The 43,795-nt window shown below is 62.0% G+C and carries 59 protein-coding genes; 50 read left to right on the forward strand and 9 right to left on the reverse strand.

Annotated features, from left to right (window positions below; all coding sequences use genetic code 11):
- Nucleotides 1-164 precede the first annotated feature (164 nt).
- The 4 genes from Q0L57_RS09065 to Q0L57_RS09080 are packed head-to-tail and all read right to left on the reverse strand — an operon-like array spanning nucleotide 165 to nucleotide 2,123.
- On the reverse strand, nucleotides 165-1,469 hold the full coding sequence (locus tag Q0L57_RS09065; RefSeq protein ID WP_296741354.1) for a hypothetical protein: 1,305 nt from the start codon (nucleotides 1,467-1,469) through the stop codon (nucleotides 165-167).
- 2 nt (nucleotides 1,470-1,471) lie between these two features.
- Nucleotides 1,472-1,714 (reverse strand): hypothetical protein, encoded by a 243-nt coding sequence (locus Q0L57_RS09070; protein WP_296741356.1) that lies wholly within the window; start codon nucleotides 1,712-1,714, stop codon nucleotides 1,472-1,474.
- The gene (locus Q0L57_RS09075) at nucleotides 1,711-1,920 is read right to left on the reverse strand and encodes a hypothetical protein (RefSeq protein WP_296741358.1); all 210 of its coding nucleotides are present in this window, start codon (nucleotides 1,918-1,920) and stop codon (nucleotides 1,711-1,713) included. The genes Q0L57_RS09070 and Q0L57_RS09075 overlap by 4 nt, the downstream gene beginning before the upstream one ends.
- Entirely contained in the window at nucleotides 1,920-2,123 is a 204-nt protein-coding gene (locus Q0L57_RS09080; protein WP_296741359.1) for a hypothetical protein, read from the reverse strand. The genes Q0L57_RS09075 and Q0L57_RS09080 overlap by 1 nt, the downstream gene beginning before the upstream one ends.
- 32 nt (nucleotides 2,124-2,155) lie before the next feature.
- Between Q0L57_RS09080 and Q0L57_RS09085 the strand changes: the two genes are divergently transcribed.
- Complete coding sequence (locus tag Q0L57_RS09085) at nucleotides 2,156-2,299, forward strand: hypothetical protein (protein WP_296741361.1); 144 nt, start codon at nucleotides 2,156-2,158, stop codon at nucleotides 2,297-2,299.
- A gap of 107 nt (nucleotides 2,300-2,406) precedes the next feature.
- Here Q0L57_RS09085 and Q0L57_RS09090 read toward each other — a convergent pair whose 3' ends face one another.
- Together Q0L57_RS09090 and Q0L57_RS09095 are read right to left on the reverse strand one after the other, a co-directional pair.
- Entirely contained in the window at nucleotides 2,407-2,616 is a 210-nt protein-coding gene (locus Q0L57_RS09090) for a hypothetical protein (RefSeq protein ID WP_296741362.1), read from the reverse strand.
- Between the two features lie 83 nt (nucleotides 2,617-2,699).
- The gene (locus Q0L57_RS09095) at nucleotides 2,700-3,095 is read right to left on the reverse strand and encodes a helix-turn-helix transcriptional regulator (protein ID WP_296741364.1); all 396 of its coding nucleotides are present in this window, start codon (nucleotides 3,093-3,095) and stop codon (nucleotides 2,700-2,702) included.
- A gap of 46 nt (nucleotides 3,096-3,141) precedes the next feature.
- On the opposite strand from Q0L57_RS09095, the gene Q0L57_RS09100 reads away from it, so the two are divergent.
- Nucleotides 3,142-3,375 (forward strand): helix-turn-helix transcriptional regulator, encoded by a 234-nt coding sequence (locus tag Q0L57_RS09100; protein WP_296741365.1) that lies wholly within the window; start codon nucleotides 3,142-3,144, stop codon nucleotides 3,373-3,375.
- A 2-nt stretch (nucleotides 3,376-3,377) separates the two neighbouring features.
- Here Q0L57_RS09100 and Q0L57_RS09105 read toward each other — a convergent pair whose 3' ends face one another.
- Nucleotides 3,378-3,668, reverse strand: a complete 291-nt coding sequence (locus Q0L57_RS09105) for a hypothetical protein (RefSeq protein WP_296741367.1) — start codon at nucleotides 3,666-3,668, stop codon at nucleotides 3,378-3,380.
- Between the two features lie 158 nt (nucleotides 3,669-3,826).
- Between Q0L57_RS09105 and Q0L57_RS09110 the strand changes: the two genes are divergently transcribed.
- The 48 genes from Q0L57_RS09110 (at nucleotide 3,827) to Q0L57_RS09345 (ending at nucleotide 42,346) form a co-directional block, all read left to right on the forward strand.
- Entirely contained in the window at nucleotides 3,827-4,228 is a 402-nt protein-coding gene (locus Q0L57_RS09110; protein ID WP_296741369.1) for a hypothetical protein, read from the forward strand.
- Complete coding sequence (locus Q0L57_RS09115) at nucleotides 4,225-4,521, forward strand: hypothetical protein (RefSeq protein ID WP_296741372.1); 297 nt, start codon at nucleotides 4,225-4,227, stop codon at nucleotides 4,519-4,521. The genes Q0L57_RS09110 and Q0L57_RS09115 overlap by 4 nt, the downstream gene beginning before the upstream one ends.
- The gene (locus Q0L57_RS09120) at nucleotides 4,518-4,862 is read left to right on the forward strand and encodes a hypothetical protein (RefSeq protein WP_296741375.1); all 345 of its coding nucleotides are present in this window, start codon (nucleotides 4,518-4,520) and stop codon (nucleotides 4,860-4,862) included. Before Q0L57_RS09115 ends, Q0L57_RS09120 begins: the two co-directional genes overlap by 4 nt.
- 32 nt (nucleotides 4,863-4,894) lie before the next feature.
- Nucleotides 4,895-5,179 carry a hypothetical protein gene (locus tag Q0L57_RS09125; protein WP_296741377.1) on the forward strand — a complete coding sequence of 95 codons (285 nt, stop codon included), beginning with the start codon at nucleotides 4,895-4,897 and terminating at the stop codon, nucleotides 5,177-5,179.
- A complete protein-coding gene (locus Q0L57_RS09130) occupies nucleotides 5,176-5,691 on the forward strand; it encodes a hypothetical protein (RefSeq protein ID WP_296741380.1) in 516 nt (171 codons plus the stop codon). The genes Q0L57_RS09125 and Q0L57_RS09130 overlap by 4 nt, the downstream gene beginning before the upstream one ends.
- Nucleotides 5,688-5,873 (forward strand): hypothetical protein, encoded by a 186-nt coding sequence (locus Q0L57_RS09135; protein ID WP_296741382.1) that lies wholly within the window; start codon nucleotides 5,688-5,690, stop codon nucleotides 5,871-5,873. Before Q0L57_RS09130 ends, Q0L57_RS09135 begins: the two co-directional genes overlap by 4 nt.
- Nucleotides 5,870-6,151 carry a hypothetical protein gene (locus Q0L57_RS09140; protein WP_296741384.1) on the forward strand — a complete coding sequence of 94 codons (282 nt, stop codon included), beginning with the start codon at nucleotides 5,870-5,872 and terminating at the stop codon, nucleotides 6,149-6,151. Before Q0L57_RS09135 ends, Q0L57_RS09140 begins: the two co-directional genes overlap by 4 nt.
- Entirely contained in the window at nucleotides 6,151-7,281 is a 1,131-nt protein-coding gene (gene dnaN, locus Q0L57_RS09145) for a DNA polymerase III subunit beta (RefSeq protein ID WP_296741385.1), read from the forward strand. The genes Q0L57_RS09140 and dnaN overlap by 1 nt, the downstream gene beginning before the upstream one ends.
- A 167-nt stretch (nucleotides 7,282-7,448) precedes the next feature.
- Complete coding sequence (locus tag Q0L57_RS09150; RefSeq protein ID WP_296741387.1) at nucleotides 7,449-8,105, forward strand: hypothetical protein; 657 nt, start codon at nucleotides 7,449-7,451, stop codon at nucleotides 8,103-8,105.
- Nucleotides 8,102-8,479, forward strand: a complete 378-nt coding sequence (locus Q0L57_RS09155) for a helix-turn-helix domain-containing protein (RefSeq protein ID WP_296741390.1) — start codon at nucleotides 8,102-8,104, stop codon at nucleotides 8,477-8,479. Before Q0L57_RS09150 ends, Q0L57_RS09155 begins: the two co-directional genes overlap by 4 nt.
- Entirely contained in the window at nucleotides 8,476-9,534 is a 1,059-nt protein-coding gene (locus tag Q0L57_RS09160; RefSeq protein WP_296741393.1) for an MT-A70 family methyltransferase, read from the forward strand. The genes Q0L57_RS09155 and Q0L57_RS09160 overlap by 4 nt, the downstream gene beginning before the upstream one ends.
- Nucleotides 9,531-9,770, forward strand: a complete 240-nt coding sequence (locus Q0L57_RS09165) for a hypothetical protein (protein ID WP_296741396.1) — start codon at nucleotides 9,531-9,533, stop codon at nucleotides 9,768-9,770. The genes Q0L57_RS09160 and Q0L57_RS09165 overlap by 4 nt, the downstream gene beginning before the upstream one ends.
- Nucleotides 9,767-10,108, forward strand: coding sequence for a hypothetical protein (locus Q0L57_RS09170; RefSeq protein WP_296741399.1), 342 nt, complete (start codon nucleotides 9,767-9,769; stop codon nucleotides 10,106-10,108). The genes Q0L57_RS09165 and Q0L57_RS09170 overlap by 4 nt, the downstream gene beginning before the upstream one ends.
- 2 nt (nucleotides 10,109-10,110) lie before the next feature.
- Nucleotides 10,111-12,012, forward strand: coding sequence for a ParB/RepB/Spo0J family partition protein (locus Q0L57_RS09175; protein WP_296741401.1), 1,902 nt, complete (start codon nucleotides 10,111-10,113; stop codon nucleotides 12,010-12,012).
- A 25-nt stretch (nucleotides 12,013-12,037) separates the two neighbouring features.
- Nucleotides 12,038-12,304 carry a hypothetical protein gene (locus tag Q0L57_RS09180; protein ID WP_296741403.1) on the forward strand — a complete coding sequence of 89 codons (267 nt, stop codon included), beginning with the start codon at nucleotides 12,038-12,040 and terminating at the stop codon, nucleotides 12,302-12,304.
- A complete protein-coding gene (locus Q0L57_RS09185; RefSeq protein WP_296741405.1) occupies nucleotides 12,301-12,519 on the forward strand; it encodes a hypothetical protein in 219 nt (72 codons plus the stop codon). The genes Q0L57_RS09180 and Q0L57_RS09185 overlap by 4 nt, the downstream gene beginning before the upstream one ends.
- Nucleotides 12,516-13,715: a CHC2 zinc finger domain-containing protein gene (locus Q0L57_RS09190; protein WP_296741408.1), complete on the forward strand. Its 1,200-nt coding sequence runs from the start codon at nucleotides 12,516-12,518 to the stop codon at nucleotides 13,713-13,715. Before Q0L57_RS09185 ends, Q0L57_RS09190 begins: the two co-directional genes overlap by 4 nt.
- Nucleotides 13,712-15,856: a phage/plasmid primase, P4 family gene (locus tag Q0L57_RS09195; protein ID WP_296741410.1), complete on the forward strand. Its 2,145-nt coding sequence runs from the start codon at nucleotides 13,712-13,714 to the stop codon at nucleotides 15,854-15,856. The genes Q0L57_RS09190 and Q0L57_RS09195 overlap by 4 nt, the downstream gene beginning before the upstream one ends.
- Nucleotides 15,857-16,215: 359 nt before the next feature.
- Complete coding sequence (locus tag Q0L57_RS09200; RefSeq protein ID WP_296741412.1) at nucleotides 16,216-16,803, forward strand: transcription termination/antitermination protein NusG; 588 nt, start codon at nucleotides 16,216-16,218, stop codon at nucleotides 16,801-16,803.
- A 572-nt stretch (nucleotides 16,804-17,375) separates the two neighbouring features.
- Nucleotides 17,376-17,543 carry a hypothetical protein gene (locus Q0L57_RS09205; protein ID WP_296741413.1) on the forward strand — a complete coding sequence of 56 codons (168 nt, stop codon included), beginning with the start codon at nucleotides 17,376-17,378 and terminating at the stop codon, nucleotides 17,541-17,543.
- Nucleotides 17,544-17,648: 105 nt separating this feature from the next.
- Complete coding sequence (locus Q0L57_RS09210; RefSeq protein ID WP_296741416.1) at nucleotides 17,649-18,314, forward strand: P27 family phage terminase small subunit; 666 nt, start codon at nucleotides 17,649-17,651, stop codon at nucleotides 18,312-18,314.
- A gap of 6 nt (nucleotides 18,315-18,320) precedes the next feature.
- Nucleotides 18,321-20,081: a terminase TerL endonuclease subunit gene (locus Q0L57_RS09215; protein WP_296741417.1), complete on the forward strand. Its 1,761-nt coding sequence runs from the start codon at nucleotides 18,321-18,323 to the stop codon at nucleotides 20,079-20,081.
- On the forward strand, nucleotides 20,081-21,433 hold the full coding sequence (locus Q0L57_RS09220; protein WP_296741421.1) for a phage portal protein: 1,353 nt from the start codon (nucleotides 20,081-20,083) through the stop codon (nucleotides 21,431-21,433). Before Q0L57_RS09215 ends, Q0L57_RS09220 begins: the two co-directional genes overlap by 1 nt.
- A gap of 44 nt (nucleotides 21,434-21,477) precedes the next feature.
- Nucleotides 21,478-22,353, forward strand: coding sequence for a S49 family peptidase (locus Q0L57_RS09225; RefSeq protein ID WP_296741423.1), 876 nt, complete (start codon nucleotides 21,478-21,480; stop codon nucleotides 22,351-22,353).
- An 85-nt stretch (nucleotides 22,354-22,438) separates the two neighbouring features.
- Nucleotides 22,439-23,893, forward strand: a complete 1,455-nt coding sequence (locus Q0L57_RS09230; RefSeq protein ID WP_296741425.1) for a phage major capsid protein — start codon at nucleotides 22,439-22,441, stop codon at nucleotides 23,891-23,893.
- 77 nt (nucleotides 23,894-23,970) lie between these two features.
- The gene (locus Q0L57_RS09235; protein WP_296741428.1) at nucleotides 23,971-24,402 is read left to right on the forward strand and encodes a hypothetical protein; all 432 of its coding nucleotides are present in this window, start codon (nucleotides 23,971-23,973) and stop codon (nucleotides 24,400-24,402) included.
- 84 nt (nucleotides 24,403-24,486) lie between these two features.
- Nucleotides 24,487-24,924: a hypothetical protein gene (locus Q0L57_RS09240; protein ID WP_296741429.1), complete on the forward strand. Its 438-nt coding sequence runs from the start codon at nucleotides 24,487-24,489 to the stop codon at nucleotides 24,922-24,924.
- A 1-nt stretch (nucleotide 24,925) separates the two neighbouring features.
- Nucleotides 24,926-25,564: a hypothetical protein gene (locus tag Q0L57_RS09245; protein ID WP_296741432.1), complete on the forward strand. Its 639-nt coding sequence runs from the start codon at nucleotides 24,926-24,928 to the stop codon at nucleotides 25,562-25,564.
- Nucleotides 25,561-25,884, forward strand: a complete 324-nt coding sequence (locus Q0L57_RS09250; protein WP_296741435.1) for a hypothetical protein — start codon at nucleotides 25,561-25,563, stop codon at nucleotides 25,882-25,884. The genes Q0L57_RS09245 and Q0L57_RS09250 overlap by 4 nt, the downstream gene beginning before the upstream one ends.
- Nucleotides 25,884-26,336 carry a hypothetical protein gene (locus Q0L57_RS09255; protein WP_296741437.1) on the forward strand — a complete coding sequence of 151 codons (453 nt, stop codon included), beginning with the start codon at nucleotides 25,884-25,886 and terminating at the stop codon, nucleotides 26,334-26,336. The genes Q0L57_RS09250 and Q0L57_RS09255 overlap by 1 nt, the downstream gene beginning before the upstream one ends.
- A 48-nt stretch (nucleotides 26,337-26,384) precedes the next feature.
- On the forward strand, nucleotides 26,385-27,635 hold the full coding sequence (locus tag Q0L57_RS09260; RefSeq protein WP_296741440.1) for a phage tail tube protein: 1,251 nt from the start codon (nucleotides 26,385-26,387) through the stop codon (nucleotides 27,633-27,635).
- Nucleotides 27,636-27,751: 116 nt separating this feature from the next.
- Nucleotides 27,752-28,231: a hypothetical protein gene (locus Q0L57_RS09265; RefSeq protein WP_296741442.1), complete on the forward strand. Its 480-nt coding sequence runs from the start codon at nucleotides 27,752-27,754 to the stop codon at nucleotides 28,229-28,231.
- A gap of 74 nt (nucleotides 28,232-28,305) precedes the next feature.
- The gene (locus tag Q0L57_RS09270) at nucleotides 28,306-28,596 is read left to right on the forward strand and encodes a hypothetical protein (protein ID WP_296741444.1); all 291 of its coding nucleotides are present in this window, start codon (nucleotides 28,306-28,308) and stop codon (nucleotides 28,594-28,596) included.
- On the forward strand, nucleotides 28,538-29,251 hold the full coding sequence (locus tag Q0L57_RS09275; protein WP_296741446.1) for a hypothetical protein: 714 nt from the start codon (nucleotides 28,538-28,540) through the stop codon (nucleotides 29,249-29,251). The genes Q0L57_RS09270 and Q0L57_RS09275 overlap by 59 nt, the downstream gene beginning before the upstream one ends.
- Complete coding sequence (locus Q0L57_RS09280; RefSeq protein ID WP_296741447.1) at nucleotides 29,251-31,740, forward strand: phage tail length tape measure family protein; 2,490 nt, start codon at nucleotides 29,251-29,253, stop codon at nucleotides 31,738-31,740. The genes Q0L57_RS09275 and Q0L57_RS09280 overlap by 1 nt, the downstream gene beginning before the upstream one ends.
- Entirely contained in the window at nucleotides 31,737-32,162 is a 426-nt protein-coding gene (locus Q0L57_RS09285; protein WP_296741449.1) for a hypothetical protein, read from the forward strand. Before Q0L57_RS09280 ends, Q0L57_RS09285 begins: the two co-directional genes overlap by 4 nt.
- Nucleotides 32,159-32,653 carry a DUF1833 family protein gene (locus Q0L57_RS09290; protein WP_296741451.1) on the forward strand — a complete coding sequence of 165 codons (495 nt, stop codon included), beginning with the start codon at nucleotides 32,159-32,161 and terminating at the stop codon, nucleotides 32,651-32,653. Before Q0L57_RS09285 ends, Q0L57_RS09290 begins: the two co-directional genes overlap by 4 nt.
- 95 nt (nucleotides 32,654-32,748) lie before the next feature.
- Complete coding sequence (locus Q0L57_RS09295) at nucleotides 32,749-33,159, forward strand: NlpC/P60 family protein (protein WP_296741454.1); 411 nt, start codon at nucleotides 32,749-32,751, stop codon at nucleotides 33,157-33,159.
- A complete protein-coding gene (locus Q0L57_RS09300; protein ID WP_296741457.1) occupies nucleotides 33,159-35,852 on the forward strand; it encodes a host specificity factor TipJ family phage tail protein in 2,694 nt (897 codons plus the stop codon). The genes Q0L57_RS09295 and Q0L57_RS09300 overlap by 1 nt, the downstream gene beginning before the upstream one ends.
- Entirely contained in the window at nucleotides 35,852-36,700 is an 849-nt protein-coding gene (locus tag Q0L57_RS09305; RefSeq protein WP_296741460.1) for a hypothetical protein, read from the forward strand. Before Q0L57_RS09300 ends, Q0L57_RS09305 begins: the two co-directional genes overlap by 1 nt.
- A gap of 19 nt (nucleotides 36,701-36,719) precedes the next feature.
- The gene (locus Q0L57_RS09310; protein ID WP_296741463.1) at nucleotides 36,720-38,918 is read left to right on the forward strand and encodes a hypothetical protein; all 2,199 of its coding nucleotides are present in this window, start codon (nucleotides 36,720-36,722) and stop codon (nucleotides 38,916-38,918) included.
- A gap of 65 nt (nucleotides 38,919-38,983) precedes the next feature.
- The gene (locus tag Q0L57_RS09315) at nucleotides 38,984-39,445 is read left to right on the forward strand and encodes a hypothetical protein (protein WP_296741466.1); all 462 of its coding nucleotides are present in this window, start codon (nucleotides 38,984-38,986) and stop codon (nucleotides 39,443-39,445) included.
- 116 nt (nucleotides 39,446-39,561) lie between these two features.
- Nucleotides 39,562-40,326, forward strand: coding sequence for a M15 family metallopeptidase (locus Q0L57_RS09320; RefSeq protein WP_296741469.1), 765 nt, complete (start codon nucleotides 39,562-39,564; stop codon nucleotides 40,324-40,326).
- Nucleotides 40,327-40,382: 56 nt separating this feature from the next.
- Nucleotides 40,383-40,823: a hypothetical protein gene (locus Q0L57_RS09325; protein WP_296741472.1), complete on the forward strand. Its 441-nt coding sequence runs from the start codon at nucleotides 40,383-40,385 to the stop codon at nucleotides 40,821-40,823.
- A gap of 75 nt (nucleotides 40,824-40,898) precedes the next feature.
- Nucleotides 40,899-41,324, forward strand: coding sequence for a hypothetical protein (locus Q0L57_RS09330; RefSeq protein WP_296741476.1), 426 nt, complete (start codon nucleotides 40,899-40,901; stop codon nucleotides 41,322-41,324).
- Nucleotides 41,325-41,352: 28 nt separating this feature from the next.
- A complete protein-coding gene (locus Q0L57_RS09335; RefSeq protein ID WP_296741479.1) occupies nucleotides 41,353-41,820 on the forward strand; it encodes a hypothetical protein in 468 nt (155 codons plus the stop codon).
- The gene (locus tag Q0L57_RS09340; RefSeq protein ID WP_296741482.1) at nucleotides 41,817-42,017 is read left to right on the forward strand and encodes a hypothetical protein; all 201 of its coding nucleotides are present in this window, start codon (nucleotides 41,817-41,819) and stop codon (nucleotides 42,015-42,017) included. The genes Q0L57_RS09335 and Q0L57_RS09340 overlap by 4 nt, the downstream gene beginning before the upstream one ends.
- Before the next feature lie 41 nt (nucleotides 42,018-42,058).
- The gene (locus tag Q0L57_RS09345; RefSeq protein WP_296741484.1) at nucleotides 42,059-42,346 is read left to right on the forward strand and encodes a hypothetical protein; all 288 of its coding nucleotides are present in this window, start codon (nucleotides 42,059-42,061) and stop codon (nucleotides 42,344-42,346) included.
- Between the two features lie 78 nt (nucleotides 42,347-42,424).
- Here Q0L57_RS09345 and Q0L57_RS09350 read toward each other — a convergent pair whose 3' ends face one another.
- Together Q0L57_RS09350 and Q0L57_RS09355 are read right to left on the reverse strand one after the other, a co-directional pair.
- Nucleotides 42,425-43,102 (reverse strand): SOS response-associated peptidase, encoded by a 678-nt coding sequence (locus Q0L57_RS09350; RefSeq protein WP_296741487.1) that lies wholly within the window; start codon nucleotides 43,100-43,102, stop codon nucleotides 42,425-42,427.
- Nucleotides 43,103-43,115: 13 nt separating this feature from the next.
- Nucleotides 43,116-43,577, reverse strand: a complete 462-nt coding sequence (locus tag Q0L57_RS09355; RefSeq protein WP_296741490.1) for a hypothetical protein — start codon at nucleotides 43,575-43,577, stop codon at nucleotides 43,116-43,118.
- Nucleotides 43,578-43,795: the final 218 nt, after the last annotated feature.

Raw genomic sequence — 43,795 nt, forward strand, 5'->3', positions numbered from 1 at the left:
CGGCGGCGGAAGAAGTCCTGAGGGGCTCGGTTGCCTATCGCGCCGATGGCGTATAAGAGAGCGCCCCAAGGGGCCACGTGGCGGAGTGGTTACGCAGCGGTCTGCAAAGCAGACCAGAAGCCCAATGATTTCTAACCGGAATTCTGAAAAACACCGGTTTTTCGCTACTTCTTCCCAGCGTTATTTTTCAATGCCTTAGCGGGCATTTCAGAATGAGATGCCGTTTCGGCCGGCGCGTCATCATGCTGCATGAGGCGGTGCGCGTAACGCTTCCGCGTGGCGGCCAGCGCGCGTTTCGCGGTGCGCTTGGCATAGCCGTCATAGGCCTTCGATTTGTGAGCGGAGAGGGCGCGGCCCTGTCCGTCCGTCAGTTCGGCTTCCTCGAGCTCGGTCATGCCGCCGTGGCGGCAGGCGTCGAGCGTGAAGTTGGCCGGAACGCCGTCGATCGTTCGAAGCGAGCGGACCAGGCGCGCCATCGACATCGGATCCCACTTCTCGGAGCCGGCCTTGCGATCGCGCATGACGATGCCGAGGCCGAGCTGTGGCACGTGGCTGAGGATTTCTTCCGCCTCGCTGTAGAACAGCACGCGATCGTTGCCGATTGTCTCCTCGAGCGGATGCAGCACCATCTCGCCGGTTTTGTGATGCTCGATGCGGATGGCATTGGGCGCTTGCGGCCCTCGGTAATCTCCCCAGCGGACATAGCCCGCCAGCACGTTCTCCGGGCGCTGGAGCCATTCAAAGCAGATCACGGCGGCGGCAGCCGCATCGAAGTGACCCATGCTCACGGCGCCCCACGCGAAGGCGTAGACCTGATCGCGGGTCGCCGCCGGTTTCACCGCCTTGACCCAATCGGAGGTCGCGACGCCTTCCCATGGGTTCGGAACCTTGGGATCGAAGACCTCAGGATGCAGGCGGCGCACCACGCGCCAGGCGTGCCGGCAGGTGACGACGGCTTTCAGCGCCGTGCGCGGCCGCTGGGTCTTTCCCTTGCGCACCGGCGTGTCGCGGATGATGGCATAGAGCTTGTCGGCCGCAGCGGGGGTGATGCCGCGGACCGGCCGTTCGCCGATTCGCTTGCCCTTCTTGTCGACGACGTTGGCGACCAGCGCCATGGTCCGCTCGTGGTCCGGAGCGGTTCGGTCCGAAACCCGCTCTTTCCAGTCCAGGCTGGCGCGGTAGCTCCGAAACAGCCAGTCGACGGTGCCGTAGGGCGCCAGCTGCTCGGCGGCGGCCGGCGCGGCCTCGCCGAGGCGCCGACGGTCCCATTCGTCGAACAGGCCATTCAGCGTCGCGGCCTTGCCCGCAGGGCCGCAGGCGGCCTCGTAATCGGTTCCCAGGGCGCATTGATGGTCGCGGTGCAGGGTGCAGCCCAGCTTGCGGTAGTAGCTCGGCAGGGTCCAGTAATAGGCCGTCTTGCCTGAGGTCAGCGGCTTGGGAATCACGAAGCGCGGCAGCTCGCGCTCCACGGCTACAGATCCAGCGCGGCGTCCGCCACGCGAGCGGAAACGGGCGATTCGGGCTGGATAGCCTGGTCGAGATGGTCCTTCAGCCATAGCTTGCGCCGCCCCTGGTCGACGATGGGCTTCGGATACTCGGTGCCCACGCGACGCAAGAAAGACTCAACCGACGGTTCTCCGCAATAGCCTGCGGACATGGCGGGGTTCATGCGGGCCGGCCAGGCGCCGGCGGGGATGATGGCCGGGCGGGTCATTCGGACGCCTTTCGATAGCGATAGAAGCCGGGCTCGCCGGCGCGGAGCACGCGGCCGGCGCGGAGCAGGATGCGCAGGGCGTTTGATGTCGGCGTCGGGATCAGCCCGTTGGGCCGATGGATTTCGCGTGGGGTGCGGGCGCGGCCATCCGACAGGATCTGCAGTACGCGCTCGGCGAGTTCGGTTGGCGGGAGCGAGATCTGCATTAGTCGCCATCTTTCGTGGTGCTGGCAGATGAGCGACGTTCGGCGTCGAGGGAGGCACGGCGCCGGGCTTCGACGCGGCCGCGATACCATTCGGCGAAGTCGGGATTTTCATCGAGCAGCGATCGGACGCGGGCGGCCGGCATCTGCTCGGTGAGGATCAGTGTCTCGTAGTTAAGGAACTGCTCGCGCGGGATCGCCGTCATGCGGCACCGCCTTTCGCAGCGGAGAGCGATTCTTGACGCTTAAGCTGATGATCGAGCCTTATTCGGCGGACTATCTCGCTCGGGTCGGCGTTCGACGCCATGTTGATATACCCGGCCGCCGCGATGGTTTGACCATCGAAATATTCTCGCTGCGCCTCGGGATGAAGTGGAGGTAAGACGCGGCGGGAGGGATGCAGCTGCGAAAGCGCGCCCCACAAGTATGCTTCATGCTTCTGGTATCGATCGAGCGGCCGCGCGTCCTTCCAATTTATGCGGGAGCGCCTCATGCCGGCACCGTTTCGGTCATCGCGATGCTTACGGTTGAGAGTAGGGTCTCATAGGCACGATCGCGGACACATTCGTCGTAATCGTTCAGCCGCTCCGCGGGCGCCTTCGCCCGGTTGTGCTGCCATACGGTCAGCGCGAGGTTGACCTCGAGCTGGGTGGCGGTCGCGAGATTGTCGTTGATGTGAGGGGACTGAAGTTGGCGCACGGCCGATCTCCCGATTTGCGGTCGGGAGAATGTAACCTATTCGGTCACTTTTGGTCAATCAGATTATGTAACCGTATCGGTTACTATCGTTTAACCTTTGGCGCTCGCTTTGGTTTACTGCTCGGAAAGGTCAGTTTGGAGATGAGCGAAAGGGCAACCTCGCGCTCCGCCGCCGTCAGATCGGCACCCGCCAGATCGGAACCTTCCGGCGGTGGCGGCCTCCAGAGTTGTTCCGGCATAATCCCCAGCGTTTCGGCGTATTTCGCGATTTTCTCCGCATTCATGCGGTTCTGCTCGCGCTCCATTCGATGAACAGATTCGCGCTCGATTTCGAAAGCCTCGGCGATCACCTCGGGGCTGACATTTAGTCGCTTCCGCCATTCCACCAGATAGAGCAGGCGGCGGGGATTTGCTGATTTTGTAACCATTCCGGTATCGTAATTGTGGATGGACCGGAACGCAGGGACCGCGCTGGTCACATTTCCGCTTCCGTAAATGTGACCGAATCGGTTACTGATTCGGTCCATGACCGTCGCTCATCCGCTCACTGCCTACCGGAATAGCTTCACCCCGCCGAAATCGCAGGACGATTTGGCGCGGGAATTGTCTGTGAGCCGGAATGCGATCAACCGCTGGGAAAACGGCAAGCGCAAGGTCGACATCGAGATATTGCCTCGCGTCGCCAAGCATACCGGCATCCCGGCGCGTGACCTGCGGCCCGATCTCGCGGAATTGTTCGATCCGGAGCGGCTTACATGATCTCAGTTGGCGCGCCCATCGGGTGGACGATCGTCGATCAGCAGCGGGGCGCCGCTGGAAAAGGCTTCGCACTGGCGAATGCCGCGACTGAATGTTTCGAGGGCGAGCACCAGGCGCGCCACCACGATGTGCTCGCGGACGCCGTCGGCGATCGCGCGACTGGCAAACAGCGTCACGCGGACACAGGCCGCGCCGATCTGTTCGATTTCTCCGATTCCTTCGCAAAACGTATCGGCGACGCAGGCCGGGTCGATCAGTTCGGTGATGCGGTTCCGTCGCGACGAGGCGTCCATTCTGTTCCCCCAACTTTCTTGTTTGTTCGGGGAAGTGTCGTTCACCGCGACGGTGCTGCGCTATTCGCCTTTGGAAACAGGGTAAACGCCGCTGCCGCGCATCGCCGGCGGCCGTCGCTTTCGTCATCGCAAATCTGTTTGTCTGTCGGAGGTCTCGCATGACTGCGAAACTACGCGGCCCGGCCGCGCGTGGCAAAAACTGGCATTGCACAACGGGGAATCAAATTGGGACAACGGGGAATCAGATTTCTCCCGTTATGCAAAAAGTGCGGGAGGTGCTGCCGTCGTCTAAAGCTGCGCTGCACCTGCAGATTCTGACCGAGCAGAGCCTTTCGATCTGCCAAAAAGTGCTGTCGGGCGATCGTCATGAAAATCTCTCGATGGTCACCGCGCTTTTGCGCTCCGATCACGGCCGCGAGGTGCTGTTCGCGCTGATGGGCGATGCCAATCCGCCGTGGTTCGCCAAGTATCGCAAGCAGCTCGACGTCAACGCTGCGCGGCGCAAGCTGGCCGAGACCCAGCGTGCGATCGATGCGCTCCAGGCGGAGGCGGCGGAATGAAACTCGCTGTGCTCCTCGTCATCGTCATCATGGCCGCGTTCACGGCGCTGGGTGTGGCGTGCGCCGCGTGGATCGGGCTGCGGGGACATCCGCAGCCCGATCCATATGCCCGGCCGTTCGGCGACCAGCCCTACCGCGGCGACCCGCTGCGGCGCTCATTCCTCGTCAGCGAATCCGAAGGAGTTGCCCTCCGATCGGATGCGGGCGGCGGCGGCTATTCCATCCCCTCGGGCCTCACCGCCGCCCGCACTTTCTTCCAGCGCATGCTGTCGATCGCGGGAGCGCGCCGATGACGAACGTTGTCAGCCCGCTCTTCACTCCCGCCGAGACCGCCAATTTCCTGGCAGGGAAGGCCGTCGCCAGCGCCACATCGTTCCTCGACGGCCGCAGCACGGCTGACGTCATGCGTGCCGATGCCGATCGGCTGATGCATGAACTGCTGGCCGTCGACCATCAATCGGACGCCAATGCGATCCTCGATCCGGCGCGATTGCTGGTCCTGTCGATGATGCGCACGGCACGGGCAAGCGAACGCTGGCGGCTCGATCGCTGGCAACAGGTCACGGCGGCGCTGGTCGAACTGGTGCGGCGGGAATCGACCGATCTTCGCGAGCGCGGGGTGCAGCGCTCATGAGGCGGCTTTCACAGACGCTGTGCGACCTGATCGTGTTCGCCGAGGAAGTGGTGGCGCGGCCGCTGCTGGACTCGCGGTTCGTCGGCGATCGCTTCGCAATGCTGGCATCCGAGATCCGGTGCGCCGACGCCCGACCGGCCGAAGGCGTCCGCGCGACGTCGGCCGCCTTGGTGATGATCACCGCCATCAACGAATTCCGCCACGCGCCGCGCGAGCGGTCGTCGGCCTGGCTGATGCTGATTGGCGCTGCGCTGCCGCTTCTGCGGCAAGAAACCTTTGAGGCAATGAACGACGAAAGGGAGCGGAGGGAGCGATGAAGGGGCCTGTTACACAAGAGTGGATTCATGGTCTGCCGTTCATGCAGCAGACTGTTTTGCTGACCGCGATTCGCGGGCCTGACGGTATTGCGAAATATCACGAGACGAAGTTCCTGTTGCGCTGGTTGAGGCGTTGTCTGCTCGTGAGCGCACTCGACGGCAAAGTTCTGTCGACGCCCTACGCGTTCGGCGGAGGGTCGTTCACCGGGCCGAGCTACGAACCAAGCACGCTCGATCACGACTGGCGGCCGATGATGGACGCCGTCGTCGATCGATATCTCCAATCGCTCGACGAGCTGCCGCATCATTTCCAGATGCATTTCATGCATGCGGCCGAGATCCTCGGCTACAAGCATCCTGACATTCCGACGCGGGTCTGGTGGCAGAAGACTTATGTGCGCCTCGTGCACGATATGCATCTGTGGCCGGAAACCGAACTTGAGATGGATCGTCGCCTCGGGGATGATCGTGATGGCTGGCTCGCCCGTAATGATGCGGCGACCGTGTCATGACGGGAAAAATCTCGAAACTCCAACGTGAATACGCCGACCTGCACCAGCGCGTTCTGCGCGCGTACCGGAAATCGGACAACCCACCTATCGCTGCGCTGCAGGCGCGAGAGCAGGAAATTGTAACTAGCCTTCGTGCCTTGGGAAGTACGCCGTATCCGCAGCAGAAGGATGCTGCGCAATGATCGGTCTTGAATATCCCCTGCGCGATATCGCTACGGCGCTCGACAAAAAAAACCTCGACATAAAGCAGGCTCAAACCCTGGTGAGGGAATTGATCGGCGAATTGTCCGGCGCCGATCGTCACAAGGATCTCGCCGCCATCGCCAACGAAGTCGAAAGCCTGCTCCGAGCGGGTCTCGTCGACGACGCACGTCTTCGTGTCGATCGCTGGTTGCATCCCAAGTGGGAGAGCGAGGAAGCCTGCGAAGAAAAATATTTCGAAGCGATGGGAGTAGCCTGATGGCAGACGTCAAGGTGACGGTGGCGCGTGACGCCCTGCATGCGGCCCTGGCGAAGGTGGCGCGGGCGGCGCCTTCGAAATCCAAGGTATCCATCCTGCAGCATGTGCTGCTCAGTCTCACGCCGACCGAGATCGTCATCACGGCGACCGATCTCGATCTGGAGCTTTGCGCGACCGTGCCGGCGAGCCACGATCATGCGGGGCAGTCGATCACGGTGATCGCCGATCTCTTCAGCCGGCTGATCAACGATTTCCCCGCCGGCGCCGACGTCGTCCTGACTTGGTCCGATGGTCACAAGGTCGAAGTCAAATGCGGCCGATCGCGGTTCAAGGTGAACGCGCTATCGCCGGCAGATTTTCCCAGCTTTCCGGAGATAAGGGAGCCGGTTCGTTTCGAGCTGCCGGCTACGACCTTCCGCCGCGCGCTGGCGACGGCCGCGAGCGCGATGTCGACCGAAGAAACGCGCTTCTACCTTCGCGGTGTCTGCATGCACATCCACAAGGAGGCGCTCACGTTGGTCGCGACCGATGGCGTCAAGCTTGCGCGGGATCAACTGGCTCGGCCGGAGGGAATATCGGAGTTCAACATCATCGTTCCCGATCGCACTGTGAACGATGTGCTGCGGCTGATCGATGCCAAGACTGTCGGCGATATCGACATCGAGGCCGGAAAGAACCAGATCGCATTCCGGCTCGGCAATATCTACCTGAAGTCGAAACTGGTCGACGCGACCTATCCGGATTATCAGCGCGTCATTCCTCGGAAGTTCGACCACTCGGCGATCGTCGACGTCGACGAGCTGCTGGTGGCCGTCAAGCGCATCAACATGATCGCGGACCGGGGCGAGGGTGAAAGCAAGGTGCTTCGGTTCGCGTTCAACGACGGCGCGGTCCTCATCACGACGCAGAACGTCGAGGCGGGCGAGGCCGAGGAAACCATTTCCGTCGACATGGGCGATGAGCCCTTCAGTCTCGATATCGGGTTCAACGGCGCATTCTTCCATTCGGTTTTGTCCGCCGTCGGCACCGAAACGGCGCGCATGCGTCTGAGTACGGCTGGCGACCCGGTCGTGTTCGAGGGCGTCGGCCGGGAGCGGACCGACTTCGTACTGATGCCGAAACGGGTGTAGCCATGGCGTCCCTGCGCCCGATCAAGCCCCTCAATCTTCCCGGCATTGCGCCGGCCGATCTCGGCGACGAAAAACCGTCGTTGGAGTGGATTGCTCCGACGGCGCTTCTGGTCGATGCCACTTACCAGCGCGATCTATCCGAGCGTTCGATGCGGCTCATTAAGCGCATGGTCGGCGAGTTCGCCTGGAACAGGATGAAGCCGCCGATCGTGGTGAAGACCGGGCCGGCCTCGCTGCACATCATCGACGGTCAGCATACCGCGATCGCCGCGGCGACGCTCCGCATTCCCGAGATTCCGGTGTTCATCGTCAATGCCGCTGAAGTCGACGAACGCGCCCGCGCATTCGTCGGACACAATACCGATCGCGTCACGGTGTCGTCGTTTGACATCTACCGCGCCTTGCTGGCATCCGGCGATCCCGACGCCCAGGACGTCGACAACGTCTGCCGGCGTGCCGGCGTCCGGATTCGGATCATCTCGCCGTCTTCGGCGATCGCGGAAGGGGACACGGCCGCGATCGGTGTGGTGCGGTCGCTGGTGAAGCGCCGCGGCGTCATGCGCGCACGCAAGGTTCTGCAATGCCTGGTCAAGGCGCGGCGCAAGCCCATCGCTGCGTCAGAGATCATCGCCGTCGATCGAATTATTTGCGAACAGCATCCCGACGTCGATCTCGATGCCCTGACCGCGGCCATCGTCATCGAAGGTTCAGCCGGTATCGCCAAGGCCGTCGCCAACGCGAAGCTTAACCGCCAGCCGCAATGGCAATGCATCATGGATCAGTGGCTCGCTCGCCTCGTCAGGGGGGGGGGGCATGAAACATGACGCTGCGCGACGATTACGTCGCCGCGCTGGAGCGGCGGATCGACGAGTTAGAACACCGCGTCCGCGCGCTGGAAGAAATTTCCGGGGCGCAACTGGATGCGCCGCTGGAATTCGGCCTGACCCGCAACGAGAGCGTCATCTTCGGCCTGCTGGTCAAGAACGCCATGGTTCGTCGCGACGGCATGATGGAGGTCCTCTACATGCATAAGCAGGACGAGGCCGAAATCAAAATCGTCGACGTTTGGGTCTGCAAGATGCGCCAGAAGCTCAAGCCATGGGGCATTCGCATCGAGACGGTATGGGGCCGCGGTTATGCGATGCCGTCCGCTTCGAAGGCCATCGTTGCCGGAATCCTGGGAGACCGGGCGGCATGACGATGCTGGCGCAATACGAGATCTTGCGGCAGGCGCTGGCGGAAGCGGCCACGGTGACGAAAGTGCTGTCGATCCGTGACGAGCTGCAGCACCTCAAGCTGCACGCCCAGCAGATTCGCAATCGCGTCTTGCTGGCCGAGGCGATGGCGTTTCAGCTGCGTTGTGAGCGCCGCCTGGGCGTGTTGCTGCAGGCAGCCGAGGAGGCCGGACAGCTAGCCCGCAAGGGCCGTCCCAAAGCCTCGGGCGATGAACCGGCGCCAGCCACGCTGACCGAGATCGGCGTCGATCGCAAGCTGTCGATGAAGGCGAAGAACGCCGCGGCGCTCGATGATGACAGTTTCGAAGCGATGGTCGACCAGGTGCGCGAGAACGTCGCGTCCAGCAAGGCGATCGTCGTCGATCCGGTAAAGGCCGCCGCCAAGGCGGCCGAGATCGATGCGCGCCGTGCGGCCCATGCGGCGCGGACGCTGACCGGTGGCTGTGTCGCGGATCTCGGGCGCCTGGCGCAGTCTGGCTACCGCGCCAAGTCGATCGGTTCTGATCCGCAATGGAAGTTCTTGACGCGCTCGGCCGCTGGCGATGGTCGCTCGGCAAACGTCCATTACAAGACCGAGGAAATTGACAAGATCAAAGCGCTACCGGTCGGCGAACTGCTCGATGACGACGGCGCGTTCTATATGTGGATGGTCGACTGGTGTCCGCAGGATGCACTCGATCTGATCGCGCACTACGGACTTCGCCACGTCACGACTGCATTCACTTGGGTAAAGACGAATCCCGATGGTGAAGGTTGGCATATGGGACAGGGCTATTGGACCCGCGCCAATCCCGAACAGTGCTGGCTTGCCACCAAGGGCGAACCGAAACGGCTTTATGCCGATGTGCGGCAATTGATCGTCGCACCTGTGATGGAGCACTCGCGCAAGCCTGACGAATGGCTGGAGCGGATCGAGCGATTGACCGAGGGACCATATCTTGAGCTGCAGGCTCGCCGGCCGCGCAAAGGTTGGACCAGTTGGGGCGATGAACTCGAATTTACCGGAGTAGCCGCATGAACTCGGTACCGCTTCTTAACGCGACGCGCCGTCTCGGTGCACCTGCGAATTGGGATCATGAACGCGACGGCATCTGCCACACGCTTGAGATCCGGGATCAGGACGGTTGGATGATTTCGGCATGGCGGCCGACGCCGGCCGAGCTGAATCGCCTTAACGAGGGTCAGCCGTTGTTCCTGGGAATTCAGGGCGACATCCATCCCGTTGTGTCATTGTCCATCGGGAGCGAGACGTGATCCCTCGCAAACGCCTTCACCAGCGCCGCGCTCTCGAAACCATTGCGATCGAGCACGAAGGCCAGCGCTTCAAGATCGGCCTTGGCCGCGAGATCGCGTGCGGTGAGCGCTCGCGGCTCGGGCCGATCGTCGAAGTCTTTCTCAATGCGCAGAAAGTGAATTCGCCCGTCGACGCGCTGGTCAGCGACGGCGCGATCCTGATGTCGATGCTGCTGCAGTATGGCTGTCCGGCTGCCGAAATCTTCAAGTCGATGAAACGCAATCCCAACGGCACGCCGGCATCGCTGCTCGGCCTCGCCGCCACGTTCATCAACGAAATCACACAACCGGAGGAATGACGATGGATATCAAGGTACCGCTCAACAAGCTGAAGTTCGGCCAGGAAGACGGTGAGGGCATCAATGCTCGCGTCGCCGGACGGCTCGTCGGCATCGAGGCGCTGGCCGCCAACCTGTTCGCGCGCGGGCAGATTGAGAACCTCGTCGTCAAGCGGTTCGACGACGAATTCTATTCGGTCAGCAACGGCAATCGCCGGCTCGCGGCGTTTCACCTGATGCACGGCACCGGCAGCGACACGCTGATCAATTGCACACTGCGCGAGGTCGACGAGAAGGGCGCCTTCGAGGATTCGCTGACGACGGCTGTCACCGCGAAGCAGCTGCATCCGGTCGACCAGTACGAGGCCTTCGCGCGGCTCTCGGCCAACGAGAAGACCGATGAGGAGATCGCGCGGCAATACGGCATGACGGAAAAGGAAGTGCGGCAGGCGCTGGCGCTCGGCCGGCTGTCGCCGAAGATTCGCGACGCGTGGCGCAACGGTGACATCAAGGCCGACGTCGCCCAGGCATTCACGTTGGGGCTCGATCATAAGGCGCAGGACAAGGCATTCAAGAAGCTGGAGAAGGAGCATCGGCTCTATTCCCATCACATCAAGCAGGAGCTCGGTGCGACCGATCGGGAGGTGGGCGTGCTGCTCGACTTCGTCGGCGCAGATTTGTATCGCGAGTGCGGCGGATCCATCGTGGTCGATCTGTTCGGGACGTCGCATGTGGTCTCGAATCCCGCGCTGTTGAAGCAGATCGCAGCCGACAAATTGGCGTCGACCTGCGACAAATTGAAATCTGATGGCTGGAGCTGGGCGAAGCTGCTGTCGGATCTTCCTTCAGGCGCGCGATGGTGGAGGCAGTCGGCGCCCAAGAGTTTAATCTACGAAGGCGACGAGCAGGAGCGGCTGTCGAAATTGAAGGACGATCTCAATACGGTCGAAGCGCGTTATCAGGATGATGAGGACTTCGACCAGGATGAATACGATACCGCGACCGATCGCCTGACCGCCGAGATTAATGCTCTAGAGGACACGGTACTTTGCCGATCGTTCTCTGACAGGCAGAAGGCGAAGGCGGGATGCATCGTCGATATCGATGACGGCAAACTGTCCATTCTTTATGGAGTGCTGGAACCGGAGGAAGCTTCGGCGTCGAAATCGAAGTCGACTTCGAAATCTTCGGCGAAGGGTGAAACCGGTGAAGCGGCCGAACCGGCGATCTCCGGTGCTCTGACGTTCCGTCTCTCGGAGCAGCTCACCACGGCAACCGCCACAGCGCTGGTGCAAGATCACGACCTCGCGCTCTCCATACTTCTGGCGGGCTTCGCGTGTTACGACAGCGGAGGCATGAAACTGTCCGTCGGCGGTATGGATTCTCGCAATCTCGACCTGCTCGGCTCCAAGGAAATGCCGCAGGCGCTGGCGATGGTGCGGAAATTGAAGCTTGCCGAACGGCTCGCCCTGGTGGCCGAGGTGGCCGCGGCCGCGCTCGATTTCCGGAATCAGCCGCTCGATGCCGACAAGGACGATAAGTATCACGGGCCGCGCGCGATCTGCGATGCGATCGATCCGACGGCTCTCAATGCCGCGTTGCGCGGCGCTTTCGACGCCAAGGACTATTTCAACGGCGTCAGCAAGGCACTGTGCCTTGCGGCGATCACCGATGCGATGGGCGACGATGTCGCCCGGCAGCAGTCCAAGAATCCGAAGGGCGACATTGCGGCGTTTGCGATCGCCAACGTGCCGCAGACCGGATGGCTGCCGACGCAGTTGCGCGCCAAGGGCTATGACGGGCCTCCTGTCATCAAGGCAAAGCTCTCGGCGCCGGCGCCGCGCAAGGCAAAGAAGGCGTCGCCAAAGAAGCCGGCGGCGAAGAAGGCCGTGAAGAAAGCCGCGAAAAAGAAAAGGGCGGCCTGACCGAACGACGACGGGGGCATCGAGCATGACCGGGGAATTGCACGACGGCGTGGTGGCGTTTCGGACGCTGTCGCACGGCCGTGAAGCGGTCATGCTCGGCCGCGTCCAGGTCGGCGAGATCATGCCGACCGACGGCGACCGATTTGGTGCGTGCTTTCGCCTTACGCTGCCGGACGCCAGCGCGACCTCGTGGCGGCCGGCACGCGACATTCCCGCAGCGCGGCGGCTCGCACTCATCAAGATCAACGATTGGCTCGATGCCGCCGATCTGCGGCCGAACGGTGCGGCATGATCGAGCCCGGCAAATCGACCCTCTGGCGGATGCGAATGGCGGCGGCGGACGAAGCGACGCGGATTGAGATCGCGCAGGACGCGCGCGTGCAATCGGGATTGATACGGGAGCCGCTGCCCGATCAGGTGGCCAAGCGGGACGACTTCGCCGGCATCGTCCGGCTGATCGACGCGATCATGGCGGACACCGTAATCCTGGAGCGTCTGCCGAAATGAGCCGCTTTACCGATCAGGAGCTCGACGAGATCAAGGCCCGCAATCATGTGGCCGATGTCGCCGGCAGCTATGTGAAGCTGCGGCGCATGGGCGGCCGCCTGGTCGGGCCGTGTCCGATCTGCGGCGGCCGCGTCACCTCGCAGCGCTTCGAAGTCTTTACCGATGCGTCGACCTGGGCATGTGCCGTCTGTGAGGACGGCGGCGATGTGATCCGCCTGGTCGAGAAAGTCGAAGACTGCGATTTCCTGCGCGCCGTGGAGCGGCTGGGCGGCCGCGTCGCGGGCGATCCGGAGCAAGCGAAACGATTGTTCGAAGAGCGCGAGGCGAAGCGCCTGGCGCGCGAGAAAACGTCCGAGCAGTATCGCGAAAATGAACGACGACGATTATGGCGGCAGTGGAAGTCGGCGCTACCGATCGCCGGCACGCCCGTTGCCGACTATCTGGCTGGCCGAGGCCTTCAGATTCCGGAACCGTGTCCCGGCCTGCGATATCTGCCGTCGGCGATCTATTACCATGGCGAAACGGTCGACGCGCGTGGCAACAATTCGCCGCGGGCATTGCATAGTGGTCCGGCGATGCTGGCGGCCTTCATTCGTCCGGATGGCAAGTTCGGCGGGCTACATATCACCTGGCTGAGCGCCGATCGGCCGCCGGCGAAGCTCGAACTGCCGGATCCGGATAGCGGCGAAATCGTGCCGGCGAAAAAGATGCGCGGCTCGAAGACCGGCGCGAGCATTCTCGTCCATGGCCTGGCGCCGGCGGCCATTGCGGAAGGCGCTGCGCCGCCGCGCCGTCTCGTCATCGGCGAGGGGATCGAGACGGTGCTGTCCATTCTCACCGCCTTCGTGCTCGCCGGCCGCGACATTTCGGATATGGAGTTCCGGGCGGCCGGCGATCTCGGCAACCTGGCGGGCCGGGCGCGCGAGACGCTTCCGCATCCGGAACTGAAGCGGCCGGATGGCCGTGCCCAACGCGTGCCGGGTCCGGTGCCCGATCCCGACGACAACGGATTGTCGATTCCGGATTCAGTCGAGGAGATCATCCTTCTTGGCGATGGCGACAGCGAGCCGCTGCTCACGCAATACGCGATGACGCGTGCCGCACGGCGCTACACCAAGCCCGGACGGATTATCCGTATCGTGTTCGCGCCTGATGGCCTCGACTTCAATGATTTGCTGCAGGAAGAAGACGCATGAAGGGTGCCACCAAGATCCTGCAGCTCGTCGATGATGCGCCGGCGTTCGATGACGCGGCCGCCTCGGCCGAGACGTCGACGGCGATCGACAACGCGGTCCGCCAGTTCGGCCTGGCCGAGCTCGATGCGGAACTGGCAAAGGTGCGCGCCAGCGAAGGCGACGGTCGATCGCCGGCGCTGGCGGCCGCGGCCGAGGCGATCGGCCAGCTCGTCGCGGCCGGCGCCCTGCACGATGGCTTCGCGCGCGCCGCGCTCGAGGACGCGGCCGCGGCCACGGGACTTGTCCGAGATTTGAAGCTTCGCGCGGTCAAGTCGGCAATCTCGGCCGCGCTGAAGGCCGGACAGAAACAGCCTCGCGATCTTGGCAAGATCCGCCGCGAAGCGGCGGGACCGAAACGTCGGCCGCGACCAGCGGCCGTCCGTAAATCTTCTTCCTCTGCCGCCGCTGTTGCTTCGTCGACGTCTTCTTCGTCGTCTTCCGCTGCCGTTTCCCCCGCGCCCCCCGCCGAGGAGGGCGAATCGAAAAGCTCCCAAACGGGAGCTAGCGCCTCGACCGCATCAACCGGGGGGACCGGGGGCGGCGATCGCAAACCCCGCGTCGACGAAACCGAACGGCGGCGCAATCTGCGGCTTGCATTCTTTCCACTCACCGATCTCGGCAACGCCGAACGCTTCCGCGAGCGCTACCGCGACCGGTTATTGTGGTGCCCTGCCGTCGGCTGGCTGGCATGGGACGGCAAGCGCTGGAGCCGCGACGGTGCCGACGATCTGGTGAAGATTGCCGAACACGATACGGTGCGGGCCATTCAGGATGAGGCCGACGAGGTCCGCGAGAGCGGCATCGAGGGTTCGGACGAGGGCGGTCGCGACTTCATCATCGACGGTGATGATGACGATCCCGTCATGTACTCCCACAAGATCGCCAAATGGGGCCGGATGTCGGAGGCGATCGGGAAGCTCGGCGCTCTCTCCAAGCGCGGCGCACCTTATCTCGCGATATCGATCGACAAGCTCGACGCAGACAAGATGAAAATCAACGTCAACAACGGGACGCTGGTCGTCAATCGCCGCGCAGAAGGCGACGTCGTCAGCTTTCAGGAACACGATCCGGCCGACCTAATTACGAAGATCGCGCCCGTCGACTACGACAAGAATGCGCCATGTCCGGAATACGACAAGTTCCTGCAGCGCGTACAGCCCAGCGCGGAGATGCGCGCTTTCATCCACCAGTGGCTCGGCCTGTCGATGACGGGCGACGTCTCAGAACAGAAGCTCGCCTATTTCTACGGCAAAGGCGGCAACGGCAAGTCGGTGCTGGTGGATGCCTGCAGCCATATCGTCGGCGACTATGGCGAGACGGTGCCGATCGAGACCTTCCTTGATCACGGCAAGTCGCGCGGCGCAGGGCAGGCGACGCCAGACCTCGCAATCCTGCCCGGCGTCCGGATGCTGCGCACATCGGAGCCCGAAAAGAATTCAAAGCTCGCCGAGGCGATGGTGAAGCTCGTTACCGGCGGCGAACCGATCCAGGCGCGGCATCTGAACCGCGACTTCTTCAAGTTCTATCCGCAGTTCAAGCTGACCATGTCGGGCAACTACCGGCCGACAATATCCGGCACCGATGAAGGCATCTGGCGACGATTGCGACTGGTGCCGTTCAACGTCTCGATCCCGAAGGAAGAACGCGACACGCATCTTCCGGAGAAGTTGCGCGCGGAAGCGTCTGGCATCCTCAACCGATTGCTCGATGGCCTGCGGTCATGGTGCGACAAGGGATTGATCGAGCCGGACGAGGTGACGCTGGCGACGGCCGAGTATCGCTCCTCGAGCGACAGTCTCGGCCGCTTCCTGTCGTCATGCGTCGCCGACGCTGCCGGCGAGCGTGTGCAGTCGTCGGTGCTGCATCAGGTCTACGAAGCGTGGTGCAAATCGTCCGGCGAGACGGCATGGAAGAACAAGGGCTTCACCATGGCCATGGAAGATCGCGGCTACAAACGGAAGCAGTCCGATGTGATGTGGTTTCTTGACATCAAACTGATCCGACATGTCAGCGACTTCATCGATAACGACGGCAATCCGGTGAAAGTCACCGAGGATGGTGTGAAACAGGAGGTAACCGATCCGGGCGACGTTCCGTTCTGATCCTCCCATCCTCCCATTTTCGGGAGCGTGACGAGGTAACTAAGTTATTGAGTTGATTGCATTCGGGAGGGTTTGGGCGATTCGGGAGGGTTTTTCTTTGTACATGCGCGCGCAGGCGCGCAGGCGCACGAGAACATCATTGTAAAAACCCTCCCAATCCTCCCAATCCTCCCCATGAATTAAAGAAACCCCTTAGTACCAAGGGTTTTCTAACCGGGAAGATCGTTTGAGAGACTTAGGCAAGCTCCCATTGATCCTCCCGGCTTAAATGTTCTTACGCGGAACATTTAACGGACGTGAGACCGGCATCGCCGGAAGGCCAGCAAATCGAGGGGATATCGACTTGTTGGAGCTCTTTGATGAAATTGCCCTGCGCATTCTCGCCTGCCGTCATGGCTGTGCTGGCGAGGCCTGCAGCGACATACGATCCCCGCGATGCCGAAATCATCCCGGGCGTTATTCCGAAGTGGTACGTGGTCAAGGTTTATCCGGGTGCGGAGCGGAAGGTTGCAGACGAACTGATCGCACGCCGGTTCGGGATCTTCATTCCCGAAAGCGAAAAGACCGTTGTGCGGCGTGGCCGCAAGGTCGATCGCGTCGAACTGATGTTTCCGGGTTATATCTTCGTGTTCGTGTGGGATGTGCTGCAGCACCGCTCGCGCATCGAATGCGTGCCTGGTGTGACTGGATTGATCTATGACGACGGCAAGCCCGCTGTGATCACCGACGACAAGATCGATATCATTCGTGCTGTTGAGAATGGTGAGCGGCCACTGGTGAAGGAAACGACCAATGGCAAGCGCGGACGTCGACGACGTAAGCGTGCGGCGGTCGATATGGAAATCGTCAGTGTGAAACCGTGGTCGGCGTTTGCTGATGATCTCATTGCTCTTGACTCGCAAGGACGGAATCAGTCCTTGATGCGTGCGTTGGGCCTCTGCTCGTAGCTGCCTCGGTTGGGGACGTGCTCGTAGATGGTGGACTGGAGTAGCAACGCCTGCTCTGCCAAGCCGTTAATGTGCCCAAAGCAAAAGCCCCGCCATCGTGCGGGGCTTTGTCGTTCTAGGGTGTGAACACGACTTTCGCAATGAACGCCATCAGTTGAGGAGGCGGTCATGAAGTGACCTCCAAATGTACCCCTTGAGGATAGAGCCCGGCACGGCAACGTGTCGGGCTTTTGTTTGCATAGGATGTGCGGCATCGCCTCGCGTTGTCGCTGCCCTCCTTGGGCGTTTCCTCCCTAGACTTGAAGGGCCGCAGCGTTTGCCGGATGCTGCGGCCCTATTTTTAGATGCCGTCACGTCCGCCAGTCTTCCGTGTAAGACCTCAGCCCAGTAGGCAGGAACAAGCGGTCTATGACCAGCGGCGAGGCACTGCTCGCGAACGTGGCTATGACGCTCGATGGGACAAGGCGTCGCTCGACTTCAGGGGAACCAATCCTCTCTGCCTCGGGTGTCAGGCGATCGGACGCACTGTTGTTTCGCAGGTGACCGATCACGTCGAGCCTCACAAGGGCGATATGATCAAGTTCTGGAATGCCAAGCGATGGCAACCCACATGCTGCTGGCACCACGACGTAGTGAAGCAGCAGCTTGAACGGATGTATGAGCGCGGAGAGATCACGGTTGATGATCTCTGGCTCAACAGCGACGTCGCCGTTCGCCTCACTCTCGAACTGATGGGGTAGGGGGCGGGTCAAAAGTCCGGAGCCTAAGGGCCGGGACCGGTGGGTTAGTGCCGATAAAAATACGGGCGAATTGGCCGAAACTTTTTTTTATGAGGATCTCCGAGCGTGAAAGGCCGCAAGGCACAACCCCAGCTGCAGGCCGCGAAGGCCGATCCGGCCAAACGGTCGCGTCGGACCAACGCGCAGAAGGCGATCGACGCCATCGAGCAGCGCGCGCAGCTCGCGAAGGAGCGCGCCGCGCAGTTCGCCGTGGGGCAGGCCGACGTCGTCATGCCAGCGTTCATGTCGGAGAATCCGCAGTATGCCGGCGCCGCCGCGGTATGGCGCTATCACGTCGATCTGCTGAAGCAGCGGAATTTCTGGGGCGCAGCATTCATCGGTCCGTTCACTGGCTTCTGCATCTACTACGACGAGTTCCTGGCTGCCGATCGGGAAGTCAAGCAGAAGGGCTGGGGCGTCGAAGGTCGATCGACGTCGGGCGGGCAGCGTTTCTGGAAAAACCCGGCAGTCGAAGTCCGCGATCACGCCTTCGCTCGCGTCATGGAATTGTCGACGCGCTATGCGTTCACGCCTCTCGACCTCTACAAGCTGGAGCGCGAGTCCGCTGCGGCAGCTGGCGGTGGAAACCGGCCGCCGGCCAACGGTGGACAGCTGCCGTTGTCGGAGGATGAATCGCCATCGCCTTCGTCGGTTGCAGCGAGCGATGACACGTTCGGACCTGGCGCGATGACGGCGTTCGATGGTGAGCCGCCGCCTGGCCACTACAATTGATCCTGCATGTCGGACATTGCCGCCGCTGCACCTGCGGTTATGGCGGAGCCGGAATGGGTCACCCGCGCCGCCGACGAACATGGATGGACGTGGGTTCGCATCAACTGGCAGCGCGCCGGCGCACAACCGGGCTTCTGGTACGACGAACGAAAGGCGGATGTCGCGGTTGCGCGCTTCCCCAAGTATTTCAAGCTCACGATTCTGCATTTCGCCGGCGTGCCGTTCAAACCGTCGTTCTGGCAGGAATGCATCGTCCGGCTGTTCTTCGGGTGCAAGATCCCGGTCGAGATCATCGACCCGCGGACGCATCAGAAGTCGCGACGATGGGTCCGGCTGTTTCGAGAGTTGCGTCTATGGGTGCCGCGCAAGGCGGGCAAGACCGAGTTTCTCGCCGCTCTCGCGCTGCTCGTCTGGTACTACGAGGGATTGATCGGCGGCGAAGGCTATTGCTTCGCTCGCGACGAGAAACAGGCCGCCCAGGTGTTCGGCCGCATGTCGGCAATGATCGGCTCGTCCGATCCACTCAAGTCCGATCTGCGCGTTTATACCGACAAGATATGGTGCCAGAATTTGCTGGCACCGTTCTTCCGGATCACATCCAAGGCCGAGGGCAAGCACGGTCGCGTGCCATACGTCACGGTCGGCGACGAGATGCACGAATGGAAGTCGCGCGATCTCGCAGACAACCTGCGGCAGGGCGAGGGGCCTCATCTGCAGCCGGTGCGGTTGTATGCATCGACAGCCGGTCTGACCTCGCAGACGGTCGGCCGCGAGATGTTCGACGAGAGCGTGAAGATTCTCGACGGCGCGCTCGACGACCCGACCATCCTGGTCGCGATGTTCGCAGCTGGTGTCGACGAGGACTGGAAGGACGAGAAGGTTTGGGCAAAGGTCAATCCGAACCTTGGATTGAGCCCCACCATCACCTTCATGCGGCAGGAGCTGGCTAAAGCGAAAGCAAACCGCGCGGCTGAGGCAAAGTTCCGTTGCTACCACCTCAATCAGTGGGTGGACGAGATCCAGTCCTGGATCAGGTTGCCGGAATGGGACAACTGCGTTGGTGCGGCGGATGGTTGGCGGCAGTGGTTCGACGAGATCGAGGAAGGCCGCAGCTGTGTTGTCAGTTTCGATGCGACCGAGACGCATGACTTCGCATCGTTGTGCTGGCGCTTCCCGCCGATCGAACCGGGTGAAAGGACGAAGTATCTGTGGAAGTTCTTCCTGCCCGAGCAGACGATTGTCGAGCGTGGCCAACGCGAAAACCGCGCCGCCGAATATCAGCGCTGGGTCGATAGCGGTGCGCTGATCTCGGTCCCCGGCGGCGTCTTCGAGCTGCGGTACGCGATCAAGGAAGTCCGGCAATCGATGCAGCGCTGGAATATCGAGCGCATCGGTTACGACCCATGGAATGCGAATTCGTTCTACACGGAGCTCGTCAACCCAACGACCGACGATCGGCCGATCCCGGAAGACCTCTTCGTCAAGATGAGGTTTGGGCATCAAAGCCTCGGCGAGGCGACCAGGCGGTTCGAGACGGCGATCGGCGCTGGCGCGATGCACCACGGCGGCAATCCCATCATGCGAATGATGGTGAAGCACTGCCATGTCAGGTTTGACGAGAACATGAATATCGTTCCGGCGAAGAAAAAATCCCGCAACGCCATCGACGGCGTGGTGGCGGCGGTCATGACGGAAGCGCTGGCGGCGGCATCTGCAGAGGGGCCGTCCGTCTATGAAACCCGCGGGCTAATCGAGATCGACATCTGATGGGCTACTTCAGCACGCTTGCGCAGGCGATCATTGGTCGGCAGACGGCGGCCGCAGATGGCCGTGATCTTTCGGCCGTGAACTTCGGGCCGTCCGATAGCGTCGGCAACGAGCAGGGTTGGCTGGCGCGTGCGATCGACGGTCGGAAAAGCAAATCGTCGATTCAGGTCAGTGAGTACATCGCGCTGCACCTTCCCGTAGTCTGGGCCTGCGTCAATCGCATCGGCAATCCGGTTGCGCGCTTTCCGATGAAGATCATGCAGCCGAAATCCAGCGGCGGCGGATCGGTCGAGGTAACTCAACACCCGATGTCCGGCCTCGGCCTCCGCATGAACGAACGCATGTCGTCACGTAATCTTCGCAAGACCTGTCAGGGGCACGCGTTACTGTGGGGTAACGGCTATTGCGAGATCCAGCGCAACCAGGCCGGAGAGGCGATCGGCATGTGGCCGTTGATGCCATGGGTCACCGGGCCGCGCATCGAGGGCGGCGATTTCTTCTACCGCACCAGCATCGAGGGCCGGCAGTACCGCCTTGAGCCGCAGGACGTGGCCCACATCATGGATTTGTCGACCGACGGCTATATCGGCAAGTCGCAGATCGCGATGGCCCGCGAGGCGATCGGCATGGCGCTCGCGATGGAGGAATTCGGCGCGAAATTCTTCGCCAACGACGCCAAGTCCGGCGGTTTTCTGTTGCATCCCGGTCGGTTGTCTGCGAATGCGCAGTCCAACCTCGGCGGTCCCGCGAAGAAAGGCGAGCGCACCGATGGTGGTGCCGCGCTTGAAAAGCAGGGTGGGCTCGACAACGCACATCGCGTCAAAGTGCTCGAGGAGGGGATGAAGTTCATCCAGACGACAATTCCGCCCGAGGATTCACAGTTCCTCGGCAGCCGGGAGTTTCAGACGGCCGAGATCGCCCGCATCTACGACGTGCCGCTGATCCTGTTGCAGAGCCACCAGAACACGACGACGTGGGGCAGCGGCATCGAGCAGTTGATGATCGGATTCATCCGACAGACCGTGGCGCCGTGGATCGGCGCGTGGGAGCAGGAGCTGAATTACAAGCTGTTCACGGCAGCGGAGCGTGCGCGCGGTCTCTACGTCAAGTTCAACATGAACGAGTATCTGCGCGGCGACAGCGCCGCGCGCGCGACGTTCTACCGCGAGCTCTTCCAAGTCGCGGGGATTTCGCCGAACAAGATCCTTGAGCTGGAAGACATGGACGGCATCGGTCCCGACGGCGACGAGCACTTTGTACCGGCCAATTTCACAACCTTGAAGCGCGCCGTAAATCCGCCGCCGCCGCCGAGCGGCGCCGCGGTGACCGAACAGGTGAGGGAAAACGCATGAAGTACGCTCATATCCTTCTGATGGCAGTCGCCGAAATCTGGGCGATGCAGGCCGAGAAGCTGCAGGCGATCGTCGATCTCCTGGCGATGCAAGCCGCCGGCGGCAAGCTATCGGCCGAAGAGATCGAGGCTCGCATCAGCAAACAGACCGAACAGCAAGTTGCGCGGTCCGAAGGAGCGGTCGCAATCTTGCCGATGCGCGGCGTCATCGCCAACCGCATGCCGTTGATGGGCAATGTTTCGGGAGGCGGGGGAGCCAATGCCGAGCAGCTCGGCGCGCAGCTTCAAGCGATGCTGGCTGACTCCGCCATCAAGGCAATTGTGCTCGACGTGGATTCTCCGGGCGGTAGCGTCGCCGGCACCAGTGAACTGTCGTCGATGATCTTCAACGCACGCGGCCGCAAGCCCATCGTCGCCCAGGTCAATGCGAATGCGGCCAGCGCCGCGTATTGGATTGCCAGCGCGGCGGACGAGATCGTCGTGACGCCTTCCGGGCAAGTCGGCTCGATCGGCGTGTTTGGTGTGCATGACGATATTTCGAAGGCGCTGGCAACTCAGGGCGTCACTCGATCGCTCATCAGCGCTGGAAAGTTCAAGGTGGAAGGCAATCCGTTCGAGCCATTGGGCGATGACGCGCGCGCAGCGATGCAGCAGCGCGTCGATTCCGCTTATGACACGTTTGTGCGGGATGTTGCGCGCAATCGCGGCGTATCGCTCACGGCCGTCCGCGACGGTTTCGGTCAGGGACGCATGGTCGATGCGGCCCCGGCTGTAGCGGAGGGCATGGCCGACAAGGTCGGCACGATGCAGGAAACGCTCAGTCGCTTTGGCGTGTCGCTATATCCGACGGAAAAGGCAAAGCCGACGACCCGTGCCTTCGCCATCGAACGTGAGCGCCGGGCTCTCGATTTCAATTCCTGAATAGTTCGCCGTTCGGCGACTTGCGTTCCCACGTGCCGGCGTGGGTTCGCTTTCCTATGCCGGCATCACACGGAGCGATTCTCCAATGTTCACCAAACGCAATGTCGTTCTGTTTGCTGCGGCAGCAACGGCCTTCATCGTCGGCAGCTTGATCTGGTCTCACTACGATGCGATGGCGGTCGCCGCTGCGGGCGGTCTCAAGATGCTGATCGCGAATCCGCCTGCGCTGGCGGCAACGCTCGGCGGCAACCTCAACGCGTTGCTCGAGCGGCGTTCCGCGATCGTCGCCGAAATGGGGGCTCTTCTCGACAAGGCCGAAAAAGAAGATCGCGACCTCTCGGCGGAGGAAATCGCGGCTTATGACAAGCTGAAGGGCGAGAAAGCCAGCCTCGATACCCGCATCGCTCGCCTGGAAGATGTCAGTGCGTCGACTGCGCAGCTCGCCCAGGCCCGGCCGGCAATCGCTGCCCGCAGCGGCATCGTGCACCCGCCGGCGCCGGAAGCCGCGCGCGAGTTCGAGAACATCGGCCAGTTCATGCATGCCGTCCGGTTCAATCCGAACGATCAGCGCCTGAATTTCGTCGAGAGCGCCGGCAGCAACGCGGATGATCTTTCCGCCGAAATGCGGATGGATAATCAGACGCAGGGCGGCTTCATGGTGCCGACGCAGCTCCGGACCACCATCATGTCCGTGCCGGCACAGGATGCTCTGGTTCGCCCGCGCGCGCAGGTGATCGAGGCCGGCAGTCCGCCGGATGCCGGTGTCACCATGCCGGCGCTGGATCAGACCGGCCAGAATCCCGCGAACATGTTTGGCGGCATTCAGGTCAGCTGGATCGGCGAGGGTGATGAAAAGCCGGAAACCGACGCCAAGCTGCGGGAGATCAGCCTCGTTCCGAAGGAAGTTGCTGGCTTCGTCACGATCACCGACAAGTTGCTCCGCAACTGGCAGGCGTCCAGCAGCTTTATCGAAGGGCTGCTGCGTGGCGGTGTGACGGCCGCTGAGGACTTCGCGTTCCTCCGTGGCGACGGCGTTGCGCGGCCGCTGGGCATTCTCAATGCCGGTGCCGTCTACTACGTCAATCGCGCGACGGCGAACCATGTGACCTACGCCGATGTCGTCGGGATGGTGGCACGGTTGCTGATGCGCGGCGGCACTTCGCCGGTATGGTCGATGCCGCAAGCCGCGCTGCCCGATATCGCCAGCCTGAAGGATGAAGCTGGCCGATATATCTGGAAGCCCGATGCCCGCGATGGTTTCGCTGGCACGTTGCTCGGCTATCCGGTCCGCTGGAACAACCGCTCCGTCGGCCTCGGCACCAAGGGCGACATCATCCTCGCCGACTGGTCCTACTACCTAATCAAGGACGGTTCGGGTCCGTTCGTGGCGGCGTCCGAGCACGTCAAGTTCACCTCGAACAAGACCGTCATCAAGATCTTCTGGAATGTCGATGGTGCGCCCTGGCTCACCGCGCCGATCAAGGAAGAGAACGGCTACCAGGTCTCGCCGTTCGTCGGTCTCGACGTCCCGGCCGGCTAGTCGCCGCGCGATACCCTCTGCAGCCCGGCGCCGCCGGGCTGTTCTGCTTTCCCGCAATTCAACAGAAAGGTCCGCACATGCGTGACTACATGAATACGCTCCACGTGGTGCGTGCGATCAGCCCGCAGGCTGCACGCACCGACAACACCGCGATCGTGTCGCAGATCATCGATCGCACCGGCTTCGATGGCTTGGTCTTCGCGCTCAACATCGGCGCAAATACCGACACCAACGCGACTTTCGCCGTCCTGGTCGAAGACGGTGACGCCGCCAACCTCTCGGACGCGGCCGCGGTCGCTGACGACAAGCTGACCGGCTCCGAAGCGCTCGCCGGCTTCACGGCGGCCGACGACGACAACAAGGTGCGCAAGATCGGTTATGTCGGCTCCAAACGATACGTGCGCCTCACCATCACGCCGACCGGCAACGACTCCGGCAACATCTTTGTGACGGCGCTGGCTCTGCTGTTCGGCAGCAGATACGCGCCGACGCCAAATCCGCCGTCCTGATCTCGTCGAAGGCGGGCGGCTCGACCTCGGGCCGCCCAAGATTCCAAACCATAGATTTCATCAGGAGAAATGCCCATGCGTGTCGTGGCCGAATTCGTCGATGCCCGGACCGGGAAGCGTTACCTTCCCGGCGACGGCAACAATATCGATCCCCCGCTGACCGAGGAGCAGTTCGAGCGGCTTAAGAAATCCGGCTGTCTGAAGGACGGCACCGAATCCAGCGGATCGACCGCGGCCATCTCTGATAAGTCGCCGCTGGAGGTCATGACGGTTGCGGAGCTGCAGCAGCTGGCGGCATACAACAAGATCGATCTGGGCGATGCAAAAAAGAAGCCCGATCTCATCACGGCGATCGAGGCAGCGCTGGCGGCAAAGAACCTGCGCGTCAATGGTCCAACGATAGGCGAGTTCGTTGCGGCTGGATACAAGGCCAGTGCCTATCCGCCGGGCGGATATGCGCTGAAGAGCTCGCAGGACGAAATCGACGCCGCCATTGCGGCCGAGAAAGCGCAGTCGACCTGACATGCGCCTCGTCCTGGTAACCGCACCATCTGCGGAGCCGCTCACGGCTGCCGAGGCGAAGGCTCGCCTCGGCATCGGTGCGGAAGTCTCTGACGACGTGATGAACGCTTTCATCAAGGCGGCTCGCCAGACGATTGACGGCTGGAGCGGTTGGCTCGGCCGCGCGCTAGTGCGCCAGACATGGAAGATGATCCTCGATCGTTTCCCCTCCGACTGCGGGGGAGAGATCACCATTCCATTGCCGCCGACGCTCGACATTGCCGAGATCAAGTATTTCGACGTCGATGGTGCCGAGCAAACGATCGAAGCTCCTGGTTATTTCTTGCTGCCTGGGGAGCCCGGGCGCCTGTATCCCGCGATCGGCTCGACCTGGCCGCACACCAAGCGTCAGCCTGGCGCCGTCGAAATCTCGTTTATCGCCGGCTTTGGCGCTGCGGGAAGCGACGTTCCTGAGCCGATCCGGAATGCGATCGTGCTGATGGTCAGTAATCTCCGCTCGCTGTCGGCTCGAAACCTGTTCATCAGCCAGGATACGGTCGACGGCGTCGGATCGAAACAGTACATCGTCGGCGGCAATGCGGGCGCCGCGATCGACGCAGCAGTAGCATCGCTGCTCTCGACCTATCGGGTGTTTGCATGACCGCAGACGAAGCGATCGCGCAGCACCGCGCGTTCCTGGCCGAGATCGGCGAGGATATCCTGATCCGCCGCGTCGGCGTGCCGGACGTCACGGTGCGCGCGCGCGTCATGGGATATCAGCCGAAAGAGCTGATCGGCACCATCGCCCAGGGCGACGTCAAGATTATCGCCATGGCGGAAGCGCTCGCCGATCGCCTTCCGCTAACGACCAACGATGCCGTCGTGGTGCGCGGCAAGGAAATCTCGATCAAAGCGGTTGACGACAACACGCGCAGGATCGGCGGCACGCTGATCGCGCTCGAAATTCAGGCTGGCGACTGATGACGACGACCGCGAATGCGCGTTCTGCGCTGAAGGCGCGCGTCGGTGCGATCGACGGTCTGTCGATCTATTGGCAGGGCGACGTCGCGCCGATCCTTCCGGACACGCCGGCGCCGTTCGCGTTCATCATGTTCAATAACGACGGCTCCGGACGTCAGCCGGTCGCGTTCGGCGGCGGCCGTGGTCGCAACACCTATCGCAACCGCGCCAGCGTCGAGGCCTATGTGTTCGAACCGGTGCGCACCGGAACGCCGGAAAACCTTCTGGCGAATGCCGAGGCGATCGCTGCGCGGCTGCGCAGCTATCGCGACGATGTCGTGTCGTGCACGTCGGCCGATGTCATTCCGATCGGGCCGGGCTCGAGCCTCGCGGTGCCGGGACTGAGCGGTCCCGTCAACAACTACCAGTGCGCGGCCGTCGAGGTCGCGCTGACCTTCGACCAGATCGGCTAACCGCCGTCATCAGCCGCCGCGGGCGGTTTTCACCAACGGAGACCTATCATGTCGCTCGCCGAAGGCGTGTCCGCACGCATTGCGTTCAAGAAATATGCTACCGGCGTTATCACCGCCAACGCCGAGCCAGCCATCGCGACCAATCCCGGTGCGGCGGGTGGCCAGATCCTGCGCCGCGTATCCTCGTCGCTGAAGCTGGCGAAGGACACCTATCAGAGCAACGAAATTCGGTCGGATCGGCAGATTGCCGACTTCCGCCACGGCACGCGCCGCGTCACCGGCTCGATCTCGGGCGAACTGAGCCCGCTGACCTATGTCGACCTGTTCGAGGCGGCGTTTCGCGGCACTTGGGAAGCTGCGCTCGCGCTATCCGAGACCGACCTGACCAGCGTCGCGGCCGACGCCGACGATGGAACGCTGACCTTCGGCGGTGGCGATCCGGTCGCCCTGGGCCTGCGCGTTGGCCACGTCTTCCGTTTGACGGACACGTCAGCGCCGACGGATTCCGGCAACAATTTCGTGGTTCTTGGCTTCTCCGGCGCCAGCAACCGCACCGTAGAGGTCTATCCGCCTCCGCCGGCCGATATGACTGCCGACACTGCTTTCGATCTCGCGACGATCGGCAAGCGCCTGAGCGTCCCGTCGACCGGTCACGTCAGCCGCAAGTTCGCGTTCGAAATCTTCAACGAGGATATCGACGTCGCGCGGCTGTTCACCGAATGCCGGGTTGGCGGTTTCACCATGCAGTTGCCGGCGTCGGGCATGTCCACCATCGAGTTTCCGGTGATGGGCCGCAACATGCAGGTGCTGCAGGACACCGCTGCACCGTATTTCACGTCACCGGCCGCCGAAACGTCGACCGGCATCTTTGCCGCGGTAAACGGCCTGGTGCGCGTCAATGGAGTCACGCAGGGCGTCGTTACCGGCGTCAATATCCAGATGGACCTCAGTCCGTCATCGGACGCGGTCGTCGGTCAGAATTTCGTTCCCGAAGTCTTCCTTGGCCGCGCCAACGTGACCGGCCAGATGACCGCGTTCTTCCAGGATGGCGACCTTGTCGGTGCATTCACGGACGAGGATGAAGTCAGCGTCCTGCTGTACCTCACCACGGAAAGCGACCCCGACACGCCGGCCATGACGATCTTCCTGCCGCGCATCAAGTTCTCGGATGCCGACGTGGCGACGTCGGGTGAGGGCGGACAGTCGATCACGCTGCCGTTCCAGGCCCTCAAGTCGGCCGGCGCCCCCGGAATCGACGGCACCACCATTCAGATCGTCGATACCCAGATCGCGGCCTGATCCACCATCCCTGCCGCTACGGGGACACCCACTCGGCGCGCCAGCGTCGGGTGATCGCGATCGGACGGAGCCGCTGGCGGGCGGCTCCGTTCCACCTTCCGCCAAAGGAACAGTCCATGTCCTCCAAATTCGCTGCACTCGCAGCCAATGTCTCCCAGACTTTCAAGGTCGAGATCATCGACCAGGTCACCGACGCGCCGATCGTCGACACGGCCGGCAAAAAGGCGTTCATCGAAGTGCTGTCGACAGACAGTCGGGAGGGTCTCGCCTTCGATAAGGATAAGCGAGCCACTGTCCGGCGGAAGGCGATGAAGAGCCGGAATGGTATCGCAGATCCCGGCGACCAGCTCGAGGAAAACATCCAGAAGTGTGCCGCGCTGACCAAATCGTGGCACCTGGTCGACCCGGTGACGCGTGAAGTGATCGACGTGCCGTGCACGCCAGAGAATGCCGTCGAGCTTTACTCCGAACCGGGCATGAACTGGCTTTTCATTCAGGTCTGGGTGGAAGCGAGTAAGGCCGCAAATTTTATGACGCGCTCGTCGACGACCTCATCGGATTCGCCGAGCACCGGTTCCGCCGCGACCGTCAGCTAGGCGACGGTGCGACTGTCGGAGACCATGAGGACTCTGCCGCGAAGCAGTGGGCAAAGCTGAAGCGCAAGCCTGTCATGCCAGCATCCGAGGAGCCGGATTTTCCGTGGCCGCTGGAATATCTCTGGATCGACTTTCTGGAGATATCGATGGGAATCACATCGAACGGCTTCGGTCCGGCCTTGATCACCTGGGACGTTCTTCAATCCTGGTCGATGCTTCGCGGTATAGCGCTCGATCCGAAGGATGCGCTGGCGCTGATCAAGCTTGGTCACTCTCGAGCAACGATCCTTATAGAGAAGCCGAAGGATGCCGGTAAGAACAAAGATCGAGCCGATCGCAAAAGACATCAGCATCGTCGTCAATGAGATGCTGACGCCGGCCGCACAAAGCAGGGCGGTGGCGGACTTCGCGAGAGGCGAGATCGCGCAGGCTGACGATCTGAACCGCCGCATTCTTGGGCGGTTGCCGCCCAAGACCGTCACGGTAGACGGCCGAGTTGGTGCCTCACTTGAGTCGGTAAATCCGAACGGCCTCATTGTCGCTGAATGGGACATTGGAAATGATGTGCTGGCGTGGATAGGCCAGACCCTCTTGGATCGGTCGCCGCGTCTTAGCGGTGACTACCGCAAGGGCCACACTCTGTTCGCCGACGGTGTCGAGATTGCCCTTGGCGAACAAATCCCCAACGCGACCGAGTTCGTATTTATCAATCTTGTGCCATACGCGCGCAGGCTGGAGGTAGGAAAGACCGAAAGCGGTCGGGATTTTCTGATCTCCGTTCCGAACCGGATTTATCAGCGAACCTACAAAGATGCCAAAGCGCGTTTCGGCAATATCGCGAAAATCACCTTCGGCTATGAGACGCAGATTGGCGCATACACGCTGAAAAACAATCAGCGCGCGCGATCGTGGAACGCGAAGCAAGGCAAATGGCATTACCTCGCGAAACAGCGAGCAGATCGTGCCACGGGCGCTGCGGTGACTGCGCCGGCAATCAGGGTTTCGTTCAAGGATAGATGATGGCAGCTGTACAGGAAGCAGTTCGTCGCCTCTCGATTCAAGCGACCACGTCCGGCGTCGATCAGGCCGCCGCCAAGCTCGATAACCTTGCGGCCGCGCAGGATGGCGTCGCCGTGGCGTCATCTCGCACCGAAAAAGCAACGCTGTCTCTGGATTCGAAGTTCGCCTCGATCGAGCGGCGTTATGTCTCCCAGGTGCGGGCGCAGCAAGACTATGAGAAGACGCAGCGGCAAGTGAACGCTGCGGTCGCACAAAATCCAGCATTGCAGGATAGGGCAAATGTTGTGTTGGCGGCCGCTGCGGAGCGGTACGCACGTCTGACGGGCGCGGCCAACGACAATAGCAAGGCTCATGCTGGCCTTTCTACGCAGGCAATGGCTGCGCAACACTCAATCCGCAGTGTTGTCGAGCAAATGTTGCTCGGCATGTCTCCGTCGCAAGCACTCCTGGGCCAGATCAACCATCTTTCATACGCCGCCACGGGCCCCGGCGGTCTCTCTGGAGCGTTTAAGGAGGTCGGGTCAATCCTGGGCGGATTGCTCACACCGATGCGCCTTATCGGCGTAGGCGCGGCGGCAGCTGGCGTTGCAGCCTATGCTTCCTTCTCGTCCTGGAAGACCTATGCTCTCGCGATTGACGATGTGCGGCGAGTTGCAGGAACGACGTCGCAGGCGCTGTCAGGCCTCACGTCGGCGGCTGGATTCAAGGGCATTGGAAGCGATGATTTCCTTGCTGCATTCCGGCAGTTTGGCACCACTGTAGCGCAGGCGAAAATTGGTGTTGGTGACCTCGCAACGTTGTTTCGTGCAACCGGTCAATCGATCGGAACCACCCAGCAGACATTCGAAAAGCTTGCCGATGACGTTAAGAACGCGGGCGAAGATTGGCGCCGAATCCAGATCCTGCAGCAGGCCGGGCTTCCGACGACTCGAGCGTGGGTTGACTTCATGTCTCAAGGCGCGGCCGGAATTCGAGAGGCGGTGAAGCAAGCCAACGCATTCGGCGGGGCCGCGAATGATAACATGGTCCGGAGAGCCAAAGACTTTGAGGACTCCTGGCACCGCGGGATTACCAACCTCAAGACAGACTGGAACAACTTGTTCCTCAGCGTCTTCGGGTGGTTCGATGACCTGTCGAGCAAGGGCACGGCAGCTCTCATAAAGATCGCTTCATATTTGCCGAAGGCAATCCGGCCTGACGTGGTTGGCAACCTTTATCGAACGGCGCTTCAAGATAATGTGGGGTCGCGTTTGACCCAATCCAAGGCCGATGAGTTCTATGGATCGGTCAGCAACAAGTTTAAGCCCGATGCAGCTGCGGGCGGCGGGAAGACAACTCCTGATCCGAATGCAATCATTGCCGCAAATAGTCGATATATTCAGTCAATAGGCGTTCTGGGCGATTATGCGACGACCGAGCAGAAGGTTGCGGCGGCAAGTAAGCAGCTGGACAATCAATTTCTTCAGACCGGCGTCTCGGCCGGTAAACTGAGGGACGCAGTTCTCTTGGGTATCCGCGCCCAAGACGAAATGAATCGCGTTCAGCAACAAGCTCAGATTGGTGTATTCAACCTCGATGCGGCCAACAAAGCTGCCGCCGATACTCTGCAGACGTGGATCGATAAGAAGCTCCTCGATCCGACGAACGCCCAACAGATGGCCGCAGCTCAGACGTATCTCGCAAAAACTATTCGGGATACGGCGGATGCGTCCAAGGTAGCGGGGTCAGAGCTTCCACAGCTGCAGCAGGCGTTAAATGACGCATCTAGCGTTAACAAGCAGATTGACCAGTTTGCTACATCGTCGTTCAGCAGCATCACCACAGGCCTCGCCGACATCTTTGATGGGACCAAGACTGCGGGCCAAGGATTTGCCGATCTCGGGAAAACGGTAATCCGCGCTTTGGAAGAAATGCTGATTAAGATGTACATCGTAGTGCCGATTTTTAATGCACTCAAAGGTGCCCTCGGCGGCCTGTTCGGTTTCAGCGGCGGCGGCCTGGTCGACGCCGGCAGCTCAGCAAATCCGTTGCCTGGCCTCGATGCTTCTGACTATGGCCCGGGCTATGATAGTGGCGGCTATACCGGCGCCGGCGGAAAGTATCAGCCTGCCGGCGTCGTTCATGCCGGCGAATACGTATTCAATCAAACCGCGACGGCAAATCTCGGCGTCGGCTTCCTCGAAAGCCTGCACCGCAGCGCGATGCGCGGGTACGATGTCGGTGGGTTGGTAGCGCCGCCGGGTTCTAACGTGATCCCGTTCTATCGGCCGGCAAATGAAAACAATGGTGACCTGTCCGTCGTCGTCAACAACAACGGTGCGCCGGTCAAGGTCAAGGATGTGCAGCAGGTTGCGGATGGTCGCGGCGGCCGCCGTGTCGAGCTGACCCTCGACGATGCGGTTGCAACCGCTATCCAGCGGCCGGGATCTGCGACGCAGGGTGCGATGCGCAACACCTATCAGGCGCGCAAATCGGCGGTGAAACGATGAGCGTTCCAGTCTGGCCGTCCGATCTGCCGCAATATGTCCTGGTCGATGGCTTCCAGTCCGGCCCGCGCGGCAACCGTCTGCGCACCGCCATGGATACCGGACCCGGCAAGATGCGTCGTCGTGGTGCCAAGACCAAACCTGTGAGCTGCTCGATCACCATGGAGCCCGACGATCTGGCGCGGTTCTATCGTTTCTATGAGGATGATACGCTGAACGGCACGCTGCCTTTCCTGTTTCCGGACCATCAATTCGACGGCCTGGCGCTTGCAGACGAGAGTGGCGTGCCGCTGTTGACGGAAACGGACGTTCCGCTGCTGATCGAGTCCTGGTGGCTGGTGCAGTTCGGTGAAAACGAACCAGCCGACACCTACACCGATGGCCTGATCGCGCGCGTTGAGTTCGATCTGCTGGTGCTGCCATGACGACGCTTTCCGTCAGCACCCGCCGCAGCTTCAATGCCGAGTCCACGGATGATGTGCCGATCGTCCTGGTCGAGCTGCAGACCGCCGCCGGCACGCAGTACATCTCCAGCGATCCGACCGAACGTCTGTCGATCGACCCGTTGTTCTACGGCACCGTCCACAATGGCCAGCAATACAAGGCCATCTTCATGGCCGTGACCTGGCCGGACGATCAGGACAATGCGCCGCCGTCGACCACGCTGGTATTCGAGAACGTCGCCGAGGATATGGCGGCCGTGGCGCGCGCCGGCACGGATCAGTTTCCCGTGGTGCTCAAGCTGGTGATGTCGTCGAACCCTGATTTTGTCGAGGATCAGTGCACGCTGATCTGCACCGGGTCATCCTACAACGCGATGCAGGTCTCGCTGACAGTATCGCGCGAGCCGTTCGAATCCGAGCCGTGGCCGGCGCAACGCATGACGCGCGAGCGGTTTCCGGGGTTGTACCGGTGAAGAGGGCAATCCGGCGTGATCTTCGGCGCGCAGTACTGATGGCTGCGATTGCGGTTTTGATTTCGGTCGCCGTTTCTTGTCTCAGGCAGTTTTGAATGCACTGGTCATCCGGATATATCGGCCTGCCATGGCTCGATCTCGGCCGCACGCGTGCCGGTGTCGATTGCTGGGGTCTCGTGCGTCTGCCGTATCTCGATCGGCGTGGCATCGATCTGCCGTCCTACACGGACATCTGGTCGAGCTCGAGCGATCGGGCGGAGGTGGCTGCCATCATCGCCAACGACAAGACTCAGCTGCCGTGGCGCGAAGTCCCGATCGGCGCCGAGCGCGAGTTCGATCTGGTGCTGTTTCGTCGCGCCGGACTCGAGTGTCATGTCGGTATCGTCGCCGAGGCGGGCCAGATGCTGCACATCGTTGACGGCGCATTGTCCTGCGTCGAGCGGTTCGATCGCGGCCGCTGGCGCGCCAAACACACCTGCAGCCTGCGGCATGCCGGGAATCTCTGATGCGCCATGAAGTGATCGACAATCCGGTGCAGCTGATCTCGCTGCCGAACTTCGATGCGGTGCGTGGCCGCAAGACGCTGACGGTCAGCGCGTCTGCGACGATCGGCGAGATGGTGGCGATCGCGCGCAAGGACCTGAAGGCGTCGGACCGCGCGCGGCTTTACGTCACCGTCAACGGCGCCGAGATCCCGGCTGCGATCTGGCATCGGGTGCGCGCCAAGCCCGGCACGGCGGTCATCATCCGCCATCCGGTGCCGAAGAACGACACGCTGCGCAACGTGCTGTCGGTCGTGGTGCTGGTGGCAGCGGTCGCATTGGGCCAACTCTACGCCCCAGCGCTTGCCGGTTCGGTGCTCGGTGCCGCGTTCCCGGCAGGTATCACCGGATACGGTGCCCTGTCGGCGACGGCGGCAACCACGGGAATTATCGGGGCGGGAATCACCCTCGGCGTTTCCTTGGCCGGCAGCTTCCTTGTGAATGCGCTGATCCCTATCCGCGGTGCCAGCTCGGACAAGCCGACCGACGTCTACAGCATCACGGGCCTGCAAAACTCCGCCAATCCTGGCGGGGTCATTCCGTCGATCCTTGCCAAGCACCGCTATGCTCCGCCTTATGCGGCAACGCCCTATACCGAGATCGTCGGCGACGACCAGTACGTCATCGCGCTGTTTGTCCTGGGCCATGGCCCGCTTGCCTTGAGCGACCACAAGCTGGGCGAGACGCCGATCGACCAGTTCGAAGACGTCCAGATGGAGATCCGGGAAGGTTATCCCGATGACGACCCGATCTCGATCTACCATCAACAGGTGATCGAGGATCAGGTCTCGGTACAGCTGACCTATAATACTCCGGTCATTCGCTTGTCGCCGCGCGACGTTACCGAATTGTCGGTCGATTTCGCTTTCGTGCAGGGCCTCGTCCAGTACGACAAGAACGGCAGCAAAAAGGACTGGACCGTCAGCTTCCAGATCCAGCATCGCCTGTTGGGTGATGCCGACTGGACGCCGGTCTACGATCTCAGCGTCACCGCGGCCGACCAGAAGCTGATCCGCCGTAGCTATCGCTGGGCCGTGCCGGTGCGGGGCCAGTATGAGATCAAGATCACGCGCTCGACGGAAGACTCGACCGACAGCAAGATTGTCGACCGGAGCGATCTGGCGGCGGTGCGCGGCTTCCGGCCGGAATACCCGATCAACTTCGACAAGCCACTGGCGCTGGTGGCGCTACGGATCCGCGCATCGAACCAGCTCAACGGTGTCGTCAATAATTACAATTGCATCGCGTCGCTGCTCTGCCGCGATTACGACGCCGCCAGCGATACGTGGATCGTGCGGGAAACCAGTAACTCTGCGTCGCTCTATCGCCACGTCATGCAGGGGCCCGCCAACGTCAACCCGAAGGCCGATGACGAGATCGATCTGGCCCAGCTCGAGGACTGGCATGCCTTTAACGTCTCCCGGAACCTGAAATACAACCGGGTCCACGATTACGATGCGACCAGGCTGGAGGTGCTGGCGGACGTCGCCGGCGTCGGCCGCGCCGTTCCCCATGACGACGGCGAGACGTGGGGCGTCATCATAGATCGGCCGCAGACCATTCAGGTGGCGGCACTGTCGCCGCGTAATGCGTGGGATTTCCAGGGTGCCACGCCTTACGTCAAGTTACCGGATGCATTCCGCTGTCAGTTCATCGACGAGACCAATGGTTACGCGCAGGCCGAGCGCATTGTGCCGTTTCCCGGTGTCAATATCGACGAGGTCGAAATCACCGAGGATCTGGCGCATCCGGGGATTACCGATCCCGACCTGATCTGGATCGAAAGCCGGCGGCGGCAATATGAGGTACTGCATCGCCGATCGACCTACACCTGCAGCCAAGACTTCGAGTCCATGGTGCTGACCCGCGGCAATCTCGCGGCGCTGTCATCAGACGTGCTCGATCGCGAACAGGTGGCCGGACGCGTCAAGGCGATCAGTGGCCAGACCGTGACGCTCGATACCGCCGTCACGATGGAGGAGGGTGCGAACTACGCCTGCAAGATACGCCTGGCCGATGGCACCATCCTGCGCCGCACCGTGGCAACGCAGGCCGGGGAGGTCTGGAATCTCGCTGTGGTTGGCGATCTGAGCGGCGTCGCGACCGGCGATCTGTTCATGTTCGGCGAGGCCGTGCGCGGCGAAACGATCGACGTCATCGTCAAGGCGATTGAGCGTGGCGACAACCTGACCGGCAAGTTCACGCTTTATGATGCGGCACCGGAGATCGACGAGCTCACGGCCGCCGAAGTGCCGCCGGCGTGGGACGGCCGCGTCGGCCAGATCATCGATTTTTCCGGACTGCCGCCCGATGTGCCGGTGCCGTTCCGCGCACAATATGCGCAGGGCAAGCTCTCGGTATCGGTGCGGCCTGGTCCCGATCTCAGCAAGGTCTCGCCGGCGTCCTATGTCGTCGCACACCGCCTGCAGGGCGGCGGTGCCTTTACCGAAGTCTCGTTCCCGGTAGCCAACGGCGCGGTCGCGATCACCGGCTACGCGATCGGCAACAGCATCGAAGTGAAGGCCAAGGCGGTCAGCTTTGCCGGCGCCGAAAGCGCCTATTCCGACATCGTGGTGGTCGACGCGGCGCAGGGGCCGTTCGTCGACAACATCAACATCACAGCCGACTCCATCAACCTCAAAGCGGACAGTTTCTGATGCAGATAGTCAATCTGGGGACGGCGGCGAATGCCGGCGACGGCGATCCGCTGCGCACCGCGTTCGGCAAGGCGAATGCCAACGACGCCGAATTGCTCTCGGGCGTGCTGGGTGCGATCTGGGGACTGACGCTCTCGACGGCGGGTGCTTCAACCTCTTTCGGCGTGGCTGCAGGCGCGGCGACAGACAAGACCGGCGTCGCCGTGCTGCCGTTCGCAGCCGCGGTCACCAAGACCACCAGCGCCTGGGCAGTCGGGTCCGGCAACGGTTCGCTGGATACCGGCTCGATTGCCAACAGCACGTGGTATCACGTTCATCTGATCCAGCGCACCGATATCGATCCCGCCGTCACGGACGTCCTGATCTCGACGTCGGCCACAGCGCCGACCTTGCCGGCGAGCTACACGCTGTCGCGGCGCATCGGTGCCATCAAGACGAATGGCTCCGGACAATGGACCAAGTTCGTCCAGGACGGCGATCTGTTCATGTGGGATGTGCCGGTGACCGATGTGAATGCTGCGGCAAATCCCGGTACCGCGGCCGTACTGCGCGCGCTGAGTGTGCCGCCCGGCATCAATGTCACGGCGATCTTTCATGCGCGCTGCTCGACGGCGACCGCATCGTCTGCGGTTGCGACCATCTTCACCGATCCTGCCATTGCGGACACGGCGCCGGATTTCTTCAACTCACAGCAGATCGGCAACACGACGCTGTCGCCGTTCGCGAACCTGCGCGTTCGCACCAATACATCCCGGCAGATCAGGGCGCGGAGCAACTTTTCCGACGCGAACGTGGCGCTCACGGTCGTGACCGAGGGCTGGGTCGATACGCGCGGCCGGATGAACTGAGAGAGAAAACGAGCATCACATGAGCAATGAAGCTGGAATCCGGACCGTCAACGCGCCGACCGGAACTGTTGTCGCGGAGTTTCTCGGGCATCAGGATGATGGGGGCGTTCGCTCGTTGCGACGTTTCGCGCGATCCACAGTGTTGGGAGCGATCGAGGGCCAACTTGCCTCGCTTGCGGCCTCAATTCCTGACCCTTCCGAATTCAATGGCAACTTGCTGGTCTATAGCTCGGTCGCGTCATTGAATGCCGATCTGGCTCATGACCCGAACACGATGGCCTATGTCGTCGGGGATGCGGGTGGAGAAAACACGGATGGCATCTATCAGAAATCTGGCGCCAGCGGATCGGGGTCGTGGACTCGTATCGGACCGATCGGGCGACAGATCGTCGGCTCCGAATACAACGTGCTGACCAGCGCGGTTTACGAGCGCGCATTCCGGGGTGTCACACCGAAATTCAAGTCTGGCGATGCTCTGCCATATGCCAATGCGATTTCGTCCACTTTCAATGGCTGGGCGGTGCCGTTCCAATGGAGTGGGACGGCGTTCGATATGGTGCGGATCGGCGGGTATCTCGCCGAGGACACATCTCGGCCGCTTCGCGTCGTGATCTGGAATGCTGCTGGCACGGCGATGATCGCGAGCGGCATTGCGAAGATGACTTCCCTCGAAGGCTCGTTATGGGTGCAGCTCGACCAGCGAGTATCGGTCGACAACGCCTCTGCTGGACCGCTTTATCTCGCGGTTCAGGTATACGGTCCCGGTTCGCACCGGCTGTCGATGCATAAGGTGATCGGATACACCGACATCTCCGACCCCTCGACGTATCCGCAACGATACCATCTTACTTCCGGTTCGCTGAACGATCCTCTCAATACCGGCTGGGCGGCAGTGTCCGGGAATGTCGGTAGCCCGATTGCATTCGCATTGTACGACACCCTTTCGTTGACGAACTTGGGGCCATCGATCGTCTCGCCGGATGCTCTCAATCTGTCGCCTCGGCTTTATGGCGTCGTCGGCACTGAAATGAGCGTCTACTATCAGGCACTTCGGATTGGCCAGGGTCCCCGTCAGTGGGAGGTTAACGGCAACGATGCCTACGGAAAACAGCAAGACGAGCGCTGGACCTACACGCCAGCAAGCTCGAGCGACGTAAGCTTGACGTTCCAATGTTATGATCCAGACACGAACGAACTGGTTGGCAGCACGACGCCCGCGGTGAGTATCGTTGCGAATGATGCTGCGGCGGCGGCCGGCATGTCATTTTGCATGATTGGTGATAGCACGACGGAGGCCGCATCCCTGGGCATCCCCACTCAGCGCATCCTTGACCGGTGCGCTCAATTTCCATCCGGCGTGCAGGTGACACTGGTGGGTACACGCGGTCCGGGCTCGGGCAACGTCCACGAGGGCCGGTCAGGCTGGACGGCAAGCAATTTGCTAAGCAGCAAATCCGTCGCCGGCGTGGACAATGCCTTTATCCAGACAGACGGTCAGAAGTTCGACGCTTCGTATTATCTGTCGAGTACCGGCTTTTCGGCACCGGACGTCGTCGGTTGGCACTTTGGCATCAACGATGCGTTCGCTGCGACGACCGACAATGGCGCATCACAAACGATCCTATCCTATCTCGCTCAGATGGATTTGATGATTGGGCTTACATCTGATGCCGCTGTCGGATCGTGGATGGAAGCGTCGCCATCGACCAAACATTTCGTTTGCGTTCCGATCATGCCGAACCAGTCGGAGGACGCATTCGGCGACGATTATGGCTTGCGGCAATCTCGCCGGCGCTATCGCCGCAACATCATGCTTTTGCAAAAAGCGGTTGTCGCCCATTTTAGCGGGCTCGAAGATGATGGGATTTTCTTAATCCCATACCATGCCGTCGTCGACACGGTGAACGGATTCCCGCGATCGACTGATGCGCCCGCCAGCACGTCAGTCGCTGCGGCCAGCACGTATCTCACATATTCTGCTATGATGGCTGACCTAACGCCGGCCGATGGCGCGCTGGTCTATGTAACGGATGCGGCACATTACTTCGTGAAGGTGGGTCCGACGACCGTTGGAACGTGGCGGCTGGCGACCTCAGACGATGGCATACTGCGACGCCCCACCAGTGGGGTTCATCCGAAAAGCGGCGTCGGTGCCTACACGCAGATGGGCGATGTGCTCTGGCAGGCGCTCAACGTGGTGAAGGTCAAGGGCTGGTAACTCGGTCATTTGACGATGGGCTGCGACGCAGCTTACGTTGTGACAAACGGGGCGAGGGGCGGAAAATGATCAGGTTGGGAAGTGCGGTTGCGATGGGATTCGCGGCAGTAGCGCTGATGGCATGTGGTGGGGTGAACCGGCCGGGCGATACCGTGCCGATTGAGGCGGCTCCGCCGCCAACGCTCACCGTGGCTGGTGATTACATGCAGATTGCGACCTGCGTGCTTCCCAGCATTCCGGGCAATGAAACGGACAAGCCGCAGTTCACTGAGCTCAAGGCCGAGAACCGCGCGGTTATTCGGCTAAATCTCACCGCAGGCGCCTTCAACAACTGGGTGCAACTGTTTGAGGCGAGTTTCTCGAAACAAGGGGACCGCGAAACAGCAGTCGCAGTTCGTGAGCGTCCCTCGCTCGTAGGCGGTCCGGACTATTGGAAGAAGAAGATCGGCGAGCTGGCGCAATCCTGCTCGCAAAGTCTACCGCCGCCGGCGCCCATACAGGGGCCGCGGCCACGCCGTCACGGCTGACGACGCACTCCATCTAAGTAACGCGTATCCACTCTGACGCGCTGGCTCACTGCCGGCGCAATTCGCACAGGAAAAATCGAAATGAACATGACCTCGTTTTCGGGGAGCGCGAACCTATGACCAAGTGGCCGCGCGACAATCAAGCCGACCTCATCGCTTTCTACGGCACGCCGGGTCCCGACGTGGAGCGCCAGCTCGTCAACGTCGTTCCGCCGTTTCGGATGACGTATGAGGGCGCGCCCATCAAGGCCATCCGGTTTCACCGCAAGGCGGCCGCTGCGCTCGAGGCGGCGCTGCGCGAGATCTGGGACCACTACGGCCATGATCAGAAACGGATCGATGCGCTGGGCATCTCGAAATACGCCGGGACTTATAATCCGCGAAAGGTTCGGGGAAGCGCCACCAAATGGTCGAACCACGCGTTTGGCGCGGCAATCGATCTCAATGCGGCCGAGAACGGTTTCGGGGCCGGTCACGGCACGATGCCGCAACCGGTGATCGATGCATTCAAGCGGCAGGGAGCGCGCTGGGGCGGCGATTATCGTGGTCGCACAGATCCCATGCATTTCGAGTTCTGCGACGCCACGGGCTATCCTGGCGTCGCGCGGCCCGTCGCGCTGGTGGACGCTCCGCAGGTCGACGGCGATGGCGATCAGGGCGGTGACGACAGCACCGACTTCAGCGCACAGCGAAAGCCGACGTTCCTCAAGCGCGCGCTGCAATGGCTCGGCGCCGGCGGCAGTCTGTCGTTCCTCGGATATCTGACCAGCTGGCAAGTCGTCGCGATTCTCTGTGGCTTCTCGTTGATCGTCTCTGGACTGATCGTCTGGTTCTTCGGGGCAGCCAATGTACGGGCGTGGGTCGCGCGGCAGGTGTCGTGATGTGGTCCTGGCTCGCATCTTATGCCGGCGCTAACTGGTCGCTGGCGATCGTCATCTTGCTGCTGGTCGGCGGCCTGGCGCTGATCGCGTTTCTCACGCGCAACCTTTGGGCCGTGGTTGTCGCTCTCGGCTTGATGGCGGCCGGCTTTGCATATGTGCAGATCGACAAGGCTGCATACGATCGCGCAGCGGCCGAGCAGCTCGCGGAAAAGCTTAAGGCCAAGGACGAGCAAATCCGGCAGCGCGACGCGCTGATCGAGGCCGCACGTCAACGCATCAACGTCCTGAATGCCGCCAACGAACTGGACGCGATGCAGGCGCTCACCGATGCCGATGAAATCTCCAAGCTCAAGGCGCAGATCAATGAAACTCCTGCTGATGCTACTATTGCTCTCAAGCGCGCTGCAACTGGGCGGCTGCGCGCATTCCGTCGAGCTGCCGCCGGCCGCGCCGCCGCCGCAGCAAGCGGAGCTGCCGCCGGTCCCGGCCGACATTGAGAAGTGCTTCCGTGATGCCAGCGGCGACGAGGGGCCGCCGGATCGTGATCTGACGGCAGAGGAAGTCGAGACCATGTGGAAGCAGGACATCCTGCGCCCGGCCATTCTGCGGCGCTGCGGTCAACGCTTTCTCGCCTGGTACGGCAACCTGCGACGGGACTGGAAGTGATGGAGGAGGATGGTGCGATGACGAAGATCGAGATCGATCGTCCGTTCAAGCTCAATCTCAATAGCTTTCTGCAGATCGTCCAGTTGGTCGCCATTCTGGTTGCCGTCTTCGCGTGGTGGTCGACGTCCTATGCGGATTACCGCCGCGATGCCGAGACCATCGCCACGCTGAAAATGCAGGTCGCTGAGCTGCAGAAGACCGATCGCGATTTCGGCTCCAAGCTTGCTGATAGCCAGTTCGCAACCGCCACCAAGCTCGTCGGCATCGAGCGCGATGTCGACTACATCAAAAAGTCCGTCGAGCGGCTGGAGAAGGCCGTAACGCCACGTTGATTCCCACCACCTGAAAATCGGAGAGATCATGATCCGCACCGCGTTTCTCGCGGCGTGCCTCTGCACGCTCGCGACGCTGGCCCATGCCGGCACTGTCCGTTCGAAATCCGGCGCCGTCGCGCACGTCGCCGATCGCGCGGCTGGCGCATTCCAGTGCCTGGTCAATCGGCTAGAGCGGCAGGGCTATCCGATCCGCTTCATGGGCGGCTGGCGGCGGCACGGATCCGTGCGGGCGAGCCTGCATCCGGCCGGCCTGGCGCTCGACATCAACCAGCTGGCACGCAACGTCACCCGGCCGCGCATGCCGCATAACGAGATCGCCCTGGCGAATGCGTGCGGGCTGATCTCCGGGGCGCAATGGGGCTGGGCCGATAGTGGCCATTTCCAGCTGGGCGGCTGGGCCGGCCGCGGCCACGGCGGCCACTATGCCCGGCGCGCGCATCATCGCCGCTACGCGCATCGCCGGCACCGCAGCCACTATGCGAGCGCGCCATGATCCGGTTGGGCATCGTCCTGGCCGCCGTCTTTATCGCGATCCTCGCCGCGTTGTTCGAATTGTCGGCCGCCATCGCCACGGCGATCGGGCATCCGGAATCCACCCATCTGTTCGCGATATTGATCATCGCTTGCACGATGATCTTCAGTGCGGTCGTGGTCAGCGCGGTCGATCGCGGCTGGAATCCTTTCAAGTGATCCGCGCCGGACGGCTTCCGGCAAATCAGAAAGGGTAAGCAATGAGCTATTCGTTCAATGTGCAGGCGGCGTCGAAGGCCGCGGCCAAGGCTGCGGTTGCGGCAAAGTTTGATGAAGTGATCGCGACGCAGCCGATCCACGCGCGGGACAAGACGGCTGCGTTGGCAAACGCCAATGCCGTCATCGATCTGCTGATGGATGATGACACGCGCGAGATCTCGGTGTCCGTCAACGGCTACGTCGGCTGGCAGGAAAACCTCCGCGAGGACGCCAGCAATCCGCTCCGGGTTGCATCTGTTTCCACGACCGCCGGGTACGTCACGACGTGACGCAGAGTACCGGCGCATGCCCGCGCCGGCGTAACCTCCAAGGGAAAGCCCGTAGCGTTATCGACGCTGCGGGCTTTTTCATTTCACAAGCTGCGGCGTTGCTTCTGGCGCAGTGTCGGCTTTTTCGGGACCGCGTTTCACGATCAACAATTCGTCGTCCGGCCACGGTCGCTGCAGCGCCAGTGCTTCCTTCTTGTCGGCATTGAGCCATGTGTCCCAATCGTCCTCGCGCAGGATGACCGGCATCGCCTTGCGATGGATCGGCTTGACGATCTCGTTCGGGTTCGTGGTCAGGAAGGAAAAGAGCAGGTGATCGCCCTCAACCGGCTTGGCCTTCGTTCCGCGCCGGCCGGTCCACGGCCGCCAGATGCCGGCGAAGGCGAACAGCGGGCGCGAGTTGTCGAGCGCAAACCAGACGATGTCCTTCTTGCCGGTCGCCGGATTCGGCTCGGGCGCGTATTCGGAAAAGCTGGTGGCCGGCACCAGGCATCGGTATTCCGGCTTCAGCCATGGCTGCCAGAACGTGCTGGAGAGGTGCCTTACGTTGGTGACGAGCTGGTAGCCCGCCGGCGGCGGCTCGAAGCCCCAGCGCATCGTCAGCAGCTCGCGGCCGCCGTCAGCGCCGCGCACGACCGGCGCCACGCCATCGGGAAATATACCCGGCAGGGATGGCAGGTTGCCGGCGCTGTCCTTCGTCACCTTGAACAGCCGGCGGATGGCGTCCTGGTTGCGGGTCATCGAATAGAGATTGCACATGCGGGGAGGGCTTTCAGGTGGCGCGCTGGAGTGACGCGTTCGGGTCGTTGGGCTCGGGCCGCAGCCCGATCAGGTTGGCGCGCTGCGGGAATTTGCGGCCCGCGCTGCAGGGCTCGCAGAACAGCGCAGCCTCGAGCAGGTGCACCGGCGTGTCGGGCTTGCGCCGGATCGTCCGAAGGTCGACGTCGGGCTCACGGCCGCAGCGCCGGCACTTAACCCACAGCATCGGACGCTCGCCGTTGATCGCCTGCGCGATGGTCGGCGAGTTGCGGGTCGGGCCGCCCCAGAACGTCACGTTGGTCCATGCGTCGCAGAACAGCCGATCGGCCTCGCGGATCTTCGCTTCGCCGATCGAGCGCGCCACGATCGACTGCCGGAAATATTCGCGCGCAATGCTGCGGGCGTCCCGCATGGCTTTCGCCTGGGCCTTCCGGTCGCCGCCGGACAGCGGCATGTGGATGATGCGGGGTGACATCGGCGCATCAAAGCGCGGAGTCAGGTCGCAGCGCAATCGGCGAAAAGAACAAAACTGCGAGGCCATTTCAGAATGACCGCGGTTTTGCATTTCAGAATGAGCAGCCGCACAAGGCGAGGTGGGTTGCTTAAGTCATTGAGGGTGTGTATTGATCCGCCGCATTGGGGCCACGTGGCGGAGTGGTTACGCAGCGGTCTGCAAAGCAGACCAGAAGCCCA

This window comes from Mesorhizobium sp., assembly GCF_024509055.1.
GTDB lineage: Bacteria > Pseudomonadota > Alphaproteobacteria > Rhizobiales > Rhizobiaceae > Mesorhizobium.

What these genes read in the sequence shown, in the direction of transcription:
- Q0L57_RS09225 (WP_296741423.1), top strand. Translation starts at nt 21,478, where the DNA reads ATGCAGGCCGAGAAGCTGCAGGCGATCGTCGATCTCCTGGCGATGCAA.
- Q0L57_RS09075 (WP_296741358.1), bottom strand. Translation starts at nt 1,920, where the DNA reads ATGCAGATCTCGCTCCCGCCAACCGAACTCGCCGAGCGCGTACTGCAG.
- Q0L57_RS09280 (WP_296741447.1), top strand. Translation starts at nt 29,251, where the DNA reads ATGGCAGCTGTACAGGAAGCAGTTCGTCGCCTCTCGATTCAAGCGACC.
- Q0L57_RS09140 (WP_296741384.1), top strand. Translation starts at nt 5,870, where the DNA reads ATGATCGGTCTTGAATATCCCCTGCGCGATATCGCTACGGCGCTCGAC.
- Q0L57_RS09285 (WP_296741449.1), top strand. Translation starts at nt 31,737, where the DNA reads ATGAGCGTTCCAGTCTGGCCGTCCGATCTGCCGCAATATGTCCTGGTC.
- Q0L57_RS09115 (WP_296741372.1), top strand. Translation starts at nt 4,225, where the DNA reads ATGAAACTCGCTGTGCTCCTCGTCATCGTCATCATGGCCGCGTTCACG.
- Q0L57_RS09220 (WP_296741421.1), top strand. Translation starts at nt 20,081, where the DNA reads ATGGGCTACTTCAGCACGCTTGCGCAGGCGATCATTGGTCGGCAGACG.
- Q0L57_RS09070 (WP_296741356.1), bottom strand. Translation starts at nt 1,714, where the DNA reads ATGACCCGCCCGGCCATCATCCCCGCCGGCGCCTGGCCGGCCCGCATG.
- dnaN (WP_296741385.1), top strand. Translation starts at nt 6,151, where the DNA reads ATGGCAGACGTCAAGGTGACGGTGGCGCGTGACGCCCTGCATGCGGCC.
- Q0L57_RS09265 (WP_296741442.1), top strand. Translation starts at nt 27,752, where the DNA reads ATGTCCTCCAAATTCGCTGCACTCGCAGCCAATGTCTCCCAGACTTTC.
- Q0L57_RS09080 (WP_296741359.1), bottom strand. Translation starts at nt 2,123, where the DNA reads ATGACGGCGATCCCGCGCGAGCAGTTCCTTAACTACGAGACACTGATC.
- Q0L57_RS09155 (WP_296741390.1), top strand. Translation starts at nt 8,102, where the DNA reads ATGACGCTGCGCGACGATTACGTCGCCGCGCTGGAGCGGCGGATCGAC.
- Q0L57_RS09180 (WP_296741403.1), top strand. Translation starts at nt 12,038, where the DNA reads ATGACCGGGGAATTGCACGACGGCGTGGTGGCGTTTCGGACGCTGTCG.
- Q0L57_RS09165 (WP_296741396.1), top strand. Translation starts at nt 9,531, where the DNA reads ATGAACTCGGTACCGCTTCTTAACGCGACGCGCCGTCTCGGTGCACCT.
- Q0L57_RS09260 (WP_296741440.1), top strand. Translation starts at nt 26,385, where the DNA reads ATGTCGCTCGCCGAAGGCGTGTCCGCACGCATTGCGTTCAAGAAATAT.
- Q0L57_RS09340 (WP_296741482.1), top strand. Translation starts at nt 41,817, where the DNA reads ATGATCCGGTTGGGCATCGTCCTGGCCGCCGTCTTTATCGCGATCCTC.
- Q0L57_RS09250 (WP_296741435.1), top strand. Translation starts at nt 25,561, where the DNA reads ATGACCGCAGACGAAGCGATCGCGCAGCACCGCGCGTTCCTGGCCGAG.
- Q0L57_RS09295 (WP_296741454.1), top strand. Translation starts at nt 32,749, where the DNA reads ATGCACTGGTCATCCGGATATATCGGCCTGCCATGGCTCGATCTCGGC.
- Q0L57_RS09230 (WP_296741425.1), top strand. Translation starts at nt 22,439, where the DNA reads ATGTTCACCAAACGCAATGTCGTTCTGTTTGCTGCGGCAGCAACGGCC.
- Q0L57_RS09305 (WP_296741460.1), top strand. Translation starts at nt 35,852, where the DNA reads ATGCAGATAGTCAATCTGGGGACGGCGGCGAATGCCGGCGACGGCGAT.
- Q0L57_RS09335 (WP_296741479.1), top strand. Translation starts at nt 41,353, where the DNA reads ATGATCCGCACCGCGTTTCTCGCGGCGTGCCTCTGCACGCTCGCGACG.
- Q0L57_RS09185 (WP_296741405.1), top strand. Translation starts at nt 12,301, where the DNA reads ATGATCGAGCCCGGCAAATCGACCCTCTGGCGGATGCGAATGGCGGCG.
- Q0L57_RS09120 (WP_296741375.1), top strand. Translation starts at nt 4,518, where the DNA reads ATGACGAACGTTGTCAGCCCGCTCTTCACTCCCGCCGAGACCGCCAAT.
- Q0L57_RS09135 (WP_296741382.1), top strand. Translation starts at nt 5,688, where the DNA reads ATGACGGGAAAAATCTCGAAACTCCAACGTGAATACGCCGACCTGCAC.
- Q0L57_RS09300 (WP_296741457.1), top strand. Translation starts at nt 33,159, where the DNA reads ATGCGCCATGAAGTGATCGACAATCCGGTGCAGCTGATCTCGCTGCCG.
- Q0L57_RS09290 (WP_296741451.1), top strand. Translation starts at nt 32,159, where the DNA reads ATGACGACGCTTTCCGTCAGCACCCGCCGCAGCTTCAATGCCGAGTCC.
- Q0L57_RS09175 (WP_296741401.1), top strand. Translation starts at nt 10,111, where the DNA reads ATGGATATCAAGGTACCGCTCAACAAGCTGAAGTTCGGCCAGGAAGAC.
- Q0L57_RS09255 (WP_296741437.1), top strand. Translation starts at nt 25,884, where the DNA reads ATGACGACGACCGCGAATGCGCGTTCTGCGCTGAAGGCGCGCGTCGGT.
- Q0L57_RS09205 (WP_296741413.1), top strand. Translation starts at nt 17,376, where the DNA reads ATGATCAAGTTCTGGAATGCCAAGCGATGGCAACCCACATGCTGCTGG.
- Q0L57_RS09320 (WP_296741469.1), top strand. Translation starts at nt 39,562, where the DNA reads ATGACCAAGTGGCCGCGCGACAATCAAGCCGACCTCATCGCTTTCTAC.
- Q0L57_RS09130 (WP_296741380.1), top strand. Translation starts at nt 5,176, where the DNA reads ATGAAGGGGCCTGTTACACAAGAGTGGATTCATGGTCTGCCGTTCATG.
- Q0L57_RS09150 (WP_296741387.1), top strand. Translation starts at nt 7,449, where the DNA reads ATGGTCGGCGAGTTCGCCTGGAACAGGATGAAGCCGCCGATCGTGGTG.
- Q0L57_RS09105 (WP_296741367.1), bottom strand. Translation starts at nt 3,668, where the DNA reads ATGGACGCCTCGTCGCGACGGAACCGCATCACCGAACTGATCGACCCG.
- Q0L57_RS09100 (WP_296741365.1), top strand. Translation starts at nt 3,142, where the DNA reads ATGACCGTCGCTCATCCGCTCACTGCCTACCGGAATAGCTTCACCCCG.
- Q0L57_RS09215 (WP_296741417.1), top strand. Translation starts at nt 18,321, where the DNA reads ATGTCGGACATTGCCGCCGCTGCACCTGCGGTTATGGCGGAGCCGGAA.
- Q0L57_RS09315 (WP_296741466.1), top strand. Translation starts at nt 38,984, where the DNA reads ATGATCAGGTTGGGAAGTGCGGTTGCGATGGGATTCGCGGCAGTAGCG.
- Q0L57_RS09195 (WP_296741410.1), top strand. Translation starts at nt 13,712, where the DNA reads ATGAAGGGTGCCACCAAGATCCTGCAGCTCGTCGATGATGCGCCGGCG.
- Q0L57_RS09355 (WP_296741490.1), bottom strand. Translation starts at nt 43,577, where the DNA reads ATGTCACCCCGCATCATCCACATGCCGCTGTCCGGCGGCGACCGGAAG.
- Q0L57_RS09235 (WP_296741428.1), top strand. Translation starts at nt 23,971, where the DNA reads ATGCGTGACTACATGAATACGCTCCACGTGGTGCGTGCGATCAGCCCG.
- Q0L57_RS09160 (WP_296741393.1), top strand. Translation starts at nt 8,476, where the DNA reads ATGACGATGCTGGCGCAATACGAGATCTTGCGGCAGGCGCTGGCGGAA.
- Q0L57_RS09275 (WP_296741446.1), top strand. Translation starts at nt 28,538, where the DNA reads ATGCCGGTAAGAACAAAGATCGAGCCGATCGCAAAAGACATCAGCATC.
- Q0L57_RS09200 (WP_296741412.1), top strand. Translation starts at nt 16,216, where the DNA reads ATGAAATTGCCCTGCGCATTCTCGCCTGCCGTCATGGCTGTGCTGGCG.
- Q0L57_RS09270 (WP_296741444.1), top strand. Translation starts at nt 28,306, where the DNA reads ATGCCAGCATCCGAGGAGCCGGATTTTCCGTGGCCGCTGGAATATCTC.
- Q0L57_RS09350 (WP_296741487.1), bottom strand. Translation starts at nt 43,102, where the DNA reads ATGTGCAATCTCTATTCGATGACCCGCAACCAGGACGCCATCCGCCGG.
- Q0L57_RS09310 (WP_296741463.1), top strand. Translation starts at nt 36,720, where the DNA reads ATGAGCAATGAAGCTGGAATCCGGACCGTCAACGCGCCGACCGGAACT.
- Q0L57_RS09245 (WP_296741432.1), top strand. Translation starts at nt 24,926, where the DNA reads ATGCGCCTCGTCCTGGTAACCGCACCATCTGCGGAGCCGCTCACGGCT.
- Q0L57_RS09110 (WP_296741369.1), top strand. Translation starts at nt 3,827, where the DNA reads ATGACTGCGAAACTACGCGGCCCGGCCGCGCGTGGCAAAAACTGGCAT.
- Q0L57_RS09190 (WP_296741408.1), top strand. Translation starts at nt 12,516, where the DNA reads ATGAGCCGCTTTACCGATCAGGAGCTCGACGAGATCAAGGCCCGCAAT.
- Q0L57_RS09345 (WP_296741484.1), top strand. Translation starts at nt 42,059, where the DNA reads ATGAGCTATTCGTTCAATGTGCAGGCGGCGTCGAAGGCCGCGGCCAAG.